The organism is Deltaproteobacteria bacterium (assembly GCA_026388415.1).
Taxonomy (GTDB): Bacteria; Desulfobacterota; Syntrophia; order Syntrophales; family JACQWR01; genus JAPLJV01.
On sequence record JAPLJV010000013.1, the window covers coordinates 1 to 57,671 of the forward strand.

A 57,671-nucleotide genomic window follows, 5' to 3' on the forward strand; every position below is an offset into this window, starting at 1 on the left:
GGCCTTGGCAACATCGTCCGGATAGTTGCGGTAGCCGACAAGATTCTGACCACGCAGCAACATGGAGAATGGTGTTTTCTTGATGTAGCGTTTCAGAGTTTTGGGTCTTTCCCAGGGATCCTCGTTGAGAAAGCGGTGCATCGTATCGAACGTGGCGCCTCCCCAAACCTCCATGGCCCAGAAACCGACCTCGTCCATTTGTTCGGCGATCGGGAGCATGTCCTCCGTGCGCATGCGGGTCGCAAAGATAGACTGATGGCCGTCCCGGAAAGTGTTGTCCTGGATCTGGACGGGATGGACGGGGCCGTTTCTCATAATGTCTGTCATTTCTCATTTCCTCCATTATCCTTGATTTTCTTTACCTCTAAAGATTCTCCTGATTTCTCTTCCGGCTCATTCACGGCCTTTTTAAACCCCAGGATCGCTTTGCCGATGGCGTTGCCGACCTCCGGTAGTTTGCCAGGCCCGAAGATAATCAGGGCAATCACCAAAATTACAATCATTTCCGGCATGCCAATTCCAAACATATCTTTTTACCTCCTCATTGACGTGAACGTGTTTTATTGGAGCACCCTACGGCAAACCCATGGATACATGTCGTTTCAGGTCAAGGAGCAATGTTTCTTTATGTCTTGACATGTGAGCTATATCAACATATGTGCCAACCAAACCCACGAGAGGCAAAAATATATAACGTTATGATTATATTTGTATTTAACTGAATGATGAAATGGAGTTTAGCGGAGCGATGGTGGATCTTCCCACCATATTTGGTTGTTTCTGAATTATTTGTCGGGCAGGTCATTGTGGGTTCTGGAGGATGTGTGGCTTGAGGAATGGTTCTAAGGGCGTCCTGGTCTCTTGATGCCGAGCTTCTTCATGCGAGCCCTCAGGGTGTTCGGATGCAAATCAAGAATCAGCGCAGTCCCCTGAGATCCTTCGATTCTCCAGCCGGTTTGTTGAAGTGCCTTGAGGATGTGTTCCCGCTCAGCCTCTGCCAAGGCCTTCGTTACTCTTGATCCGGCAGAGGGAGACTCATCCTCCCGGACAGAATTTATAGGCATGGCATCAATCTTTTCTGCAAGTTTGAGTTCGGAGCCTTCGCTTACTATGATGGCCCGTTCGATAACACTAATCAGTTCTCGCACATTTCCTGGCCAGGCGTAGCTTTTAAAAGATTCCATGACCTTAGTGGAAACCCTTTTAATATCTTTGTTGTGGCTCTTGTTGAATTTTTTCACGTAGGCTTTCACGAAGAGTGGTATATCCCCTTTCCTCTCCCTCAAGGGGGGAATGGTGATGGGGAAAATATTGAGTCGGAAATAAAGGTCCCGTCGAAACCGGCCTTTTTTTATCTCTTCCTGGAGGTCTCGGTTGGTAGACGCAATGATCCGGACATCCACCTTTATAGGATGCGGGTTACCGAGGCGCTCGAATTCCCCCTCTTCAATGACCTTTAGGAGCTTTGCCTGCAATTCTATAGGGATCTCGCCGATCTCGTCCAGGAAGATGGTGCCCCTGTCGGCAAGCTCGAAACGGCCGATCTGCCGTGCTGTGGAGCTAGTGAAAGCGCCCTTTTCACTGCCAAAGAGCTCGTTCTCGATGAGATTGGCAGGCAGGCTGGCACAGTTTACATTCACAAAGGGCCTATCTTTGCGGTCACTTTCCCGATGGAGTAAGCGCGCGAAGATACCCTTTCCGGTTCCTGTCTCACCGGTGAGGAGCACCGTAGTCTTCATACGGGAAACTTGCCGAGCCTTGCGTATTGTGGATTCTATAGCATCGCTTGTGCCAATGATTTCGCGATACCCCTCTTTTAATTCCATTTCGTCGCGGAGATAGATATTCTCGGCCTCCAACTGGTCCTTCAGTCTCTTAATCTCATCAAAGGCTCTCGCCAGAGTTTCTGCTGTCTGTTTGATTTCGGTCAGGGCCGACTCCAATTTGACGTTCGTTGCCTTTAAGTCGGCCTCTAAACGACGTTCCTCCGTGATATCCCTTGCCAGGGATTGGATAGAAATGAGTTTCCCCTCCAGGTTTAACAACACCGAGTTGTACCACTCACAAGTGATAACCGAGCCGTCCTTGCGATAGTTGCGGTTTATATGGACGTTACTGGTTCGGCGTGCGGCAAGCATCTCAGCACTCAACTCGGCGACATGGTGCAGATCGTCATCGTAAACCCATCGTAATTGGTCGATCCGTTTGCCCATCACCTCTTCGGCAGTCCATCCGAAAATCTTCTCTGCTTGATTTGACCAATAGGTAACCTGAAAGTAATTGTTAAATTCTACAACTGCCAGAGGGGCGTTCTTGATGTGGAAATTAAGCCGCTGTAATGTTTCACTCAGCTTACTTTGAGTCCGCGGGTATTTTATTGATTGTTTTTCGAGAACTCCGATTCTTTGTTCGAGTTCTTCATAGGTAGGTTTTTCTAGCAACAGGTAAACAGACCTCCAGTTGTCAAGACCCAAAATCAATTTCAATCAGAATTGATTGAAATTTATTTGATAAGATACTGCCTTTCGATGGCGGAGATATAGATGTGCTGTTTTTGCTTGTCAAGGGATATTCTCCATCTATTTTGCATCAAAAAGCAGGGGATGACGATGCGATTTGGTAAGGAAGATGGATCGGCGGCCACTCATCTGAGAAATCAGCTCTCCTTTTGGTCGAGTCACTCGGCAACAGGTCATATTTGAGCACAATTAAGGTACACCTCTCGCCTCAAATTAGCTTCGCTGAGAAAGCAGCAGCATTTATTACCGATTGAACTCAAGCATTTTCTTCAAGGTTGATGTTTTATTGCTTTCAGGAAGATAGCCTTGCCCCCGATCATCCCCCCCAAATGCCACATTTCATCTGGCACTCAGCAATATACCCTGATCAAAAAAATAGCTATCTGTATTTGAACTGATGGACAGATGTGTTTGACCGAGAAAACAACATTTACCGTAAGAGTAAGATTCGCAGCCTTGCATTCACGCCGGTACGACACACAACAACCTTCCAGTCCACAGCAGTTTGACATCGGCAGGATCATTGCTAAATTACCCAGTACGAACGAACATCGAATTCAGGTTAATGATATGAAGAAAATCCTTATCTATATCGCGGCGATCTTCATGGTGATAGTATCTGCAACAGGGCAGGCCGCGCGGAAGGAGGTAAAGAAAATGGATCAGGCGAATGCAAAAATCCTGATCGCGACCTTGGCCGGTGGCTGTTTCTGGTGCGTGGAAGCCGATTTTGAAAAGGGGTCCGGGGTTATCAAGGTCATTTCCGGCTATACGGGCGGATCAGGTGAGAACCCGACGTACGAGGATTACGGCAAGAAAGGGCACGTGGAGGCAGTGCAGGTCTTCTACGATCCTTCGAAAATCTCATACGAAAAGATTCTCGAGATCTTCTGGAGGCACATCGACCCGACCGACACCGGCGGACAATTTGCAGATCGTGGGCCCTATTACCGCAGTGTGATCTTCTATCACGATGAGGAACAGAGAAGGATCGCCGAGAAATCAAAGGAGGCCCTCGGGAAATCGGGGCGTTTCGGCAAGCCGATCGTCACGGAGATTGTAAGATTCACCAGATTCCACGACGCTGAGGAGCATCATCAGGATTATTACAAGAAGAACCAGCTACGGTACAAGTATTACCGGCAGGGGTCAGGGCGGGACCAGTTCCTGGAAAAGATCTGGAAAAATGAACCGCGTTCTGCAGTGCCGCCATCCAGCAAGGCCTACACAAAACCTGATGAACAGACCCTGCGGAAAAGACTGACTCCGCTTCAATACCAGGTGACGCAGAGGGAAGGCACCGAACCGCCATTCCAAAACGAGTACTGGAACAACAAAAAAGAGGGAATCTACGTGGACATCGCCACAGGTGAGCCCCTCTTTAGTTCGCTGAATAAATACGATTCCGGCACGGGCTGGCCAAGCTTCACACGGCCGCTCGATCCGGAGGCGGTCATGGAGAAGAGCGACGGCAGCCTCTTCATGCAGCGGACTGAGGTGAAAAGCCGTCAAGGCGGCTCCCATCTCGGACATGTGTTTGCGGACGGTCCTGCGCCGACAGGGCTCCGCTACTGCATGAACTCCGCAGCGCTTCGCTTCATACCGAAAGATGATCTTGAGAAGGAAGGCTACGGGCAATATCGAAATCTCTTTGAAAAAAAGTAGCCGGACTTCTGCTGATCTGGTCGGGTTCATCCGGTTGATGCGTATATTTGACTTGAATAAGTGTGCAAACAACCCTCAAAAGGAAATTATGCAGCCCTTGTAATTGTAATCATAAAGATGTACCACCTCAGTATCAGCTCCCTTGGAAGCTGCACCATCAAGGGCATGCTTCAACAACGTAGCGGTCATTTTTTTCTTGGACTTCCGTTTAAGGCTATTACTTTCATAAGTTAACCCCGGTCTCATTTTATCTCGTTATAAATCGTCTGAACAAGGGATGACTGGTTCTGTTCGAACTGTTTTTGCGCCTCCTCAATGCTCTGACCTTTCACCTTGAGACCACGCACTTTCTCCTGCAGTTCTTTCATCTGGGCAATATGGTTCTGGACCGCAGTGCGATCGATCATATCATTGTGACCGCAGACAAATTTCTGGGCATCTATGGTAGAGAGCATTCTTTCCAGGGCGCTTACCTCGCCAAGCGAGCTCCCGCCCTTGTAGGCATGAATCAGCTGTACCCGAGTGGTGAATATTTGGTCGCCAATGAACGCCACTTTCTCATCCGGAAAATACACTACCGTGTCCCCAGTGGTATGGCCAACTCCGAAATAATAGAGCTCGATACGTTTCGCTCCGACCTGAATATCCAATCTGTCCTTGTAGGTGACCGAGGGCAGAAATGCCTTGAGCGCCGGATTGTTCCAATCAGATGGGGTGCCATTCATGGAGGGCATGAAAAACTCTTTCAGGCAGTTCTCTTGCGCGATGAAGGTTACTCCAGTGGGCTGGAAGCGGTTGCCGAATATATGATCGCCATCCGCATGCGTATTCACCAGACGGGTGACCGGGTTGTTCGTAAGTTCCTTTATTGCCGCTAGCACCTGCGCAACCGATCCCGAATCCTGTTTGGAGTCGATGAGCAGCACTTCCTTATCGCCGATGTATGCACCAGTATTCGCACCCCTACCGCCGGTGAACAAATAGATGTTAGGCGCCACCTGCTTCGAAATGACCGGTGCTGAAGCGGCGGGGACCTGGGATTGTTGACCAGATACCGATATTGAAGATAAAATAACAAGAATGAGAATAGAAAATAATTTTAAGAAAGCTCTTTTCATACCTTCTCCTACGTGTTAAAATCTTGACCAGCAAGACTGATATTTGCTTACAGTGCTACTAATTCCAGTTTAATATCAAGCATTATATTCAAGGGCATGTCTTATGGAGCACCGTTCTTGAACGCATTATCAGCCTTCTATGTCTCATAGGTAAGGCGCTGAAGGAGTTGGTTGATAGGAAAAAGTAGTAATGACCGCCGGAATTATTTTTATGGTAATTTGAAACCGGCGAGATCTCTTTAGACCGGCAATTACGGGAGCTGAAATGAGCATCGAAATCAAAATCTTCTCAGATTATATTTGACCCTTCTGTTATATCGGCAAGGGCATTGTCAACAAATTAAAAGAGACCTACGACATCAATGATACCTGGGTCAGCTACGAGCTCCATCCTGAAACGCCACCTGAAGGCATTCTGTTATCTGAAAGATTCAAGGGATATGACGTATCCAAGATGTATGACCAATTACGTCAACGGGGTAAAGAAATTGGCATCGTTTTCGGCAATCGCACCTTGCTGTCCAACTCACGCCTTGCCCTGGAAGCTTCAGAATATGCCCGCGACATGGGTAAATACGAAAGTTTTCATGAACATATGCTTCACGCCTATTTTACTGAAGCTCATGATATCGGAAATATTAACGTCATCAAAGCTGTCGCAACGGCAAATGGGCTCGATGCCGATGATTTGGCAAATGCCCTGAAGGATGGCCGCTACAGATCACGATTGACGGCCGCAAGAAAAGAAGGGGGAAAGATCAACCTGACCGGTGTGCCGACCTTCATTATCAATGAGAAGTACAAGATAGTTGGCGCTCAACCGCTTGATGTCTTTAGAGATACTTTGAACAAGGTATGATAATAGCGGAAAGTCAGCCCCTTACAAAGTAACAAGTGCTCTATCTGGAGACAAATGCCTTTGTACCAGGAAACTGACCTTCCGATTTATTCGAAAATCCCCCCATCCCCCCTTTACCAAAGGGGGGGATGGGGGGATTTTCATGTTTCGTTGTGCCCGCGCCGAGCACGGGTGTTATTCTGAATGCCTGTTTATGTTTTCATAATGATGCCTTTCTTTATGTAAATTGGGTGGATCATGGCCCTGAAGGCGTGCAGTCTCACTGCCAGCATAACTGCACCAAATATGCATAAGAGCCCGCTTATCCTAATTGTTTGAGGGGTACCGACGATTTGTGCCATACTGCCAGCCAAAAGACTGCCGAAGGGTATCGTACCGATAGAGGTCATGATGAACAAGCTCATAACCCGGCCACGTTTGTCCTCTTCAACAATAGTCTGCAAAATTGTATTGCAGCCAGCGAATTGCGAAATCATCCCAAAACCAATCAACATCATAAATATCAGAGCGATCCAGTCAACATGAGACAGAGATAATAATATGAGGCCGATCCCAAAAAGAAGCGATGTGATGACAAGAATTCTCTCCAAGTTCAGGACGCTCTTTCTCGTAGCAAGATAAATGGACCCAATTAATGCTCCGCAACCCGTGCCTGCCATCAAAAAGCCAAACGTATGGGCTCCGCCATGAAGAATATCCCGGGCAAAAACAGGCATTAGCACATTATAGGACATCCCTACCAAGCTAGTCCAGGCGATAAGCATTAATATATACCGAATAGGAGGAAAACCGAATGCATAAGCAAATCCTTCTCTTATATCCTGCCAGAAAGGCGTCCGGTGCATCTTTCTTTCCTTAGATGTAACTTTCATTGACAATAACGATATAATAACCGCTATAAAGCTTAAAGCATTTATAAGAAAACAGACCCCCTCGCCAACGAGAGATATTAGAACACCGGCGATAGAGGGACCAACCAGGCGGGCCACATTGAACATGGAAGCGCTTAATGCAATGGCATTACTCAAATCCTCTTTGCTTTCAACCAAGTCTATGATCAATGCATGTCTAACAGGATTATCAACGGAATTGATAATTCCCAGTAATGTGCTCAATATGATAATATGCCAGATCGTGATCATGCCAGTAAGAACCAATAGCGCCAGAACCACAGCCTGAATCATCGCAAGAATTTGGGTTACTATCATTACGCGGTACCGCTCCCATCTATCGATCAATACACCCGCAAACGGGGCTAAAAGAAAAGAAGGGATAAGGCTGGAGAATCCAACAACGCCTAAGAGGACCGTTGAATGTGTTAACCGATAGGTTAGCCAGCTCATGGCAAGCTGCTGCATCCAGGTGCCGATGAGAGAGATACTCTGACCGCCAAAAAAAAGACGGTAATTTCTATGGTGTAAGGCTCGAAACGTTCTTTGCATACCATTTAAAGCAGCAAAGGGATTACCAGAAGCCATTTTCTTTTACCTTTTACATGTATGTCAATACGTGAATATAGGGAATCTGAATATATGGAAGAGAAGGCTATGTCAATGCAGGATTCATGGCATCAAGGAAGGATACGATAAAAAGCCGCATAAATAACTTCAAGCGTGTTACTCACCGGGATCACTATTCATTCCGATGATAGCCATTGGTACATCTTCTTTCTTCAACTGCTCGATTCTTTCCCTGAGGGCAATCAGCAACGTCGTCAGGTCTTTCTCGTCCAGCGCCAGCAGGAAATCCACGTCCCTGTCCGCCTGCAACATCTTCAGCAGCCTTTCCATAATTTCAGTTTTTGTCAGTTTGCGCCGGATATTGCCGACGAGAACCACCATGATCAAGACTGTTTCATGACGGCATTTTTCTATAGGGGTAAATTAATGGTAAGATTCGGACAGAGCAACTTGGATGCCGTTGATATAAAGCTGGACATTATTGCGGCGCCGGTGTTGACATTAACAATGGGCAGACGTATATTAAGATCAAAGAGGTGCTTCAATGCGCGGCTTGAATTATGTCTCTGGGCTATGAAAGAAAGTTGAATCATTTCACGGGAGGTAACAAGAAGAGCATCGCGAAGCATTGGTAGCAATCATGAACTGCCTGAAGGGCGGTTATTTAAGTGGGCTAATTACAGCCTATGAAAAAGCAAGCATTGCAGCCCTCTTTAATATTGCACTCATGTTCTTTGAAGAATATGCCGATAATGGTATCAAACAGGCGAGACTCTGCGATGCACGTATTGAGTCTATTCTACTGGATGTTAACGAAAAGAGAAGAACCCGGTCTTCGTGGTGATTATCACCCTTAAAAGACCAAGAATTCAAATGACTGACTCCAGCAAAAGATAAGACGGCATAGGCGGATTTCGTTAGCCCCTCTTAAGAACTTCGATTCTTAGAGGGGCTTTTGTTTATGGGGCAACTCTTGCCGGTGGTAATTACCATGACCAGGAAAATGCTCAATTTTCCAATTTCCCTATGGGTGAAATAAAAGAGGAAAAACTATCTCTGAAATGGCGCGATCTGGTTAATGGGTCTGAAAGCAGGATTTTTCTTGAGATGGGACAACAGGCTGAGGACTCCTTTTAATGCTTTGGTTAGTGTTGCTTCTCTCATGATTGTTACTCCTTTCAATGAACCTGGATTTTAAGGATACTTATGCATGGTGCCGGGAATGTTTTTACGTGTCCAATAGATTATCAAATAGGAAAGAGAGCAATTTTGTTGACACCTTAATCCATATTTACTACACTCCTAGAGGGATCAAGAACCTCATAAGGCAAATAAATGCTTTTAATTGATGTGGAGGAATCAAATGAGAATTAAAGTACGTGATGAAAAAATCACCAAGGCTATTAAAAAATTGGAGGGGATAGATATTATTCTCAAAAATGTCGAAGATGCCAAAAAAGCCATGCGTCTCATCCTCCGTAAAACGGAACTATCCGGGACTAAGGACTTTGAAGGACTTAAGGATATTGCCATTACTCAGGTAGTCGAGCACGCCACCAGTGCGGTGGAATATCAAACATATTACGAGATAGAATTTATTTTAATTGACGATAGCTTCATCGAAATGGAGGTTACTTTGATTAGGGAACTTCAGGCTATGTTTGAAATATTATAGTTGCTAAATAACTTGAAATGCTAAATACTTGGACTGTTTTGACGACCTATTCTTTCAAAATTTCCAATTCACCAGGAAGGCCAGGCATCTGTCTCGCTCGACCTTTTTCCCATTTCGTGTGTAAAAGCGCAGTTCCCTCTGGTCTTGGGGATATTGTGGCATTGGAGGTTCGAGCCAACTATCTTTCACCATAGGATAAAATCGCATGCAATATGACCGAAAAAAATACATAGAAGCGATTCATGCTCAGCTCGAACAAAATATTTTCTATCATTCCTTGGCCCTTGAGGCTTGCATGGCTGGAATATACGAATATTTAATGGCCAATGACCAATTGGGTGGCAACGAACCTGGAAGAGAAGACTGGCTGGCGGCGGGGTTGCTACATGATATTGATTATGGCGGGGAATTTAAAAGCGAGCATCCGGCCAAGACAAAAGAGGCGCTGGAAAAATATGGGATAGAAATTTCTGAGACCGTTCTTAAAATTATCAAAGCTCACGCATCTAAATTAACTGGTGTCCATCCGGAAAATAAAGCCCATTGGGCAATTTTATGCGCCGATAGCCTGACAGGCCTTATAACGGCCGTGGCCTTGATTCTTCCTTCCAAAAAATTAGCCGACGTTAAATTGTCTTCCGTCGTAAAACGCTTCTTAAAGGAACCGAAGTTTGCTGCTGGAACAAGAAGGGAAGAAGTGTCTATGTGCGCGAATCCAGACGGTCTGAATATCCCAATTGAAAAATTTATAGAAATTTGCCTGGGTTCAATGCAAAAAATCGCACAGGAAATTAGTCTATAAGAAAAAGTCAGTTTAGTTGCCGTAAGACGAAGTTTTATTGACAGTATGTGTAATAACGACCGCAAGTTACTACTTCCTTGGAGTCGAGTAAGGTTGATCGTTTAGGAGCTGCTTGAATAATCATCCTACAGGATATAGCGATGTATGAACCTTTCACGCCTGCCTTATTGACCAGAAGCCCTCACATACAGACCATATTCGGCAGCCTGCAACTGCGGGTTGCAGGAAAAAATGAAATGTCCGATGTCGTCGAGGAGACGATTGTTTCTACCGGAAATGGCGGTCGCCTCCTTGGTTACAATTCACGACAAACCGTGCGGTCCCCCAAGGCGTTGATCATTCTGATCCACGGATGGGAAGGAAGCGCAGACTCCACCTATATGCTATCCACGGGACGCTATTTTTACCGCAAGGGCTATGACATCTTCCGCCTCAACCTATGGGATCACGGCAAAAGCCATCATTTGAATCGGGAACTTTTTCACGGCGCGATGACTGAAGAAACAGCAGAGGCAGTCGCCAATGCAGCCAGGCTTTTGCCGGATCGCCCGTGTTATTTAATAGGATTTTCACTTGGTGGAAACTTCGCACTTCGGATAGCTCTTCGCCAATCCATTTCACCGATTCCTAATTTAAGAAATACTTTCTGCATCAGCCCCGCCCTTGACCCCTATAAAGCGACTCTTGCCATTGATGCAGGCCCCTCTATTTACCGCCGTTATTTTCTGGCAAAGTGGAAGCGGTCCCTGAAACAAAAACAACGCTGCTTTCCAGAGCTCTACAATTTTGACGCAGTTCTGCACCATAGAACCTGTATGGCACTTACGGAAGCCATTATGCCCTGGTATACCAAATTTGGTGATTACCGGGACTATTTTCGCCGCTATACGATGACCGGCAACGCCATCCTCCCACTATCCACACCGGTTACGATCTTCACGGCGGCCGACGACCCTGTGGTTTGTGCGGAGGACTTCAATCTTCTGCCCCGGAACCGATATCTGAACCTCTCTATACAACGATATGGCGGCCACTGCGGCTTTCTTGACCCCTTTCCGTTCGGATGTTGGTATGAGAGATGTATAGGCGAAACCCTTGCCAGCGAGGAGGCGGAATGACCCGAAGTGCTTCTTTTGACGAATTGAACACGAGAGAATCGTTTCTGAAGTAGGTCACCTGACAGCAACAACATTGTACAAGCCGGGCTGTGTGATTGCCGATATTTTTATCCCCAGAAAATTCCTACAGCTAATAGTGCCGGCGTAAGCAGATTAACCACGACATTCTGGCCCATAGATGGTATTAATTTTGGAATATCATCACTGTGCTTAAATGCACCGATGCTTGACGGAATGCTGAGAAAAGCAGTCGCTAACCCTAGAAGAGCAAGTGGTGGAAATACCTTCAAAAAAACTCCTGCGACAATTGCAGCGTATGCCAGAAGATTAAAAATTGCATACACCAGCGCACTCAAATTCAACCCGGCACTGATGGGCAGGTTTTTTCGCATTACGCTTCGATCGGCCTCAACATCCGGGAACTGATTGAGAAGCAGAAGGTTATTCACAAGAAAGAATGGGATCAGTGAAGCAATCGCAGAGGACCACGAGTAGTGACCGGAAAGAACAAAGTTGGTGCCCATGACCATGCATGTACCGAATCCTAAACCAGGGGTGATTAGACAGAAGAATGAGTTACGTACAGCCCAGAAACTATAAGAGATCACAATCACCAGTCCGCCAATGCCCATAGGAAGAATACCGGGACCGCAAATAATGACAAAATAGATTCCAATGGCTGCAGTAAGAATTGCTGTTCCGATCGCGAGCCCAAGTGCCCATGCTGCGAGTTCCGGTCGTTCTTGCAGAGTTCCACTTCCTCCGCTGAAAGGAGTGCGTTTTGTTTTTGAATCAAGCTCAGAGCGAAAATCGGCATATTCATTAAAAGCATTGACGCTGATATGTGATGCTACTGCTCCAATAAAAACCAGAATAATGGAAAGCGTACTGATTGGAACGTGTTCCTGCGAAGCTGTTGCCCAACCGAGCAGTGCGCACATTGGCGGAAGCAGTAAAAAAGGTACTCGTGCCGGACCAAGTCGGGCGGCTAAATCTTTTTTCATAGGAATACCTCTCTCTAAATGATGCTATCGTTTATCGCCACATCTCAATCCGTTGTTTATTCCAATAGTGAATAGCAATAGATCCCTGGTATTGGTGGACAATAGCTTCTTGATATTTTCTATATCACTGGTATCACGGATTGGTTGGACGGTGATCCGGGAATTCTTCTTGGGGTGGTTTGGATTGCAATCTCTTTGTCGTTGTCCCTTGAGGAATTACCTGCGTCATAAGTTTGAGGAATGATGGTTTGGTAAGTAAATTACGTTTAATTCCGAAAAGTTGACATCAAAGAAATACCGATCATCCACGCATCTGCTTTCAGTTGAGTCCAAATAACCTTTCCAGTCAAGGCAATTTTCTTTTCTTCAGATGTAGCAAGAGCAATATTGATATCCGTATCCACAGGAAAAGCTTTATCAGCACTTAGAGACAATCCACCAGATGAGAAGTCCACTATATTTATGAGCTCCGGTTCATATCCTGTGTTGACTTCGATTAATTTTACTCCACTATCCGCAATTAATGATCGCTTATACCGCCGTCTTTCTTCCATGTTTCCCACTCAATTTATAAGTTCTGAAAATAACATCGTGGACACTATCGTAAATCGCCCCCTATGTCAAGCACATCAATTATACCCTCTCCTTTCCAGTCATGTAGTCAATGTCTATTCTCATAACCCTGGTCTCTTTTCCGTGTGCATCAATAGCTTTTTTCCCCTCTTCAATATAACCAGGGGAATATTTTTCTAAGAGACTGACCAATGCATCCTGTTTCTCATCCCCAAATGCCTCGGAAACCGCTCCAAAAGCAATCGCGCTTTCATAGAGCATTGCAAATTTGTCAGGAACAACCCTTGTTTTACCGACGACACAAAAAGAAACTTTATTGTTAGCTTCTATGTTCTCCAGTTTGTACCCCTCTAAAGCACAGTGAAAATAAACACAATTGTCTTGAAAAACATAGTTCAATGGAATTCCATACGGCTGTCCATCAATATCAACGGTGGACAAAAAACCATATTCACATTCTGAAAACAACTTAGATGCAAGATCGCTGGTCAATTCCCTATCTTTTCTTCTCAAACTTTTGCGCATCTTGTTTACCCTCTCCGTTCCCACCTGATTCCCCATCAAAATTGCTGTTGATACCCAATTTACTCAGGAATGACGCTGTTATTTCAAGGATCTACGAGCCTTGAGCCGCTCCTTTTTTGAAATGCGCTTTCTTTGCTGGGTACTCTCCGGTCTGGTCATGAATTCACTTCCTGCCATCGGTTTCTTTCCCCTATTTTTTATCCATTGACCGATCAAGAATCCGATAAAACAAGTGACCACTAAAACGATTAAGGATTCAATAGATTGAGGAAGCACTTGATTCTCCTTGTCTGGTATTGACCTGTAAAAATTAGACGTATTTAAAATGGATCCATTGCTTATCGGGCTATATAGGAAACAGATAGTTGGTCACTTGATGGCAGGATTGAATAGGTGATTGATACTTCATCTATAGGGGATAACCACGTGCAGTGTAGTTCTTCAATTTCTCCTACTGATATGGTCTCGGATGTTGATTTGCATTTGGCCGTAGCTCCATATTCTTCGCTCAGTGCTTTGAATGCTTTAATATAATTAGATATTGATGGTCTGAGATTTTTTGAATAACCAACAAGCTTATTGTTTTTGAAAGTGACCGCGGAATATCTATTGTTTTCTTTAACATTCAGGTCATAAAATTGAACCTGGTCACCCTTATCCATGACGTTTTCAAAATTCAAACGTGAAAATATCGCCATAACTGCTTCTTTTTTCATTCCATTTTTCAGACCATCCACGTCAAATCCCTGTGCTGCGCCCGTTCCTAACAGTACGATCAGGGTTATGAATATTAGGATTGAATTTTTCATATCAAGCAGTGTACCCGTTATTGATCGCATTCACCGGCTATTTTACTACCACTCATCCAGATTTACAAAATCAGGACAATAAAAAAGGGACCGAGATTTTTCCCTATGTCCCTGTATTTATTATTGGCGTCCCCACGGGGAGTCGAACCCCGGTTACAGGCGTGAAAGGCCCGTGTCCTAGGCCACTAGACGATGGGGACACATGTAAAAGCAAAATAAACAGTCAGCAGGGAAGGTGCGGTTTATACAGGTTTTCCCGTGAGGACGCGCTTATATCCTTTTTTTCGGGAATATGTCAAGCGGCAAATGACCGATCTGGAAGTTAGCAATCATTTTATGATCCAAAAACCACCGGTTCCCGCAGGATGACTTCCCTGGCCTTGGCCGCCAGAGAGGCTATTTCCGGGTGCGTTTCCCGGAGCGAGGCAATCTGGCGGAGATTATCGGCTGTTCTCAGCACCAGCATGGCCAGATCTCCATCGGCAATGCCCATGTGGCGAACGATATCATCCCAGTCCTCGCCCTGCGCCCAATCGTAAATGACCGAACTTGTCCAGAGGTAGAGGACGTTGGTGGAAAATCCCGCCGCCGCCATCCGTGCGGATAAATCCGCAATCGCCCGGCTGACCTTGTGATGGGCCTGCGCAAGCTTCCGGGCAATTGGTTTATGCGTGATTTTGATGTCCTGGTCGCCGTCATAGACAAAGGGCGCCACCATGGCCGCCAGGAGTTTTTCATCCCGCTTCGGGAATGCCTCTTTCTTCAGGCACTCGGCAATCAGCAGGGGATGATCCAGCCGGAGTTTAGATGCCCAGACGCCCGATTCCGTCAGGCGATTAGCCTCGTTTATAAAACCCTCCACCTTCAAGAAGTTGAGGTGGCGGAGACAATCGTTCCAGAGGTTGCTTCCCCCTTTGGCCGCCCGACTCCTCTCCCCCTTGCTCAGTTGAAAGGAGGCCAGTGACTTTTCAAATATCGCCCGGATGTCCTCCGGCGTTTGGGAAAGCAGTAAATTCAAGATCATGGAGAAGTCATTGCGAATCCGGCTTAAGATATCGTCGGGCTTTTTAAAGAAGAGTTTCTGAAGATGCTGGATATCCATGAAGCGCCCGGGAACGGCCAGCATAAAGCCGATATTGTCACGGCCTCTCCTTCCAGCCCTCCCGGTCATCTGATGAAACTCCGTGCTGCTTAAGGGGCTGAAATTATTGCCGTTGAATAGGTCGGAGTTGAATAAAACAATCGTCCGGGCCGGATAATTCACCCCCGCCGCCACGGTGGAGGTGGCAAAAATGGCGCGCAGTTTCCCCATCTTCATAAGAGTTTCCACAAAGAATTTCCAGGCCGGCAACTGTCCGCCGTGGTGGGTGGCAACCTGGGCTCGTTCCAGATAGTTTAACTGCTTGTGGTTTCTCAAATAGGGGAAACGGCTCAGTAATTCTTCCAGAGCGCCGTCAAAGTTTTCATCTTTGCGGTGGGCGGCGCCTTTAAAACAGCTTTTAAGGGCGGCGTCGCATTCCGAGCGTGATTTCAGGAAGAAGATAGCCGGCAGCAGATCAAATTCCTCCATAACATTGATGATTTGTCCAAAGTCGGGCGGCCTCCCGGCGCCATGGCCTCTCTTGTTTTCTATGAACTGAACCAGGCCGGGAAAAAGCTTTCTCTTTTCCAGGTAGGGCATGATCCTGCCGGAAGGATGGAGGAACAGGGGGTAAAGCGGCACCGGCCGTTTCTCTGCTTTTACAACCACGCATTCCCGGCCCCGCAGGGAAGAAAGCCAGGCGGCAATTTCATCGTTATTGCCGATTGTGGCCGAGAGCAGCAGCACGTTGACCCGCACGGGCAGATAGATCAGGATCTCTTCCCAGACGACGCCGCGATCGCGGTCCCCCAGGTAGTGGGCTTCGTCCAGGATGACGAGGTCGCAGTTCAGGTTGTCGCCGTGATGCATGACGTCATAGAGCTGATTTCTCAAAATCTCCGTGGTGCCCACGATGATGGGGGCATCAACGTTCTCCTTCGTATCTCCGGTCAGGATGCCGACATTGGCGACTCCGAATTTGTGGCCGAATTCAACCCATTTCGCGTTGGTCAGGGCCTTTAAGGGTGAGGCATACCAAGAGCGGCCCCCCTTTTCAAATACCGCACGGATAGCCTGCTCGGCGATCCATGTTTTACCGACGCCCGTAGGTGCCGTGACGAGGCAGTCCGTCCGTTTGACGGCTTCCAGAGCCTCTAATTGGAAGGGATCGGGGATAAAGGATGACGGCGCGGGTTTGCCAATTTTTGCCAGGACATTTTTCAGCGCCGGTTCGATTTCCGGACGCATCTGAAAGTGCTGCCGGCTTACTTTGGACCGGTCAGGCCGGGCAATTGTTTTTTTGCGGGAGAAATATCTTTTTTTGTCCAATAGTTGGGTAACTCTTTCTGTTGGTTGACCGACATTAGTTTCGTCCGTTTCTATCACAGATAATCCGCCTCGTAAAGTAACTTCCGGTCCTTCTTTCTTGACTTTGGGTGACGGAAAACATAGTCTGCAATTCAAATTCTAACTTACGAAGCGAGGTTTGGCGATGCAGAAGATTCCGGTGGAAAAGGCAGTGGGGACGGTGCTGGCGCATGACATCACGCGGATTATTCCCGGCAAGTTCAAGGGGGTAGGATTCAAAAAAGGTCATGTTGTCAGAGAGGAAGATGTTGCGGAACTATTGAAATTAGGGAAGCGCTTTCTGTATGCCTTTGAGCTCTCGGCTAATCAGCTCCACGAAGATGACGCGGCCCTGCGCATCGCCCGGGCTATTGCCGGCAGCAACCTGAACTGGACAGAGCCTCGGGAGGGAAAATCAAGTATTGTCAGCACTTGTGCCGGACTGCTGAAAGTCAACGTTACCGGACTCCTGAAAATAAACAAGCTGGGCAGCATTATCGTGGCCACCTTGAAGACCAATTTCCCCTGCCGGGAAGGGCAGGTCGTAGCGGGGACCAGGATTATTCCGCTCACGATAGCAACAAAAAAGATCACCCGGCTGGAAGAGCTGGCCGCCGCCGACCCCCGACCTGTTCTGCAGATCCTGCCCTATCGGAAAATGCGCGTCGGCGGCGTGGTGACGGGTTCGGAGATATTCAATGGTCTTATCAAGGACGAATTCGACCGCTATGTGGGGCAAAAAGTCATCAACTACGGCTGCGAATTGGTGAAAAAGATTATTGTTCCCGACGACGCCGGGGCCATCTCCCGGGCCATCCTGGAACTGAAGGACCTGGGCTGCGAACTGATCCTGACGACGGGAGGCCTTTCCGTTGACCCCGACGACGTGACCCGCAAGGGAGTCCGTAAGGCCGGTGCAAAAATTATTTCTTATGGCAGTCCCATCCTGCCCGGTGCCATGCTCCTCTACGCCCTGCTGGACGGCAAGCCGATTCTGGGTTTGCCGGCCTGCGTCTATTATTCTCCCGCGACGGCCTACGATCTGATTCTGCCGCGGGTCCTGGCGGGAGAAGAGATCACGAAAAACGTTATTGCCGAGGCCGGTCACGGCGGCCTGTGCATGCACTGCGAAAGTTGCCGCTATCCAGTCTGCCCCTTCGGCAAATGATGACCTTTTACCGGATATCCTTGTGGTAGCTTTGCAGAGACTTGGCTCGGCCATGTCCCTGCCGGAAAGCCGTAATGCCCTTCACTGCGGCTACGGCGGCGGCGATGGTGGTAATATACGGGATTTTGTATTTTATGGCCGCCTTCCGGATGTATGAATCGTCGTGCTGGCCCAGCCTGCCGCTCGGGGTATTGATGACGAGCTGGATGTCGCCGTTCTTGATGCCGTCAACTATATTGGGGCGCGCCTCGTGCAGCTTGAGAATCACCTCCGCCGGAACGCTGTTGTCGGCCAGGAACTTCTGCGTCCCCGTAGTGGCCTTGATGACGAATCCCAGCTTGGAGAAGGCCCTGGCCACCTCCAAAGCGCCGCCCTTGTCGTTGTCATTCACCGTGATCAGCACCGTTCCCGTCGCCGGTAAAACCTGCTGGGCGGCTTCTTCTGCCTTGTAGAAGGCGAGCCCGAAGGAGTCGGCCAGTCCCAGCACTTCACCCGTGGAGCGCATCTCCGGACCCAGCACGGGATCCACCTCCTGGAACATGTTAAAGGGAAAGACGGATTCCTTGACGCCGAAATGCGGGAAAGAGCGGTGCCGGACCTGCAAATCGGCCAGTTTCTTTCCCAGGATAATCTGGGTGGCGATGCGGGCCATGGAGATATTGCAGACCTTGGAAACCAGAGGCACCGTCCGGGAGGCCCGGGGGTTGGCTTCGAGGATGTAAACCACGTCGCCCGCAATTGCATACTGGATATTCATAAGTCCGACCACGCCGAATTCCACGGCGATCCGCCGGGTGTAATCGTTGATCGTGTCCATGTGCCGGGCGGGGATGCTGATCGGCGGAATGACGCAGGCCGAATCGCCGGAATGGATACCGGCCAGTTCGATATGCTCCATGATGGCGGGAACGAAGGCATCCGTGCCGTCGGAGATGGCGTCGGCCTCGCACTCGATGGCATTTTGCAGAAACTTGTCAATCAGAATCGGCCGCTCCGGCGTTACGCCGACGGCCGCCTTTACGTAACGTTTGAGCATTTCTCCGTCATATACCACTTCCATCCCGCGGCCGCCCAGGACGTAGGAGGGGCGAACCATCAAAGGATAGCCGATTCGTCCGGCAATGGCGATGGCCTCGTCCAGGTTGCTCGCCATGCCTGAGGCCGGCATGGGAATACCCAGTTTTTCCATCATCTTCTTGAAGCGGTCACGGTCCTCGGCCATGTCAATCGTCTCCGGCGAGGTGCCGATGATGCGGACGCCGGCCTGAGCGAGCTGCAGGGCGATGTTCAGGGGCGTCTGACCGCCGAACTGGACGATGACGCCCAGGGGCTTTTCCTTTTCGTAGATGGCCAGGACATCTTCCACCGTCAGGGGTTCGAAATAGAGCTTGTCCGACGTATCGTAATCTGTGGAGACCGTTTCCGGATTGCAGTTGACCATGATGGATTCATAGCCCTCGTCCCTGAGGGTGAAGGCCGCATGGACGCAGCAGTAGTCAAATTCAATGCCCTGCCCGATCCGGTTGGGACCGCCCCCCAGAACCATGACCTTCTTCTTGTTCTTGCTGGCGCTCACCTTATCGGGGGCGTTATAGGTTGAATAGTAGTAGGCCGCATTGGCGACGCCGCTGACGGGAACGGCATCCCAGCACTCCACCACCCCCAGGGTCGTGCGCTGCCGGCGGATCTCAGCTTCCGGAAGGCCAAGAATCTGGGCGAGGTAGCGGTCGGAAAAACCATCCTGCTTGGCCTGCCGCAAGAGGTCATCCGGCAGGGACTTGCCCTTATATTTCAGGATTTCTTCCTCCCGTTCCACCAGTTCCTTCATCTGGCCGATGAACCAGGCCTTGATGTGGGTCCGGCGCTGCAGTTCTGCAACGTCCGCCCCCTTGCGGATAGCCTCGTACATGATGAACTGGCGTTCGCTGGACGGTTCCGCCAGGAGCTCCATCAGGTCTTCCAAAGATTTAGTGTGGAAGTCCTTTACGAAACCGAGACCGGCCCGGCCCTTTTCGAGGGAGCGGATGGCCTTCTGGAAGGCCTCCTTGTAGGTCTTGCCGATGCTCATGACTTCACCGACGGCGCGCATCTGGGTTCCCAGCTTGTCAATTGATCCGGGAAATTTCTCGAAATCCCAGCGTGAGAACTTCACCACCACATAGTCGCCCCAGGGGATATATTTGTCCAGGGTGCCTTCCCGCCAGTAGGGGATCTCATCGAGGGTCATCCCCCCGGCCAGCAAAGATGAGACGAGGGCAATGGGAAAGCCCGTGGCCTTCGAGGCTAGCGCTGAGGAACGGGAAGTGCGGGGATTGATCTCGATAATGACCACCCGGCCCGTGGCGGGATCGTGGGCAAACTGGATATTCGTGCCGCCGATGACGCCGATGGCCTCGACGATGTCGTAGGAGTACTTCTGAAGCCGGGCCTGAAGCTCCGGGCTAATGGTGAGCATGGGGGCGGTGCAGTAGGAATCGCCCGTATGGACGCCCATGGCGTCCACATTTTCGATGAAGCAGACAGTGATCAGTTTGTTCTTGGCGTCCCGGACGACTTCCAGCTCCAGTTCCTCCCAGCCCAGCACGGATTCCTCGATAAGAATCTGCCCTACCAGACTCGCGGAAATGCCCCGGCTGGCCACGGTCCGCAACTCTTCGATGTTGTATACGAGGCCGCCGCCCGTGCCGCCCATGGTGTAGGCCGGGCGGATCACCACGGGATATCCGAGGGTGGCGGCGATCTTCTCCGCTTCCTCAACGCTGTAGGCCGGCTCGCTGTTGGGCATGTCGATGCCGAGGCGATTCATCGTCGCTTTCAAGGCGATCCGGTCTTCGCCCCGTTCGATGGCATCCACCTGGACGCCGATCACCCGGACGCCGTATTTTTCCAGGACGCCGGTCTTGTGCAGCTCGGAGGTCAGGTTGAGACCCGTCTGGCCGCCCAGGTTCGGCAGAATGGCATCGGGGCGTTCGTTTTCGATGATTTCCGTCAGCGATTGCAGGTTAAGCGGTTCGATGTAAGTGACATCGGCCATGCCGGGATCGGTCATGATGGTAGCCGGGTTGGAGTTGACGAGGATAATTTGATAACCGAGCTGGCGCAGGGCCTTGCAGGCCTGGGTCCCGGAGTAATCAAACTCGCAGGCCTGGCCGATGACGATAGGACCGGAACCGATGATCAGAACTTTGCTGATGTCACTTCTTTTTGGCATGGGACTCTCCTTGGCTGGCGGTATATTTTATCGGGGTTCGGTAGGAACTCGGTTTCTTTTTGCGCCCGGAGTATAAGAAAAGCGGCTGGGTGTGTCAATCAATTTCTACGGACTTCGTAGATATCGCCACCGGATGGACAGAACAACGTGCCGTCCGGGGGAAGGGCGAAACAGAAGTCCTGGAACAAATCAAAAACATCGAAAAAACCCTCCCTTTCCCCATCCTCGGTTTCGATTCTGATAACGGCGGTGAGTTCCTCAACTACCACCTCCTAAGGCATTTTACCTTTGCTGTGGGCAAGGTTGATCTTGCGAGTCTTGGTAAGGCCAATTCAGGACAGTTCGGACAGATTATAAAAACTTTTCTTCCATGTCTTTTATTATGTAGCCTTGTATACCCTTGGCCACTTTGTCCACATCCTCTTGAGTCACGTATAAATCTTCCGGTTTGGGGTCAAGTGGCGTAAGTATTTTAGCCTCCACTTTTAGGCTAATTTTATAGGGTTTTTCTTCTGAAATGTTTGCAATAATACGAAATGCACCTGGTGTTCCACTTGAGAATTTACCAAAGGCAACTATAAACGGGGTAGGTATAAAATAACCGCCTCGCTTATCTCTCGTTCCCTTCCACTTCGTTATAATGCCCATGTTATTATCAAATTCTATTGGTGCCCATTCAGAAGTCAATATCTCTTTTAATTTTGTTGTCACCTCTTCCTTTGACAATTTCTCATTTTTAACAATAATGTATTCTTGGTACTTATCCTGATAATTTGTATATTGCGTATAGGCACAACCCGAAAGTAAAAAAACCATTAAGAAAAACAGTTTCAGTTTCATTTAAGTTCCCCCCCAAGTTGGCTGGGTGTAGATCGGATAACGCACCAACGGCTCTCCCCTGTTCGGGGTATGCGAGCACATGGCGTCCAGTCAATTCCAGCACGGAAAATTCCTTGATTCTCTCGAAAAAAAAGCCCCCTTCATTTTATGAGCGGAAAGAAGGGAGCTTTTACAATACAAGCATGTTTGCCACTTTTTCTGCTCTTTTGGTTTGACTCTATCTTCCAAAACGTTTAGTCCTCGATCCTGAATCGAAATCATGCATTTTCGTCGAGCTTAGAAATTTGTTGCTTTCAGAAGAAGTGTATCTCCCGCTCTCCAGAAAAATCACCCTCCTAAAACTGCTCATTATAACCAGTTAAACTTGAAAACTCAGCAAAGTCCAATGGATTGTTTATTATCACCGGTTCACAGACCAGAGCACACATTCCCTCACTGGCCAGAAATTCCTGCCAGCTCTTGCCGATCCCCCAAGACCGCATAGGGGAATATAACCTTTTCACCTGCCTTCTTTTACCTGGAAGATAACCTTTACAACTTCAATATCCCAAGGCACCGTCCTTGTGAAGAACCATTGACGTATCACATAGGCAAAATTGATGAGAGATTCGGACTGAGTGTCAAAGAGGTTTCGGATAGAATTTGAGGTTTTGAAGTCCATAGCTCTCCCCTGATAACGTCTTTACAAGATATATCAGCTAGTTGTACGCATCACGATTTAATCATCACCAGCATCATCTTGAATCTCTTCAAAGCCTTCAATGCATGCGGTTTTCCACCAGGCATAATGATTATTTCCCCTTCCTTTAAATGATGGGGTTCTCCGGAAATAATAATCTCCGCCTCACCATCCACTATTTGAACCAGAGCATCAAAGGGAGCCGTATGTTCACTTAACCCCTGATCCTTATCAAAAGCAAAGATGGTCACTGTCCCGGTTGATTTCTTGATAATCTCTTTGCTGACAACAGAGCCATCCTGATAAGCTACCATATCCTTCATATTCAATACTTGCTGAGTCATGCCGTCCTCCTTTATGCCCAAAGCATTTTTCAATAATGCCGTGGTTGTTTAATAAATCTCAATATTTTAAACGCCCGCTTTTTCTCCCATAGAAAACTATTGAACCTGCTTTTTGCTTTGTTCCTCAACTAATTGACCCAAGAGTTTTAGCTGCTCCTGTTGGATTGCAATCAGTTCATCCCATTGATGTTCCCTGAGCAAATCAACTTTCTCGTGGAGCCCTATTATTTCAAGCTCCGCCTTTAAATTGACTTCGTAATCGTGTTCAGCACGTAACCGATCCTTATAGGCCTGCCGATTTTGAGACATCATAATAATTGGAGCTTGAAGGGCAGCCAGCATAGATAGGACAAGATTTAGCAGAATATATGGGTATGGATCAAATGAGCTGTTAAGCTTGATTAGGATAAATGAATTTAGGATAATCCATATAACCATTATGCCCAAAAATATTGAGATAAAGATCCAAGACCCCCCAAAAGAAGCGACCTTGTCTGCCATTTTTTGACCGAGAGTCAGTTGTTCTGAAAGGTCTTGAACGACATTTGTCGAAATTGGTGTTCTTTCGGTTATATGGTGAGCAACATGTTTTTCTAATTCTGTAAGTTGTTCATATTTCGAGCGAAAGAGTTCTTCTGCTTTGTCACGTGTTTTCTGATTCATCTATGGTTATCCCCATTCTCAATGTAAATCTTCGTCAGTTTCCTGCTCCCATTATTTTTGCTTCTTGGGGTATCCGACCGATTGCGATAGAATGATTTTCTGATCCGTTCGCAATCCCATGACCTTTGCCAGGGCTGGCCTGTCTATCATGGCGCGTACAACCGTTGCCAATCCTTCGGAGGCACAATAAAGATAAACATTTTGGCTTATGAATCCGGTGGCAGCTCCCGCATACATGGTCTTGACCTCATCTGACGATGAAGTCATCCGGGAATAATCAGCCACATAAATAAGATTCACAGCGGCTTCCTTTACAAATGCCTGAGTACCGGTCAATCCTCTGATATCTTGTGCCAGTATTGGTTTCAAAAGGCTGGATTTTGCATCATAGAAGTAAAGACCGGCAGCAGTAGCAACATAGATGTCCATTTCTTGCCGGTTGCTTGCAGTAGGCGCAGTCCGTTTACCAGACTCCGGGCGATTGATTCCAGACGCGGCCCAGAGCATGTTGGAAAGAATTTTCAACGGTAATGGCTCTGAACTGAATTCTCGTGAAGAGCTTCGCTTTGCTAAAAGCTGCATCAAAGGATTGCCGGCAATCTGGGGCATTAAAAGTTGGATTGGTTTTTGTTCTTCTGCCGAAGCTGTATTCTTGGTCATCGGCAAGATGGCAATTAGAGAAACCACAATAAAACCGATGGCTGTCATTAGTAAAAGGTTTTTCCTGATCGCTTTCGTATTCATATGAATAACCTCCTGTTGTTATTCCGATTATTACACCTTGAATCTTATGCCGTATATTTTCCGTGGAAACTCACCCATAGCAAAATCTGGTTTTTCTTTATTTTGCATTGCCGCTTCATCTGCATAGGCCTCTATTACTTCCCCGATAAACAGATTCTTATCACCTGCTTCTGTCACTTGAATTAGTCGGCATTCCATATGAGCCACACATTCGTCAACAATAACGGTTTTTACCATACGTGCGGGTTTCGCAGTTAATCCGGTTTCCTTGAATTTGTCTACCTGATAGCCGGAATGAAAGCCACAGTAATAAACCTTTGCTTCCATGTCCTTTGTGGGAACATTAATGACAAATTCTTTTTCGCTTTCGATCAGCTTACAGGAATATGCGCTTCTTCCAATGGCACAGGCGATAAGAGGCGGTTCTTTTGATACGGGCATGCAAAAACTGACCGCGATTATATTGGCTTTCACTTGCATCTGTCCGCATGTGATTAAGTAATGCCTCATTGGCCACATGAATTCCAGATATTCAGCGTTAATTTTCATTTTCATTCTTACCTCATGATAGGATTATCAGAGAAAAATGAACCATTGATCTCCCAGTTTTTAGAAAAACGCAGACTCCTGCGCTTTTTACAGTTTTAGATTAAAACTTCATTTCTCAGCGTTAATAGCACCCTTCAAGACAGGAGAGGGTTTAAACGTAACGACCCTTCTGGCATTAATCGTCATCTCCTTTCCTGTCTGTGGGTTTCTGCCTCTTCGCTTCTTTTTGGCTTTAGCTTTCCATTTCCCGAACCGAGAGATCACGACGTCGTTACCCTGACACAGTTCATCCTTGATAATAGCAAAGAAACTTTCGATGATATTGCCAGAATCTTTTTTGGGAATGCTGAGCTGCTCATTGAGCATGTTTAAAAGATCAATTTTGTTTACTGCCATGATTTTCCCCTTTGATTATAGATAATTATCGGTCCAGTTGATGAACCACAGTTATTTACATTGAGCCCTGGCCAATCTTCTTCCCATTCTATCCGGATATGGGGATCAGTATTTTTCTCCAGCCGGTATAAATATCCATAGAAGAATATACAATATAAGGCCAAAGCCAAAAAATAAAAACATGACGCTGAATAAGAATCTCCAGCACCAAGCAGGTATTGAGGTATGTACCCCCAATCCTCCGCAAACGCCGCCAATCCATTTATCCTGTTGAGATTTTGTCAGTTTGTGTAAAAAATTATTGCCCTGCATATTACAGTCCCCCTTCAAAATGTTCACATGCATTCATTATTGTAAAAGTCAAGCACTCCCCGGACAGTCAGCTTATCGGATTACAATCAACGCGATACGTAACCCTTTACTTTGAGATCAGACAGAATATCTTTAGCAATGTTAATCGGTATGGCCGTGCTTTTACTCATTTCCTGATTTCCAATGGTGTTATTAATCCCTATGACTTTACCTTCAATATTAACAAGAGGCCCTCCCGTATCTTTGGAATTAATAGATGCGTCTGTTTGAATCACTTCACGAGAACTCTTGTTTGTAATCATGCCAGGGGATAATGTGCTTGAGCTGCGGAGGGAAGTACCAAGTGCCAATACCCAGTCTCCAATCCGCAATTTGTCAGTGTCTCCAAAAGGTGCGACGTAAAGGCTTTCATCCACTTTAATCTTTAAAAGGGCCAAATTTGTATTTTTATCTTTCCCGATAAGTTTAGCATTAAATTCCTTGCCGTTTGCCATTTTAATTGTGATTGTCCAGGCTTTATCCACAATATGATTATTGGTGAAGATATAGCCATCCGTTGATATGATAAAACCCGATCCTTCTAAAATATTTTCACTTTTTGAATTTACTGTCACTCTGACATTGACGATAGCAGGCATCATTGCCTCTTTAACGTGACGAAAATCAGGACTTGCTCCTGAGGATTTGGTTGGTTCGTCCTTTGTCACGTTTTGCTCTATACGCATGAGTGCCGATGGTTCCTGAGATGGTCTCTCTGTTAGGTTGAAATAGAATCTACCCTCCAAAGAGGAGAGTTCCCAGGGAACCTGTCCGGTCTCCTTGCGGACGCTCTGACGAATCTTCATGAAGACATCACCGATGGTCAGACCCGGCTCCTCAATGTACTTCAGCAATGCCTTCGTGTAGGGACTGTTCCGGCCTTCACCGTCTCTGGCTATTTGATTCGCCCCGGTGGAATAAGAAATGAATGATCCGGACGGGGCGTTGCTGACAATAGCAAGCCCTCGGCCAACTGATCGGAAAGATCGTGAGAAGGGATTATCCCGGCAGGCGTCAAGCAAAACAATGTTGAGGCCGTTGTCTGCGTTGGCCATCTCGGCCAAAACTTTTTCCGCATTGACTGCTTCAAATTGGACATCCGATTCCTTATCAATCCGGGTGCCCACAGGAATCAAATAATTAGCCCCACTACCAATTTGCATCCCATGGCCAGCGTAGTAGAAGAGCCCCACACCCTTAAGTCGCTTCAGGCTACGGCCGAATTCCAGTATGGCCTCTTCCATAGTTCTGCGGCTTGCATTCTTGAGGAGGGTTACCTGAAAGCCTAGTCTCTGGAGTGATGTTGCCACGTCTGCTGCATCATTGACGGGATTGCGAAGGGGACCCGTTTCATAGCCGCCATTGCCGATGACCAAGGCTGTCCGGTTTTCAGAAGCAGCATGGACAACAGGTATCGAAGATAGAATAATGAAAACGAGGGAGATGGTTAGAGCGCGGCGATGTCTCATGATGCCCCCAATTTTTGAATGGTATCAGATTTTTCTTTGGGATATTTTACTATTTGTCAATTCTAAACAATCCTTTGAATTAGGGATATCAAAATATGTCTTTATGTTGATTACGGAAGGAGGTCCAGTATAAAGGGGATATCTGTCGGGTCATTGAGTACAGGAAGCTATACGCCCCGGATCATCCCCCAATAATGCCGCCTTTCACCTGGTGATCGTTGATATCCCTTTATGACCCAAATTGCAACTTTATATTTGTATGATTATCTGCGTAGTTAAAGGGGATATTGCTGATTAGTTGACTAACTTACCCCCTGCCCCCATTTTTTCCGACTGGATTATCTGGTTGACCGTACCGAAGAATTGCCGGACCTATCCGGTGAGGATGGAATAGCTTGACTTTACAACTAATCAGCGTAAATATGCCCTCGATAACCCCCATGCTCGGGCGGGCACAACGAAGGATGAAAATCCCCCCTTAACTTCCCTTTGGTAAAGGGGGATGGGGGTGATTTTCATATAAGTATTACGGGAGGAATAGCAACATGGCTGATAATTACACCAAGGGCAGAATCTATGAACTCGACCTCGGCACCCTGCGGCCGGACCCGGCCCAGGCGCGGAAATACATAGATCCGGCCAGTCTGGCCGAATTGACTGCCTCTATCGGTAAGTATGGCGTCCTCCAGCCCATCCTGTTCCGTCAGGATGAAGCGGGGGCGCCAATATTCATCGTTGCCGGTGAGCGACGGGTGGAAGCTGGCAGAGCGGCCGGTCTTACGACTATCCCGGGCATCTTGGTCACGGGGAATCACCGGGAAATCGCCCTCGTGGAAAACCTCCTGCGCGAGAATCTCACCCCCGTCGAAGAGGCGGAGGCTCTGGACGCGATCATGACGGAACAGGGCTACAACCAGTCGCAACTCAGCGAGATGATCGGCAAATCACAGCCTATTATTTCCCAGACCCTCTCGATCAACAAACTCCCTGCCGATCTGCGCGATCAGGTGCGCAGCAATCCGAACGTCCCCAAGACCTTCCTCATGGATTGCGCCAAATTGAAGACAGAGCAAGCCATGCGCACGAAGCTCACAAAATTTCTGGATAAGTTGAACAACCCGGCCATCCGACCAATCCGGGTGTCCCAAGCCGTGGCGCTCATGAATCGCGTGGACAGCCTCCAGGGCGAGCTGGCAAATCTGGCCTGGCAAGACTGGACGGATGGTGAGAAACAGGACCTGAGCGATCGTCTCCGCAACCTGCAACAGGGAGCTGACGCTCTCCTGCAGGCGCTGGGACCGGCCTCGCAATTAGCGTGAACGGAGGAAAAGACCTTTCCCGGCAGGTGTAAAATCTAACCTGGCAGTTTTTGAGGAACAGAACAATAACTGCTTAATATACATGGAATATAAACGATGAATGCGCTGTCTTTCAATAATATTCTACACTGAGATTATTAGCTTATATATTCTGATAGATAAGTGCTATTGATCATCAATAATTTTAAATAGTGCGAAAAAAGAAGATGAATTTCACCAACATTTAACATCGTGGAACGAGAGCAATGACTAACGCACACCTGCCGATCATCGCCAGCTATCCCGGCCCCGATGGCTCCGTTAATCTGGAGGATCTGCAAACCGGCAGCAGTACGACACGCCGTTACTGGAATCGCCGGATCGGGGAATTTCTCAAGGAATTAAACCGGGAAGAAAGGACTGCACTGGCAGAGTCTGGTACAACACCGCAGTACCAGTCCAAGTCCAAGTCAGAGCACGAACCGCTGAACCCGAGGATTTGCGCGTATTTTATAACAATTACGAATCGCAACGATAGGCTATGAAGTGAAAATCAAAAAAAGAACTAAAAGCTCCCTGTCGCAGGGGGGATCCTATCGGGAAATCGGTGAGTTCTGGGATAGTCACGATTTAGACGCCTTTTGGGATCAGACCACCGAGGCGGATTTTTTATTTGTGCTGTCTATGTCATAAATACACGAAATATTGCTTGCGCTATTCGCGAATTGCGAATAGAATCCGGCCATGATTCTTAAACCACAGGACATAGTTATTCTCTTGAAAATTGTCGCGCTGGGCCAAAGCCAGTGGTCTTATGCATCCCTGGCCGCTGATCTCGCCATGAGCACCTCAGAGGTCCATGCCGGCATAAAGCGCGCCGTTACCGCCCGTCTGATGGATGCTCAGAGGAGCCGCCCCCTTCTAAAATCATTCGAAGAATTCCTCATTCACGGCGTCAAATACGCCTTCCCTCCGGATCATGGCGGCCTGACCAGAGGCATCCCCACCGGATATGCCGCCCCTCCTCTGAGGAATGTGATTTCTCAACCGAATGAGCCACCTCCCGTATGGCCGGACCCGGAAGGCAATACCCGCGGCCATGAATTCTCGCCGCTCTACAAGTCCGTCCCGAAAGCCGTCAAAAAGGACAATGCCCTTTATGAATTGCTGGCCATAGTGGACGCGATCCGCGACGGGCGAGCCCGTGAAAGAGAGATCGCCATCAAGGAACTAAGATTGCGATTAGGATCGGCATGATCAATAACAGAGACATTAATATCCGATTGATTATCCATGTCGCCAAGTGTCTTGGCGATCTGAGAAAGAAGGTTGTTTTTGTCGGCGGGTGCGCCACGGGTCTGTTCATCACAGATCCGGCCGTGCCGGAAGTCAGGGCAACACAGGACGTAGACGTCATTGCCGAGGTTGCTTCAAGGGTGCAGTACTATAATCTTGAAGAAGAGCTCCGGGCCAAAGGGTTCAAACAGGATATCAGAGAAGGGGCGCCACTTTGCCGGTGGCTGGTTGACGGCATAAAAGTTGATGTCATGCCCACCCAGGAAGATATTCTTGGCTTCTCCAACTACTGGTATCTGCCCGCCATCAAGCATGCTGAAAGTATTAAGTTGGAGAAGGGGCTGACGATTCAGCTTGTTTCACCCCCCTATTTTCTGGCAACCAAGATTGAAGCATTCAAGGGGCGCGGTGGCGGCGATTATATGGCTAGTCACGATATGGAAGATATAATTACCGTCCTGGATGGCCGCCCCGAAATCATTGCTGAGATCAGGAGTTCCTCCGAAGAATTGCAAACCTTCTTAGCCGACACCTTTTGCGGATTTCTGGCCCAGGAAGGATTCCGCGACGCTCTTCCGGGTCATCTGCCCCCTGACTGGGCAAGCCAGGAACGGCTGCCCCGGCTCATCGAACGTTTGGAGGAAATAAGTGAAATCCAGGGGTAATATGTTTATCGTTACATCCTCAAGCGGATATTCTGCTTCCATGACCATACTGCATAGCAATTGGGCTACTGCCGAGAGCACGGGATACGCCGAAAGGAGACTTTCATCATGATCACGCGGGATACGTTTCCTCAATTACTCGAATATCTCGGCTTTATAAGGAGTAAAACGATCTTCAGGAAAGAGATCGGCACCGCCATGCTCATCGTCGATATGGACAGCCGGGAGATCCAGTATCCTGAAACTACCGGCTTTATGGTTAACGAACGACAATCGTGCAATTTTTCCAAAGTGGAAAATTTTGTCGTTCTCGAGTGCGTGCACCGGCTATTGGAAAAGGGCTACAAACCCGAACATATGGAACTGGAAGCGAAATGGAAGCTGGGGCATGGCGCCAGCGGCGGGCGCGCCGATATCCTGATCAAGGACAACGCTGGGAAACCGCTCCTGCTTATCGAATGCAAGACGCCGGGGCGGGAGTTCGACAAGGCGTGGCGCAACACATTGCAGGATGGCGGCCAGCTTTTCAGCTACGCCCAGCAGATACCGGAGACGCAATTCCTCTGCCTCTACTGCTCCGATTGCGCCGCAGGGGAGATCACCTACCAGAGCAACATCATCGCCTACAGGGACAACGACAGATATCTTGAGGATAACCCGTCATTCAAGGCGTTCAGGGAACCGGGGGATGCCAAGGCTAAGTATGCCGTCTGGCGCGATACCTACAAGCTGGATTACACCACCAAGGGGATTTTCGAGGACAACATCCAGCCGTATCACATCGGCAAGGACAAGTATTCCCTGGCCGACCTGCACAGCATTTCCGCCAGCGACCAGCAGAAGAAATACCACGAGTTCGCCACCATCCTGCGCCAGCATAATGTCTCCGGTCGGGAGAACGCCTTTGACAAGTTGGTGAATCTGTTTCTCTGCAAGCTGGTGGACGAACTGGAGCACCCGGACGACCTCAAGTTTGTCTGGAAAGGGGTGGCCTACGACAGCCATTTCGATTTGATGGATCGCCTGCAACAGCTCTATCAGGCGGGTATGGGGAAGTTTCTTGGCGAAAAAATCACCTATATCAATCGTGAGCGTGTTTTTGGTGCAATGCGCTTTATTCGGCAGGATCTTGATGTAACGCAACGTGAGGTATGGAAACTTTTTGTTGAACAGAAGTTTTTCACCAACAACGATTTTTCCTTCATCGACGTCCACAACGAAAAGCTCTTTTACCAGAACGCCGAGGTGTTGCTGAAGATCCTGCAGATGTGGCAGGACATCCGCCTCACCAGCGACACGGGACACAATCAGTTTCTAGGCGATATGTTCGAGTTTTTCCTCGATCAGGGAGTCAAACAGTCGGAAGGGCAGTATTTCACCCCCATGCCGATCTGCCGCTTTATTCTGATGAGTCTGCCGCTGGAGAGCATCGTCAAGAGCAGTGCCCACCCACCCAAGGCGATCGACTACGCCTGCGGCGCCGGGCACTTCCTGACCGAGTTGGCGCTGCAACTGAAACCGCTGGTGGCGCAACATACGCAAGCCGACATGGCCGACTATCACCGCACCATCTACGGCATGGAAAAGGAGTACCGCCTCTCCAAGGTGGCCAAGGTCTCGGCCTTCATGTACGGCCAGCAGGAGATCAACATTTGCTATGGCGACGCCCTCATCAATCGGCACAGCGCCTTTTCCGCGATCCAGGACAACAGCTTTGACCTGCTGGTGGCAAACCCTCCCTTCAGCGTGCGCGGTTTTCTGGAAACCCTGCTGGAAGAGGAGCGGAACAACTACACCCTCACCGACGCCATCGACAAGCTGGATACCAACAACAGCATCGAAACCTTTTTCATTGAGCGGGCCAAACAGTTGCTCAAAGCGGGCGGGGTTGCCGGCATCATCCTGCCCGCCAGCGTCCTTTCCAACGGCGGCAGGATCTACACCAGAACCCGCGAAATTCTGCTGCAGTATTTCGATATTATCGCCATAGCCGATTTCGGCAGCGGCACCTTCGGCAAGACCGGCACCAACACCGTCACCCTCTTTCTGCGGCGCAAGGCCACTGCGCCCAACACCGCCGACCATTACCGCGAACGGGTGAATGAATGGTTTGCCACCGACGATAACCAGCCGGTTTACCGGGATGCCCACCTGATCGACCAGTACGCCGCCCACATCGGCGTGGCTGCCGACGATTACAAAACCGTACTGACCGGTGCACCCAACGCCGCCCTGTTGGCCCATGAGACCTTTATCCAGTACCGCACGGCCTTCGATGCCAGCACCGAGATCGTCAACCTGAAGAAGCAGAAGGGATTCAAGGGCAGGCCCCATGCGGAGCAGCAGGCCGAGCTGGACAAGCGTTTCCTGGCCTTTGTGCAGGGGATCGAGCGGGACAAACTCTTGCACTTTGTCCTCGCCAGCCAGCAGCCCAACCGGGTGCTGATCATCAAAAGTCCCGGCGAGACCAAGGCACAACGGCAGTTTCTCGGTTATTTCTGGAGCGATTCCAAGGGGGACGAAGGGATCAAGATTATCCGGGATGCGAACGGCCACCATCTGACGCCGCTTTACGATGAGACAAACCGAGACAATCCGGCCAAGATCAGCCAGTGTATTACTGATAACTTTAATGCCGTTCGTCCTGAGCTTGTCGAAGGACGTGATTCGACAGGCTCACCACGAACGGATATTGTTATACCGCCAGAATTGAGCGACTATGCCAGCACCGCCCGCTTGGTTGATATGCTCGACTTCTCGCGGCTGACGTTTGAGAAACAGTTTCTACTGTCAATTAAGAAGGCTGTGGAAGTGCAGAGTAAATGGCCGTTAAGCAAACTCTCTGATCTCGTGGAAATAATTAGCGGCGGCACTCCGGGTACAAATAATGCCACCTATTGGGATGGCGATATTCCTTGGCTCAGTGTGGCGGATTTCAGTTCAGTCGCTAGGTTTGTTCATGTTGCAGAGAAAAGCATTACAATTGAAGGACTGAATAACAGTAGCACCAAGCTGCTACAAGCAGGCGACATTATCATTTCCGCTCGCGGCACAGTTGGCGCTCTTGCACAATTAGCCGTACCGATGGCGTTTAATCAATCGTGCTACGGGCTTCGTTCAAAGACTGAAGTTACGAATGACTATATCTTCTACCTCTTGAAGCGTGAAATTCAGCAACTCAAGTCTCAAGCGTTTGGCAGTAAATTTGATGCAATCACAATCAAGACATTCGAAGAGGTAAAAATCCCCCTCCCGTCTCTCGAAATCCAGCACCAAATCGTCGCCGAATGCGAAGCGGTGGATGCGGAAGCCATCGCCGCGCAAGCTAACATCGCCACATCCCGGTTATCAATAGAAATAGCTGTCAACGAAGTTATTCTTGGCAGTTTCCCAAAAAAGAAGTTGGGCGATTCAGATATTTCACTTATCAACCCGTCAAAAACCGAGATCAAACAGGTGGATGATGAAATACAGGTTTCCTTTATAGAAATGGCTGCCGTCAGCGAATCGGGTTTCATTATGAATGCCGTTAACCGTCCGTTAAAAGAGTTGCGGAAAGGAAGCTACACCTACTTTGCGGAAAACGATATCATCCTGGCAAAGATTACCCCCTGCATGGAAAATGGAAAATGTGCCGTTGCCGTTGGCCTGACGAATGGCCTTGGAATGGGAAGCTCGGAATTTCATGTGATAAGAGCCAATCCGGCAAACGTAATGCCCAAATATTTATTTCTCCTCCTGAATCGTCAATCTATTAGGACAGAAGCTGCGAAGATTATGACTGGTGCCAGTGGCCATCGCAGAGTGCCAGCCTCGTTTTACGAAACGCTACAAATTCCCGTCCCGCCGCTCGCCGAACAAAAACGCCTCGTTACCGAGGTGGAAAAACTGGAACAGACCATCTCCGCCGCCCAAAATCTCCTGGCAGCCGCGCCTGCCAGAAAACAGGCGGTGATGCAACGCTACTTATGATTGAACATTACTTATTAGATACAGCCACGAATGTGGTGCTGACGGTGGACGAACATTTCCTGGATATTTCGGACTGCTAATACCAACTGCGCGGTAAACCGTGAAGCGTGCAATGAGAGCCCAGAAGGGTCGAAGAGGGGCTATGAAATGATTTCAGAAAAACCGGATTCCTCCGCCGGTGGGAGAAAACGCGATCCGGATTTGATCAATGCGGAAATCGCATTAAAGCGCGCGGCTTTGAAAGCCCGAGAGTTGGCCCGGCAGGCGGGCATAGGTGTTGTCGTGCTAAAGGATGGCAATATCATTGAGGAACGGACGGATCAAGGGAATTGAAAACGTGAGGTATCCATGAAAAAAGATCCCGGAACCGGAAAAAGTGTTGTGCCGGCGGCCACGGTAAATTTGGACGGCTTGCTGGATCAATTGCGAACCTTGATTGTGCAGGCCCGGCAGCAGGCGCTCCGGGCGGTGGACGTGGTTCAGGTGCGCACTTGCTGGGAAATGGGGCGGCATATTGTCGAGTTTGAACAGGGTGGCGCGGAACGGGCAAAATACGGCGCCAAGCTGTTGTCACGTCTTGCCGAACGGCTGACTTCGGAGTTTGGAAAGGGATTTGATGAACGCAATCTCCGGCACATGCGCGCATTTTTTCAGACTTTTCCAATTTGGAACGCACTGCGTTCCGAATTGAGTTGGACCCACTACCGACTTTTAATGCAGTTGGAAGACCGCCGGGCGCGGGATTGGTACATGGCCGAAGCGGCGTCTCAAAACTGGGGCACCCGGGCGCTGGAACGCCAGATAGGCACGTTGTATTATGAGCGACTGCTGGCCAGTCAGGATCGGCCGCCGGTGCGTGAGGAAGCAAACCGCAACCTCGCCACCCTGGAACAAAGCCCACGGGAATTCGTCCGCGATCCGGTCATGTTGGAGTTTCTGGGATTGCCGAACACCGGCAAGCTCCTCGAATCGAAGCTGGAACAGGCCATCATCGAAAACCTGCAAGCCTTCCTGTTGGAACTGGGCAAGGGGTTCGCCTTCGTTGCCCGTCAACAGAGAATCAGCACGGAGTCGAAGGATTTTTACCTTGACCTGGTCTTTTACAACTACATGCTGAAGTGCTTCGTGCTCTTCGATCTGAAAACCACCGATCTGGCCCACCAGGATATCGGCCAGATGGACATGTATGTGCGTATGTATGACGAGCTGAAGCGGGGACCGGAGGACAATCCCACGGTCGGCATTATCCTGTGCGCCAGGAAAGATGCTTCCGTGGTGCGCTTCTCCGTGCTGCATGAAAATGAACAATTAGGGGAGAATAGTATGCTCAAACAAACCAATCCCACCCGGACTAAGGCCTGGAAAAAACTGCGGGCGCATTACAAGGTCATGAAAAACCGGCAGATGAAAGACCTGTTCCGGGAGGACGGGGCGCGATTTGACAAGTTTACCCTGCGCCTGGAGGATATCCGCGTTGATTATTCCAAGAATATCATGACTGCGGAAACGCTGGACCTGCTCGTCTCTCTGGCTGATGAAGTCCAATTATCCGACGCCATTGAGAAGATGTTTTCCGGAGATGCGATCAACGCCACGGAAAAGCGGGCTGTCCTCCATGTGGCCCTGCGGAACGGCGCCGACCGGCCGATTTATCTGAACGGTCGCGACGTCATGCCCGATATTGAGAAAGTGCTGCGCCAGATGGAGGCATTTTCGGCGCAGATAATCTCGGGCGTCTGGCGCGGCTATACGGGTAAACCCATCACGGACATCGTGAACATCGGCATCGGCGGCTCCGACCTGGGGCCCGTGATGGTGACGGAAGCGCTGCGGCCCTATTGGCAGCCGGGCATCCGGCCCCATTTCGTCTCCAATGTGGACGGGACACATATCGCCGAGACATTAAAGCGCCTTGATCCGGAGACGACTTTGTTTATGATCGCCTCCAAAACCTTTACCACCCAGGAGACGATGACGAACGCCCACCGGGCGCGGGACTGGTTTATCAGCCACGCCGGGCAGGCGGAATTCGTCAAAAAGCATTTCGTCGCGATATCTACCAATGAAGCGGCGGTGCGGCAATTCGGCATTGCGCCGGAGAATATGTTCATCTTCTGGGATTGGGTTGGCGGCCGGTATTCGCTGTGGTCGGCAATCGGCCTTTCCATCGCCTGTTCCATCGGATTCGCCAATTTTCGGGAGCTGCTTGCCGGCGCGCAGGTCATGGACCGGCATTTCCGGGAAGCACCTTTCAACCAAAACATCCCGGTGATCCTGGCGCTGCTGGGCATTTGGTACAACAACTTCTTCGGCGCCGCTACCCAGGCCATCCTGCCCTATGACCAGTATCTGCACCGCTTCCCCGCCTACCTCCAGCAGGCAGACATGGAGAGTAACGGCAAGGGCGTGAGCCGCAGCGGCAAGCCCGTCTCCTGGCAGACCGGTCCCGTCATCTGGGGAGAACCGGGCACCAATGGCCAGCACGCCTTCTATCAGCTTATCCACCAAGGAACGAAGCTCATCCCCTGCGATTTTATTGCCCCGGCAATCAGTCATAATCCGGCGGGCGATCAGCACCAGATTTTGCTGGCCAATTTCCTGGCCCAAAGTGAGGCGCTGATGCAAGGAAAAACCTCTGCCGAGGTTGCGGCGGAATTAAAGGCCCAGGGCAAGAGCGCCAAGGAGATCCGGGAGCTGGCGCCCTTCAAGGTATTTAAGGGCAACCGGCCCACCAACTCCATCCTCGTGAAGCAGATTACCCCGCGCACCCTGGGCAGTTTGATCGCAATGTATGAGCACAAGATTTTTGTGCAGGGCGTTATCTGGAATATCTTCAGCTTCGACCAGTGGGGGGTGGAGCTGGGCAAGCAGTTGGCCCGGAATATTCTTTCCGAACTCACGGGTGAAGCCGGTGCAACCTCCCATGACGCCTCAACGAACGGGCTGATCAATGCCTATAAGTTACTGAGAAACAAGGCTGAGCAATGAGACCATAATCACCAATTTACTAACCATTCCGGCAAAAATCGCGGAAGTTGTTTACGGCAATAAAAAACTCCCGCATCATGATGACCCATAAGTAGTGGCCGCGACGCGTCAGGTGCAGGTAAGGAGCCTCATAGCGCAGGCCTCCGAGGAGAAAGAACGCCAGAATGTCCGGCCAGAGGTAACGGTATATGCGGCCGGCGTATTTCTGCTGCAGGTCCGTAAGGTTCAATTTCGTGGCGAAAAGCTTCATGAGGAAATCATAGCGCATCTTGTCCTTCACGGTGAAATGGCGGGAGGCCCAGATGGGCGCTTCGCCCCGGTCGAGCATAGCGATGTAACGGTTGATATCGAAGGTATTGGCGTAACAGACGCCCTGTAGATAGCCTATGGAACCGCTTCCCAGGCCTGCATATTCATCGTAATCAACAATATATTCGTCAATGATTGCCGCTGTGTTTCGCCGCGAAAAGCACCAGGCCGAAGAAAAACTGTAGTCAGGCGTCAATCTTTTTTCAATCTGGCGGTAAAGCGTCTCTTCGTTGCCGTAATCAACCCGCCCCAGGGTATTGATTACCTGCTGCCGCGTCGAGTCGGAGACCATAAGGGGGTAGTAGGTAATCTGGGCGATTTCCAGATCCAGCAGGGTATCCAGGTCTCTGTTCAGCACCTGTAAATCCTGCCGGGGAAAGTTAAAGATCATATCGGCATTCAAGGTGTCAAAATGTCCCCCGGCATTTCTCAACCGGGCCGCAATCTCCTTGCCGCTGCCGTACTTGTCGTAACGGTCCATAGCCTTGAGCAGACCGTCATCAAAGCTCTGGATACCCACCGAAAGGCGGTTGACTCCGGCCCTTTTCAGCACGGCAATATTTTGCTCCGTTAAATGATTCGGGTTGGTTTCCACGGAAATTTCCTGCAGTGGGAAGCATTGCCGGGCACAGGCGATGGTCTCCTCCAGCTCTGCGATCATGATCGTAGGCGTCCCTCCTCCCACATAGAGACCGCGAAAGGCGTAACCCCGGGCCTGGTACATCCTGATTTCTTTCCTCAGGGCGGCAAAATAGCTCCGGCCCAAAGCCTCCTGGAAAACGAGGCGATGAAAGGAACAGTAAGGACAAAGTTTTTCGCAAAAGGGAATGTGCAGATAGAGAAGGCGCGGCATGGCATCGCCCGGCAGGATCTCGCTCTGGCCTCCTGCCTCGAATTGCATGACCCGGGCAAATTCGCGCCGGACCATTTTGGTAATGATACTATTAAACAATATCTTACACCTCAACCAACCCTGACGAACCCGTAAAAAGTCGTCACACCGGTGAAAACCGGTGTCCAGCTTGCTTGTAATATGCTTAAATCCCTGGATTCCGGTGTTCACCGGAATGACGTTTTTGGGGCATTTTCGACTTTTTACCAGGTCATTAACTAACAAAGACCGGGTATTTTAGCAAGTTTATTCCGGCCGGGGTATTTTTTTTGCGTCGTTGCTAAAATGATATTGACAAAATATTGTTTATGTATAGCTTAGGGGCAAATAAACCGCGGCGTGATCGCAACGCCAAAAGGAGGAACGATGTTTGAGGTATCAGAAAAAGCAAGTGAAATGATTAAGGGTTATCTGAAGGACAAGGAAGCTACCCTTGCCATTCGGGTAATGATGCAGGAGGGTGGGTGATCGGGCCCCACATTGGGCATGGCTCTGGATGAGTCACAAGACGACGACGCAGTCTTCACCGACCGGGATGTCAAATACTTAGTGAATAAAACCCTTTTTGAAAAAGTGAAACCCGTGGCGATTGATTACATAACCACTCCCCGCGGGGAAGGATTCAAGCTGTCCTCCAGTATGGACGCTGCGGGAGGTTGCGGTTCTTCGTGCAGTAGCTGCTGATGAGCACCGATGTTGAGGTCTACCGCAAGTTAGTTGCCGAGTCTCCCGAAGAAGATTCCCTGCTGCTGGCACTGGCCTGGGCCTATCACGATGCGGGCAGACCGGAGGAGGCGATCCAATGTTTCGAGCAGCTCTTTGCTAAAGAACTGTCCAGAAAAGTTTTCACGGGCTTTGCCTACGATGAACTGGTGCGGATATATAAGACAAGCGGGCAGTACGACCGGCTGGTTGCGGTCTGTGAAAGAGCGGCGGCGGCCCAGCCGGATGACACACTGCTCCTGGGCGAACTGGGCGCCGCCTGCCTGAAAGCCCGCCTGATCGAAAAGTCCCGGGAGATCTGTCATCGCATCATTGCCCGGGAGCCCGATTCAGCGGCTATCTACTGTCTGCTGGGGGATGTCCACCTGGCCGCCGGAGAATTTGCTCCGGCGGAAAAAGCTTACCGCCGCGCCGCCGGAATTGATCCGGAGGCGGCCGGCGCCTTCTATGGCCGCCTGGCGGCAAGCTATAGCCGGACAGGTGAACACCGAAGAGAAGAAAAAATCTTACGCCGGTGCCTGAAAATTATACCACTTGACCCAATGTACCACTGCCGTCTGGGCGATTGCCTGATCAAGCAAGGTGAACTCGCAGCAGCCGCGGCTGCCTACGAAAAAGCTATAGCCTTAACCCCCGCTTCCGCGGATGTTTTTTACCACCGGTGGGGGAACACCCTGGCCGCCGCCCATTATCATCAAGAAGCCAAGGTGGTCTTCAACTTCAGATCCGCCCCATTTTCTGAAGCGTTTCCTTCATGACACGGTAAAAGGCGGCATTGTCCGTTACCGCCCCCTTGAGGATGGTTCCCACATCGTCAATGTTTTTCTGGTTGATGACGACATTCACGCTCTTGTTGAAGGCCGCCATGTTGTCACCGGTACGATATTTATCACTGATCAAGGCCACGAAAATCTGTCGGCGTGTGGACATGGCCAGCGTTTCCAGGTAGGCCAGGACGTCATTGCGACCCGGCGTGGGGGCATCAAAGTTTTCGTTTACAACTACCATATCGAACAGATGAAATCGCATGCTCTTCAGGGCCTCCCGGGCCGAGGCCGCGGGCGTTGCCTGGTACCCCATTGCCTTCAGGGCGTTCACGAGCTTTTGGCGCACATTTTCGTCCGGTTCGCAGATCAGCACAGTTTCGGCATCGGTATCCACAAAATCAAACGGTTTGTCCGAGGCATCGTATCCACCTGCGGCTACTTCATTAATAAGGCTTTTTTCTTCTTCCATGATGGCTTCTCCTTATCTCGGCTTTTTTCCGTATCCACTATCGATCTCGAGCTTGCCGATATCGGTGGTGGCCTGTCCCTTGGTGCTCTTGACGGAGTCAATCCCCCTGCCCACAACACCTTTGTTGGAAGCATAGGCCTTGGCCGTCTCTTCTGAAATCAATCCCTTTTCATAAAGTCCGATAATGTAATCGTCGAAAGTTATCATGCCGAAGGCCTTGCCGGCCTGGATGATCTCATAAAATGTTTTGCCCTCCTGCTCGCCGTGCAGGATGGTGTCTTTGACGCGCATATTCGTGCCCATAATTTCAAAGGCAGCCACGCGACCGCCGCCTTCCTTGGGCAGCAGCCGCTGGCAAACGATCCAGCGTACCGTATCGGCCAGACGAATTCTCATCTGTTGTTCTTCTTCGATGTTAAACATGCCGAGGATGCGGTTGATGGTCTGGCCGGCGTCAACGGTATGGAGGGTGCTCACCACCAGGTGTCCGGTTTCGGCAGCGCTGATGCCGATTTCCACTGTTTCCCGGTCCCGCATTTCCCCCACGAGGATAACCTTGGGCGCCTGCCGGAGCGCAGCACGCAGGCCGCTGGCAAAGGTATCGAAGTCGCCTCCCATTTCCCGCTGGTTAAATGTGCCCTTCTTATGAGGATGGGTGTATTCCACCGGGTCCTCCAGGGTTACGATATGCACGGACTTCTTCTCATTGATTTCATTCAGTACGCCCGCCAACGAGGTGGATTTGCCGCTGCCCGTGGCGCCTGTAACGAGGATAATGCCGTTTTTTTCCTCCGCCATCTTATAAAAGGCATCGGGCAGATTCAGTTCCTGACAGGTAGGGATTTTCGTTTCCAGTTTCCTGAGGATGATGGAATAGTTGCCGCGCTGCGAGAAGATATTGACGCGAAAGCGGGCCTTGCCGGGCAACTCGTAGGAAGAATCGCAGGAGCCCTGGGCCAGCAGAATTTCGGTCAGGCGGCGGTCTTGATTGATGAGATTAAGCGCGAACATCTCCGTTTGAAAAGAGGTCAGCTTGGGGAAGGGCGGATCAAGTTCCACCCCCGTCAACTGACCGGATGTCTCCACCTGGAAGGGCTTGCCGACCGTAATATTCAGATCGGAAACATTTTTAAAAGCGTCGAGCATCTTTCCCAAGATGTAATCTATTTCCTGTTTTCTCATAAGCTTTCCTCCTTGCGGGAAGCGGCCATCGAAGCTGCCCCTGACTATACCTCCGTAAAATCGGTAGGCGGGGTCTTTAAAAATGGCCGGAATTTGGTCTTATCATTGCTCTTGTTGTAGGCTTCGTCAGGGCTTATCCAGCCTTTGGTCAGGAGCTCCATGATGGAATCATCGAGGAGCTGCATCCCGTATTTCTTGCCGGTCTGAATCATGGAAGGAATCTGGAAGGTCTTTGATTCTCGGATCAGATTGCGCACGGCCGAGTTGGCAATCAGAATTTCCAGGGCGGCGCACCGCCCCTTCTTGTCAATCCTCTTGAAGAGCACCTGGGCTACGACCGCTCTGATGCCATCGGCCAGTGTGGAGCGGATCTGCATCTGTTCGCTTGCCGGGAACACTTCGATGATGCGATCAACGGTCTTGGCAGCACTGGTGGTGTGGAGGGTGCCAAAGACCAGATGGCCCGTTGAGGCGGCCTCAACGGCTAAGGAAATAGTCTCGAGATCTCTGAGTTCGCCGACCAGAATGATATCCGGATCCTCTCGTAAGGCGCCGCGCAGGGCGGAGGAAAAGCTTTTGGTATGCACGCCCACTTCCCGGTGATTCACGATGCAACTTTGGCTTTGATGCACGAATTCTATGGGGTCTTCCACGGTAATGATATGATCTTTGCGGGTCCGGTTGGCTTCATTGATGATGGCCGCCAGCGTTGTTGACTTGCCGCTGCCCGTGGGCCCCGTAACCAGCACCAGACCGCGGGGCAGGGAGGCCAGCTTGCCGACCACCTGGGGAAGACCGAGATTCTCACAGGTGAGAATAGTGCTGGGGATTTCGCGGAAAACTGCCGCTACGCCGTATTTCTGCTGGAAAAAATTGGCCCGGTAACGGGCCAGACCCGGTATCTCATAGGCAAAATCAACATCGCCCGTTTCCTCAAATTGCTTGATCTTATGTTCCGCAGTAATCTCGTACAGGATGGCTTTGAGCATATCATTTTCCAGGACATCGTATTTTATCCTTTCCATTTCCCCGCGAACCCTGATAACCGGTTGCTGTCCGGATACCAGATGCAAGTCCGATGCACCCTGATCATGCATCAATTGAAAGAACGCGTCAATCTTGGCCATACATTACCTCCCCGAGTTATTAGTTAATTATCTGTATCTTCCTGGCAGTAGTTTGGGCTTATATCACATCGTGGCGCCTGAAGCAAACAATCTCTTGACAGCGGTCCATTGCGTCGGGTATGCTGCCGCCACTTCAAAGCAGCCTTTCGTTGTCGTCTTGTGGTTGGGGATGTAGCTCAGCTGGGAGAGCGCGGCGTTCGCAATGCCGAGGCCAGGGGTTCGATCCCCCTCATCTCCACCAATCATTGATCCAACACCAGACAACGAAGTGCAAATGGTTTAACTGAGGTCGGTCACGTTGATGGAAAGGGTGAAATCCATGGGGGGCGGAAGGTTTAACGTCGGTTGACGATAATCCACTCATTCAGGTTGGCCTGGAGAGTCTTTTCAAGCTGAAGGAGGATTTCGAACTGCCGGGGCGTTGTGCTCAAGGAGATAGATCAATATGAAGAAAAATATGCCTAATCTTTACGAATTGATTGATATGAATAACCCGGCTACCATCATGGCAGAGGTCAGCAACATTGCCCTGACGATCAATCCCCAGGTTGACTTCAAACCTCTCGACGGCGTCTATCAGGATGTTCTGCGGTTGTTTGCCGGCAGCTTTCCCGGCTATCAGGGCTGCAAGACCGCCTACCATGATATTTTTCATACCATGGACGTTTTACTGGCCTCCGTAAGATTGGTCCATGGCGCCGCGACGACCGGCGCCGCTTTCAGCGTTGATGATATCAACCATCTTATCCTGGCCGCCCTGATGCATGATACGGGCTATATTCAGCGGCAGAGCGAGTCCGGCGGCACGGGCGCCCAGTTTACGGCCGTCCATGTTGAGCGCAGCATTGAATTTGTATCATCCTATTTCCGGAACCATGCACAGATCAAGGTTGATTTGGAGGCGATGGCCCAGATTCTCCACTGTACGGGCCTGAACACGAATATCGAAGCTATTGCCTTCCGATCGGAGCAAACGCGCCTGCTCGGTTTTATTCTGGGCACGGGCGATCTGCTGGGGCAGATGTCGGACCGCTACTACGTCGAAAAGCTGCCGATTTTGTACCAAGAATTTCAGGAAGGCGGCATTCCGGGCTTTGCTTCGGACGTTGACCTCATGCGGGGAACACCGGGTTTCTATGCTATGTCCAAACAGCGGTTCACCGATGTGCTGGGCGGCGTTAATCGCTTCATGAAAAATCACTTTCGCGCCCGCTGGGATATCAACGATGACCTTTATACATTATCAATAGAAAGAAATCTTGCATTTCTGCAATCCTTTGTCGGCGTCCCGGATTGCAAAACGAAGCCTAAAAGAACATGTCGTCTTCCGGACGGTAACACCCACTCATCCTGAGCTTGTCGAAGGATAAAAGCATATCGGATGGTATGAAAAATATATCTTTTGATGTATGGTAAACGGCAACAAGCAGGGGTTAAGGGGTGATTTTCATCCTTCGTTTTGCACGCCTCGGGCATGGGGATCAATAGGATGTTTTAATAATTCGCTCCCCCTCATCTTTAATAATATTCATCCGCTGCTCAATGGCCAGGGCCTTTGACACTTCCTGCTTACCCTCGTAGTATGCTTTCAGCCGGGACAGATAAGCGAGCAGCGCCTTTTTCCAGCCCTCGGCGGATGCGGTGGCAATCGCGCTTTGCAGCACCGCTTCATTATCCTGCCCCAGACGCACCAGGATGCCAACAGCAACCAATTGGGCAAGCGGTTCGTTGATCTGCGCAATGGCCCGGAGGCTCTCATCGGTCCCTGTCCGCCGTAAGGCTGCGGCAAAATCAAGGTATTGCGCCGGCAACAGCTTTTCATCCACCTGGGCGCTGTTTCCCTGCAAAAAGGTGTAATAATTCCGGTTTGCCGGAGAGGGCTGAACGGCCTCAATCTTCAGGTACTCGGCGCCGGCCAGGTCCTGAAGCGTCGCCGTCTGCAAGGCCATCCGTATCAGGTATGACCTGGCCAGGATTTCCAAATCGCCGCTTTTCTTGATTTCCTTCAGGGCGTCATTAAACTCGAGGGCCGCGATCTTGTCCTGGCCGCTCAGATAATGTTTTTTGTAATTATCCAGTTGATTATTACCGGTGCTTAACCAGGATGCTGCGGGCTTGGTGGTTCCACACCCGACAAGCAACAGGAAGACGGCAATCCATAGGAATTTCTTCATGGCAACTTGATCTCCGGGGCTTTCTTGAAGGGGATTTTTTGCTCTATTTCCTTGACCAGTTCATTCAGGGAGAAGACGGTGGCGTCAATCTGCTCCCGCAATCCTTTCAGGTCCGAGGTGGAAGCGGCGGCATCAGTACTGAGTTTATTGATGTTATCCACGGTCGTGTCCAGCTTCTGCAATTTAGCCAGGACGTCCTGGAGCGACTTGTTGACCACAGGCAGCGTTCCCTCGTCACCGTAAAGCATCGCATCAGTTTTTGCCGCCATCTTGTCTGCTTTTTGCAGAATGCCCTCCACCTGCGCGGTGATATCCTTGGTTTTCTTGATGGACGCGTAGAGGGCATCCAGGCTCTCCTGGTTGCCGATGGCCATCTCCACGAGCGACTTCTTTTGCGCCAGATTGCCCGTCAGTTGTTCCACATGAGCCAGCATCTTCTGGACACTGCCCTGCGGAGCAGCGACGGTGGCCGTGATGATTTCAACATTGCCCGCGATTCTGTTGACCTTGTCGAGCAGGGGGCGGGCTTGTTTAATCGTTTCATTGATATCGCTGACGTTGGTAACTTCCGGAACCTGAGTGGACGACAGGATGGAGCTTTGCAGATTATCCGTTACGACCACTATGCGCGCTGACCCGATCAGCGGTTTGTTGACGATGAAGGTGCTATCCGTTCTAATCCACTTTACGTGACGTTCCGGTATCTTGATTTTTATCAGCACACTGCCGTCATTGCTCAGTTCCAGCGCATGCACCGTGCCGATTTTAAAACCGGAAAACACCACCGGCATCCCTTCCGTCAAGTCTTCCCCGGATTTGGCCGCCAGCGTGAAGGTATGTATCTTGGCAAAAAAGTCTTTTTTATAAGCTACATAGCCAATCGAGGCCGCAATCATGACGCTGGTAATAATCAGGAAGAGCCCTACTTTCAGTTCAATCTTCTGTATCATTTATCAGTCCATATCGGTTTTTTTCCTGGGCGTAGTCCAGGATATCGCACCTGGTAAACAGATCTTCTATCTTGCCCAGGATCTCATAAATAAAGGTTGTATCCTTAAGATAGGGCAGCATCGTATAAGGGCGATCAATGACAATGACGGCCTGGGAAACCATAGCAGCCCGTAACACCTTCACGCAAAACCGTTCTTCTTCAGAGAGCATCGGATTGCGCTTATCGGCAATCCGTTCCAGGCCGAACCTCTGCAGGCTTTGCATAACAAAGGCCCGGGCATTTTTTTGTGATGCCTGCTGATGATTCTGATATACGAGAGCGATATTTATCCACACGTCCAGATTGGATATGAGCGGCACTGTCAATGAAACCATCCCCAGGCGTTGCCCAAGAGTGCCTTGCAAATCAGCCAGTTCCTGAGCGATCGCTTCCTGGTCGGCAAAAAGCCTCACATGGATCTTGCGGTTAATGTCAGCACCTCAATTACAATTATGGCAATAAAAACCTTGACCATGCCGTTGAGTACGGCTACCGGAATGCTCGTCAGGTCATCGGAGGCGTTCAGCCCGGAGCGAATCGGAATCAACGTGATAAAAAATCCGAAGGTAGAACATTTTATCAGCAGAATGAGTATATCAGAAACCTCTGCAGAATTTAACAAAAGATTTGCGTAGGCGTCCAGACTCATATCGAAGATCAGATTGGAAGAGATAAATCCCGTTGCCAAAACAACGATGGAAAATATGCCGCTCAATAAGACCACCGAGACAACGCCACTGATAACCCGGGGGACAAATAGATAACTGATGATGTCAATATGAAATACCTCCAGGGTATGCAGCTCTTTATTGACCTTCATGGTGGCGATTTCAGCATTCATAGCTGAACTGGAACGCAGGGCCAGCAAAAGAACCGTAAGAAAAGGCGCTAATTCCGTAACCACAAAGCCCATAATTATGCGGCCCAGATATTCGGCCAAGCCCAGCGCCTGAAGAATTTGCACAAAAATGCCGATGAGCAAAAAGCCGATGATGATCGAAACGGTTAGAAATAACGGTAAAATCTGGATGGCTGTAAAATATATCTGGTTGATCAACACCATCACCGCGGTGCTGCTATAGGATTTTCTCTGAAATAGTTTCTGCACTATTTTCCAGGCCAGGGAAAAATAATCCTGCCAGGCTTTAGATGTATTGATAGCGGCTTTGCCTACGTACGTAACAGCCGAGAGCATGTGTTGACCCCTTGTTTGTCTCAAGTCTGCCGGATGCTATCATATCAAACACGGAAGCGCAATGGGCATACCGGCGAAAGCCGGTATGCGGAACTGCTAAAGCCACAAGTATTGGTATCAGTATTTTACCGCCAGCCAGATGGTCTCTGCATCCTCCACCGTCCATGCCACCCGGTGCCGGACATGGGCCGGTATGTTTATGTAATCGCCGGCGGTCAGTTCCACGGCAGCGGTTTCTCCTTCAAAAGACAGGGCTGCCTTGCCTTGCAGGAGCAGCACCCACTCGTTGTAATCCTGATCATACCAGAATCCCTCGACCGAGCAGTGTCCTCGTGAAATGATCCGTTCGATCTTGACCGCCGACGATGCGGCCAGGATCTCCGTGATTTCATCGGGGATTTGCTCTGGTATGGTTGACCGGATATTGCCTTTTGCCAGCATGGTATCCTCGCTCCATCAGCATTAACAGTTTCATAATAATTCCCGGCAGTTGTATGCCAGGTGAGAGGCCTTCAAGTTGTAGAATTCCGGCGGCAAACTGGAAGGCCGCGAATTGCTCTCTAGGATCCCGTCCGGGTTCGGCCAGCTCGGCAAGAATATCGTTGAGTGTCGGAATGCCTATCAATTTTCGAAGGACAAAATTAATGATTACGCATTGAACTCAAGCATTTTCTTCAAGGTCGGCATTTTACTGACTTCAGGAAGCTATACGTAGCAAAATCTGTTTTTCTTATTGATGTTGATACGTTACCCTGTGTTTGCAATATCCATAAATTCTGTATCCGTCAAGTTATTTTTTAGAGAATATTTTCATTCCAATCATTGATGTTCTTTTTGAAATGTGCAATATTGGCACCCAATTCTGTTATGGAGGTGAGGAAATGAAAGTTATTGGAATTGTTGGCAGTCCTCGTAAGAATGGCAACACCGAGCTATTGACTGCCCATACGCTCAAAGCAATCGCGGAGGAAGGTTTGGATACTGAACTCATCTCCTTGTCCGGTCTGGACATAAAAGGCTGCACCGCCTGCATGGCCTGCAGTAAGCAAGAACTCTGTTCTATTGATGATGATTTCTTTCCCGTTTACCTCAAGATGAAGGAGGCTGATGGTATAATTCTGGCCTCTCCGGTGTACTATGGCTCAGCTACGGCTCTTATAAAAGCGCTCATTGAACGAGCAGGCTACATCTCACGCTATAATGGCGAGCCATTCAAGGGCAAGGTAGGAGGCCCTTTAGTGGTGGCGCGCAGGGCGGGCCATAACTTCACCATAGCCCAACTGACATTTTGGTTCCAGATTCTGGGCCTCGTGGTGCCAGGTTCAACATATTGGAATGTGGCCTTTGGTCGTGAGAAGGGCGAGGTATTAAATGACGAAGAGGGCATGAAAACAGCCTGGACCTTCGGCAAGAATATGGCTTTAGTGGTGAAAAAGCTTCATGGTTAATACGAACACTGTGGGCGGAGGTATATCGTGCTGAACAAAACCGTCATTGATCACCTCCGGCAGAAGGTCGGCGCCGGAAACGTTTACCACGAAAGAGAGGATCTCCTCGTTTACGGCTATGACGCCACACCGGAAATCGCGGGGTTTCCCGACGTGGCGGTCTTTCCGGAAAACCGGGAGGGATTGCAGGCCGCCCTGGAGGTGAGCCGCTGTGAGGGTCTTGCCGTTACCCCCCGCGGCGCCGCAACCGGCCTCTCCGGAGGCAGCACTCCTTGCCGGGGAGGCATGGTCCTCGGCCTCACGCGGATGAACCGGATCCTGGAGCTCGATGAGGAGAATCTGACCTTGACCGCCGAAGCGGGCGTCATCACGGTTGATCTCTTCAATGCCGCTGCGGCCAAGGGTCTCTTCTACCCGCCCGACCCCGGTTCGCAGAACGTATCAACGCTCGGCGGCAACGTTGCGGAGAACGCAGGCGGCCTCCGGGGCCTCAAATACGGCGTTACCCGAAACTACGTGATGGCCCTTTCCGGCTTCCTCTACGACGGCACTGAATTTCACGCCGGCAACAAATGCGTCAAGGATGTGGCCGGCTACTCACTGCGCGACCTGCTGGTCGGCAGCGAGGGGACACTTGGCATTATCACGGAGGTGACTGTCCGTCTGATCAACCCGCCGCAGGACAAGCGGACGCTGCTCGCCTACTTCCGGGATATCCGGACCGCCGGCGAGGCAGTTTCCAAAATCATCGCCGCGCGAATCACCCCCGCAACCCTTGAAATCATGGACAAGACGACGATCAATTGCGTGGAGGACTACGCCGGAATCGGCCTCCCGCGCGAGATGGGGGCGCTCCTGCTGATCGAGGTGGACGGCCACCCCGCGGTCGTCGCCGAAGAGGCGGAAGGGGTGCGGAAAATTCTCGAGGAGGTCCGGGCGGACGTGATCCGCCAGGCCGCAAACGCCGAGGAGGCCGCCCAGCTCGCCGCCGCGCGGCGGACTGCCCTTTCTGCCGTGGCCCGCGTTTCCCCGACCACCATCCTCGAAGATGCCACCGTGCCGCGGAGCCGCCTCGCCGAGACCTTCGCCGAGATCGAACGGCTCAAGGAGAAATACGGCATCCGCGTCGCCACCTTCGGTCATGCCGGCGACGGCAACCTTCACCCCACAGCGGTGACCGACGAGCGGAACCGGGAGGAGGTTGCCCGGGTCCACGCCTTCTTCTCCGATCTTTACGAAAAGGTGCTTTCCATGGGGGGCACCGTATCAGGTGAGCACGGGATCGGCATCGCCAAGAAGGGCTACCTGCTGCGCCAGTTCGGTGAGGGGGGCATCGGCGTTATGCGCCGGATCAAGCACGCCTTCGATCCGGACGGCCGCCTCAATCCGGGGAAGATATTCCTTGATGCAGAAGTCCCGGGAGGAACAAATGGCTGAGCGCTCTCCCTCGGGCAACTTTCATCCGCAGGACGCCCCGGGTTACGAATCCATCCTCCAGTGCATGCGCTGCGGCTTCTGCCTCGCGGTTTGCCCCACCTATGCGCTGACAAACCGGGAAAGATCGAGCCCCCGGGGCCGGGCGGCCCTTGCCCGCGCCGTCGCCGAGGGGAGGCTGGAATTCACCCCCGCCGTCCGGGACGAATCGTTTTTCTGCTTAGACTGCAAGGCCTGCTCCACCGCCTGCCCGTCCGGGGTCCGCGTCGGAACGATCATGGAGTTCTGCCGCAGCCAGGCACAGGTTTTCCACCCCCCTTCTCTCCCCGCCGGAATGCTGCGGGATTTCATCCTGAAACGGATGCTCCCCTCGCCCGCGCTGATGGAGGGCTCCCTGCTACCCGTCCGCCTCTACCAGCGGCTCGGCCTCCAGTGGGCGGTCCACCGTCTCGGCATCAGCCGGTTCCTGCCTGCCACGCTCGTCAAAATGGAAGGGATTCTCCCCAAACTGACCCCTCCGCTGCGCCTGGAGATTCCCGAGATGATCCCCGCCCAGGGGAAAAAGCGGGGCCGCGTCGGCTTCTTCCTCGGCTGCGCGATGAGTCTGGTCTTCCCGGAGGTGTCCCGCCAGACGGCCCGTATCCTCTCCCAGCAGGGTTTCGATGTCGTTACGCCGAGGGAGGTAAAGTGCTGCGGGGCGCCCCATTTGGCCGAAGGGGACCGTGAAACAGCCAGGAGCCTTGCCCGGATCAACATTGACCTTTTCCTCTCCCTGGACGTCGCTTTTATCGTGACCGACTGCGCCGGCTGTGGCTGTGCGCTCAAGGAATACGAGGAGCTGCTGGAAGGGCGGGACGATCAGGAACGAGTCGGCCGTTTCCGGGCGAAAATCCGCGATATCTCAGAATTTCTTGTGGAGGTCGGCATCCGGACCGAGGAACTCCGGCCGGTACCGCTTAGCGTCACCTATCACGAGCCCTGTCACCTCGTGCACGGCCAGGGTCTTTCCGGCCCGCCGCGTCAGGTCATTCGGACGATTCCCGGGATCGAACTGCGAGAGATGAAGGAATCCAACTGGTGCTGCGGCATGGCAGGCTCCTTCGCCCTGAAGGAACTGGAGACCAGCCGCCAATTACTGGAACGGAAACTCGCCCATGTCCAGGCCACCGGCGCCGACACCCTCGTGACGGCCAACCCGGGCTGCCATCTCCAGCTTGCCTGGGGTGTCCGCGAACTCGGCATGAAACAACCAGTCCTGCATCTTGTGGAGCTCCTGGGACGCTCCCTCCCCGCATGACCTTAACGAGGGAATAACAACCATGTAGGAGGTAACAACCGTGTTCGATCCTAAGGAAAGAATCATGTTATTGCCCTCTACACTCACACCTATGATGCGAAGCGTAACTTCTGTGGATTTGAATTATGGAAAAAGGCAAGTGGTACTGGCGCCGATTTGCTAGACGATGACACGGATTCCACGGCATCGGGCCCGGTGCTCCCCAGGAGAAATTCATGGATCAAAAAAACCATCCGCCCGCTGCACTCGCCTGGCTTGTCTGGGGCCTTGGTGCAGCCTTCTACTTCACTGGTTTTTACCATCGCGTCGCCCCCGCCGTCATGACCGATTCGCTGATGGCCGATTTCCATATCGGCGCTGCCGGACTTGGCAACTTCACGGCCTTTTATTTCTACAGCTATTTCCTCATGCAGGTCCCCACGGGCATTCTTGCCGACTACTGGGGGCCCCGGAAACTACTTGCCGCCGGGTCGCTGGTGGCCGCTGCCGGAAGCATTCTATTTGCCTCGGCCACGTCTATTATCCCGGCGAATATGGGGCGGCTTCTCATCGGTGGAGCGGTCGGGGTTGCCTATGTCGCCATCCTTCGCCTGGCAACACGCTGGTTCGAACCTCGTTTTTACGCCACGTTGGGAGGGCTGACCCTTTTCTGCGGCGTCAGCGGCGCCGTATCCGCCGGTGTACCACTGCATTTTCTGGTTACCCGCTTCGGCTGGCGGCCGGTGATGTTCTTTGCGGCGGCCGTCCTCCTTCTCATCGGGGCTGCGATTTGGCTGATCATCCGGGATGATCCGGCGGAACGGGGATACAGAAGCTTCGCTGTCCCTGAGTCGGAGGTATTATTTTCACTGACCGGGCTCAAAAGCGATCTGGTGATGGTGTTTGGCTACCGTAACACCTGGCTGCTTTCGCTGGTCGGTTGCGGCCTGACGGGATCGGTCCTCACCTTTGCCGGGCTTTGGGGAGTTCCGTTTTTAACGACCCATTACGGGATACCCGTTGCGGCAAGCTCCGCCATTACCTCGACATTGCTCATCTGCTTCGCCGTTGGAGCTATCATGCTGGCCAGCCTGTCCGACCGGATTGGCCTGCGCAAACCCATCCTGTTTATCGGTTCAGTCCTGGCATTGTTCTGCTGGATTCCGATTCTCTTCTTTCCCGGCCTTTCCCTCTGGCTACTGGTTGTCATGGTCATTCTCGTCGGTCTGGCGTGCGGTTCCGTGACCACCGGCTTCGCCTTTGCGAAGGAGTCTGTTCCGTCCCGGTTTGCCGGCACGGTCAGCGGCGTGTATAACATGGGTTCGATGCTGGGGGTCATGATCCTCCAACCGGCCATCGGCTGGATTCTGGATCTCTCCTGGCAGGGAACGATAGCCGGCGGCGTTCGGATCTACTCCTTGGCCGCCTACCGATCGGGTTTTGTGCTGATCGTCATCATCTCGATCTTGTCAGTCCTGGCGATCAGCTTCACCGTCGAGACCCACTGCCGTCAGGAGGGGATCGGGGCAGCAAAGGCACACCGCTAACTTGATTATGTAAGGGCTTTTTGCCCAATGAAAGCAATTTTACACATGACCCGTAAAATCAATCTTGCCAAAACGGCGCTGCATCTCGGCAAGCCCTGCTGCCGCTTTTTTCTTCCATCCCTGCCCACGGGAAACGCTCTTTTACGAGTAGGTGATGCCGTCGTCCGATCGGGCCAGTTGTTCAAATGATGTGTATTGCTCCAGGAAGGCCAGTTTGACGGTTCCCACAGGGCCGTTTCTCTGCTTGCCGATAATGATCTCGGCGATGCCCTTTTCGGGATTATCTTCTGATTTATTATAAACCTCGTCCCGGTAGATGAAGGCAATAACGTCCGCGTCCTGCTCTATCGCGCCCGATTCCCGCAGGTCTGCCATTTGCGGCCGGCGGTTGGTGCGGTCTTCTACCTTCCGGTTGAGCTGGGAAAGGGCGATGACCGGAACGTTTAACTCCTTGGCCAAGGCTTTTAAGGAACGGCTGATTTCTGATATTTCCTGCTCCCGGGAATCCCTGCGGCCGCTGGCTCGCATGAGCTGGAGATAATCGAGGACTACCATTTCCAGCCCGTTTTCCGCTTTCAGCCTTCGGGCCTTGGCCTTCATTTCGAGCACCGTGATGGCCGGCGTGTCGTCAATAAAGATGGGCGCTTCCGAGAGCCTTCCTGCCGCCGTCGTCAGCTTGGGCCAATCGGTTTCTCCCACTAATCCCCGCCGCAGGCGCTGGGAGTCCACTTTGGCGTCTGCGGCCAGCATGCGCAGGGCCAACTGCTCTTTAGACATTTCCAGGGAAAATACGGCGACGGGCAATCCCATCTCTACAGCGGCATGACGGGCCAGATTAAGGGCGAAGGCCGTCTTTCCCATGCTGGGACGGCCCGCAACGATGATCAGCTCGGATTTTTGCAGGCCCGAGGTCAGGTCGTCGAGTCTTGCAAACCCCGTGGGAACTCCCGTGATCAGGTTCTTTTTTTCGTAAAGATTTTCAATAGTTTTGAAGGTATCTTTAATAATATTCTTCAAGAGATAAAAAGACGGTCTGATTTTATTTTCGGAAATCTCGAAAATGGAGTGCTCCGCCTCGTCCAAAACATCATCAACGTCCATGCCGCTGTCATAGCTGTTTTTCAGGATGCCGGTCGCCGTGCCGATCAGTTGCCGGAGAATGGCCTTCTCTTTCACAATCTTGGCGTAGTAGGCAACGTTGGCCGCGGAAGGGACGTTGTCCACCAGGGATGCCAGATAGGCGGCGCCCCCCACGCCATCGAGCTGCTTTTTATTCTTCAGGATATTAGTCAGGGTAATGAGATCGGTCGGCTCGTTCTTGTCGGACAGTTCGATGATGGCCGTAAAAATACGGCGGTGGGATTCACTATAAAAGTCATTGGCTACGAGAACTTCCAGGACGTTGTTTAACGCCTGGTTGTCAAGCAGGATGCCGCCCAAAATGGACTGCTCGGCTTCGGCATTCTGGGGCGGCACTTTATGCGGGGAGGCGTCCATGTCTCTCATGGGAAATTCACTTTGTATTGCGGCAATAAGTTATTGTTCGGCTACGATGTTCACCTTCAATTCTGCAGACGCACCGGCGGGCAGCTTGATTCGGACGGGAAATTCCCCCAGGGACTTCAGCGGTTCATCCAGCATAATGTTTTTCTTTTCAATTTCAATACCGGCTTCCTGAAGGGCCTTCTCGATGTCCTTGGTTCCCACGGAGCCGAACAACTTGTCCTGCTCGCCCACCCGTCTGGCAATGGTGCAGGTAATACCGGCCAATTTCTGCGCGATGTCCTCGGCCTTTTTGCGTTCTTTGGCCGCCACTTGAAGAATATGCTGCTTATTGTGTTCCATGGTCTTCAGGTTTCTGGTGTTGGCCTCGATCGCGAGCCCCTGCGGGACCAGATAATTCCGGGCATAACCATCCGATACCTTCACCGTATCTCCCGCTTTTCCCAACGATACAATATTTTCCTTTAAAATCACGTTCATAGCTTCACTCCTAAGTTATGGTAAATGAATGAAATATCAAGTTTATTACTAACTAAACGACTGAATCTTGCATCGGTTTGTTCAGTTTGCGAAAGTCAGCCCAGAGATCAATAAGGCCTGCCGCCACGACCAGCAGGGTGGCAATTTGCTGGGCGAAGATGAGAAAATAAAACAGGTATCTAAAGCTGGTGGGGAGCGGGCTTTTTCTAAGAAAAAAGCTGACGATCGCCAGGCCTGCCAGCAGATAGACTGACAAAATAACCAGCAACATGTTCCAGCCGATAAAGGCCGTCCGTTCGTCGGACAGCAGAACCATAGCACCGGCGGCGATCAAATACCAGACCATTTTATCCGGCGCCTTCCAGGAGCTTAAGTCGCCGAAATCCATGCCGGACAATTCCAATTTCCTAAACAGGACCCTTCCTGCCAACAGATTAACCCAGACTATAAAGGTTACCGTCACGAGAAAAAGTGAGGGTAATATCAAGGTTATGGAACTCACTACCTCCGTGATGTTCTCCTTGATCATGTTGATCTGCTCGGTGGCGATATTTAGACCGGCGTAAACTTTGATGCTGTATAATATTTGCTTTTGAATGTATGTTTCCACCAACTGCCAAGGCGCTGTGCGAAAGTAATAAGACTGATGAAGGACAAACATTGCCCCCAGGCAGAAGATCGCCGCCACTGAGTATGAGATCGTCTTTTCGAGGGAAAGATTTCGTTTCCGGCACTCGGAGATCATTATTCCCGCTGCCGCCAGCATGATGATTAAAAGCACGTTGGCATAGGCATTGATGGTCGTAAGAACAACAAGGGAGCCGCTAAGAGACGTCGCCAATATAGCGACGCCTTTTACGCGGCTGCCCTTTAAGTAATAGTAAAGAATCGGCAGGGGAATGAAGATAATGAAGATGGCCCCCAAAACGGGTGTCAGTGAAACAAAGAAAAAAATCAGGGAGGCAATGGCTAAATCCCTGAAAAAACCAGCATCAAAAAAACCACTCCTCTTTATTTCCAAATTCTGAACCCGTCCCAGTTCCCTCTACTGACTTCCCTCTATCTGCTGCCCTCGGCAGTGACATAGGGCAGCAGGGCAATCATCCGCGCCTTTTTAATAGCCACGGTCAATGCCCGCTGATGTTTTGCACAACTGCCCGTAATCCGCCGGGGCATGATTTTGCCACGTTCCGTGAGAAAATCCTTCAGGAATCCCGGCTGCTTGTATTCTATTTTCAAGGTTGAGTCATTGCAAAATTTGCAAAATTTCCTTTTATGGAAAAACTTTTTCTGTGGTCGCTGCTCTCTGGAGCTTCTTTCCGGTACCGCCATCGGTTATTCTCCCTCCTTGCCGGCCGGCTCAGGTGACAAAACTTCGTCCTCCCTGGCCACGACCGCTGCCGTTTCTGCCGCCCCGGTCTCTGCCGGGGTTGCCGCTACTTCCTGATCGGGGGCGGGCGCTGGTTCCACTTTTGCTTCAACCTCGGGAGGATTCATCTCTTTTTCGAGTTCCTCAAGATTTACCGCCTCCTGGGTTTTCACCGTCATGAACTTCAAAATCTTGTCGCCAATCCGCAAGTTTCTTTCAAACTCCGTAACGATGGCGGCCGTGCCGACAAAATCAATGAGCACATAAAAACCTCGGGCCTGCTTTTCGATTTCGTAGGCGAGCTTCCTTTTACCCCACTTTTCTACCTTGACGATGATTCCTTGCCGGTCCTTGACGATGGCGCTGTAGCGTTCCACCAGACCAGTGATGTCCTCTTCCGGTAAATCCGGGTACGTAATGAATATTGTCTCGTATCTCCTCAAATTACTACCTCCTCTCGGCTTTAAATCCCGAACACCGGGTTCGGGTAAGGATCCTGTCTTGAAACGGGCTTGCCTTCTATCCTACCGCTCTGGATATTGCAAGCACTTTGTGTAGGCGTAAGTTACGGGACTGACGCTGCCATGACTTTAATGGTATCACCAACCGTTACCTCGCCCTCCTGAAGCACTTCGGCAAAGACACCTTCCCGAGGCATGACGCAATCCCCCACCTGGTAAAAAATATTGCACCGGGTGTGGCATTCCTTGCCGATCTGCGTGAGCCTGATAACTGCGTCTGCCCCTATTGTCAGAGTTGTCCCCACGGGTAAAAGATAAAGATCAATGCCCTCTATGGAAAGATTTTCGGCAAAGTCGCCATAATCCACGGGGAGCCCTTTGGCCCTTATCTTCTCGATGCTCTTTTTGGACAGGAGGCTGAGCTGGCGGTGCCATTTGCCTGCATGTCCGTCGTCGGCGATACCCCAATCTTTTACGAGCCGACAGGCGCCAACATTCTTTTTCTTGGTCCCTTTTTCTGCGCTGATATTGACGGAAAGCACCGTGCCTTCCTCATTTGCTGCTACCTCTGGTACCATCTGATAACCGCCTTTCGGAGAATAAATATATTCCGGCGATACTACTCGCAGTCCAGGAAAAATGTCAATATTTTATAAAAAAGGCTGGATGCAGGCTTTCGCCAATATGACGGTTCGGGGACTTTTGACGAGATCATCAGCCTTTAATGGGCTTCATCCCAGTTCCTGCCTACGGCAATATCTACCTGCAGGGGAACGAGCAGCTTGATGACCCCTTCCATTTCCTTTTTAACGAGGGACATGACCTCGTCCTTTTCCGCGACCGGTGTCTCCAGAACCAGTTCATCATGGACCTGCATGATCATCGCAGCCTTGAGGCCCCGGGCTTGGATAGCTCCGGCAATATTCAGCATGGCCACCTTGATGAGTTCCGCCGCCGTACCCTGGATGGGGGTGTTGATCGCCATCCGTTCGGCAAACTGCCGCACAATCTGATTGCTGCTCGCAAGCTCCGGCAGATAACGCCGGCGTTTCAAAAGGGTGGTAACAAAGCCGTCCCGCCGCGCCTGTTCCAGAATCCCGTCTAAATAGCGGCGCACCCCTTTGTACTTACGGAAA

58 protein-coding genes, 2 tRNA genes and 2 pseudogenes (1 of these 62 running past the window's edge) are annotated in these 57,671 nt (G+C 50.6%); 23 read left to right on the forward strand and 39 right to left on the reverse strand.

What is annotated here, in order from left to right; genetic code table 11:
- The 3 genes from NT140_03280 to NT140_03290 form a co-directional block, all read right to left on the reverse strand.
- The coding region (locus tag NT140_03280; GenBank protein ID MCX5830905.1) for a pyruvate carboxylase at positions 1-327 on the reverse strand (327 nt) is incomplete at its 3' end.
- Positions 324-527: a twin-arginine translocase TatA/TatE family subunit gene (gene tatA, locus NT140_03285; protein ID MCX5830906.1), complete on the reverse strand. Its 204-nt coding sequence runs from the start codon at positions 525-527 to the stop codon at positions 324-326. The genes NT140_03280 and tatA, both read right to left, overlap by 4 nt.
- A gap of 315 nt (positions 528-842) precedes the next feature.
- Positions 843-2,441: a sigma 54-interacting transcriptional regulator gene (locus NT140_03290; GenBank protein ID MCX5830907.1), complete on the reverse strand. Its 1,599-nt coding sequence runs from the start codon at positions 2,439-2,441 to the stop codon at positions 843-845.
- 648 nt (positions 2,442-3,089) lie between these two features.
- On the opposite strand from NT140_03290, the gene msrB reads away from it, so the two are divergent.
- On the forward strand, positions 3,090-4,184 hold the full coding sequence (msrB, locus tag NT140_03295) for a peptide-methionine (R)-S-oxide reductase MsrB (protein MCX5830908.1): 1,095 nt from the start codon (positions 3,090-3,092) through the stop codon (positions 4,182-4,184).
- 87 nt (positions 4,185-4,271) lie between these two features.
- Here msrB and NT140_03300 read toward each other — a convergent pair.
- A pseudogene (locus NT140_03300) lies at positions 4,272-4,411 on the reverse strand (NAD(P)H-dependent oxidoreductase).
- 15 nt (positions 4,412-4,426) lie between these two features.
- Complete coding sequence (locus NT140_03305; GenBank protein ID MCX5830909.1) at positions 4,427-5,302, reverse strand: MBL fold metallo-hydrolase; 876 nt, start codon at positions 5,300-5,302, stop codon at positions 4,427-4,429.
- A 316-nt stretch (positions 5,303-5,618) separates the two neighbouring features.
- Here NT140_03305 and NT140_03310 point away from each other — a divergent pair, with 316 nt between their 5' ends.
- Positions 5,619-6,161, forward strand: coding sequence for a DsbA family protein (locus NT140_03310; GenBank protein MCX5830910.1), 543 nt, complete (start codon positions 5,619-5,621; stop codon positions 6,159-6,161).
- A gap of 191 nt (positions 6,162-6,352) precedes the next feature.
- Here NT140_03310 and NT140_03315 read toward each other — a convergent pair whose 3' ends face one another.
- Positions 6,353-7,639 carry an MFS transporter gene (locus tag NT140_03315; protein ID MCX5830911.1) on the reverse strand — a complete coding sequence of 429 codons (1,287 nt, stop codon included), beginning with the start codon at positions 7,637-7,639 and terminating at the stop codon, positions 6,353-6,355.
- 138 nt (positions 7,640-7,777) lie between these two features.
- Positions 7,778-8,008 carry a hypothetical protein gene (locus NT140_03320; GenBank protein ID MCX5830912.1) on the reverse strand — a complete coding sequence of 77 codons (231 nt, stop codon included), beginning with the start codon at positions 8,006-8,008 and terminating at the stop codon, positions 7,778-7,780.
- A 253-nt stretch (positions 8,009-8,261) separates the two neighbouring features.
- Here NT140_03320 and NT140_03325 point away from each other — a divergent pair, with 253 nt between their 5' ends.
- The 4 genes from NT140_03325 (at position 8,262) to NT140_03340 (ending at position 11,216) form a co-directional block, all read left to right on the forward strand.
- Positions 8,262-8,465 carry a hypothetical protein gene (locus tag NT140_03325; protein ID MCX5830913.1) on the forward strand — a complete coding sequence of 68 codons (204 nt, stop codon included), beginning with the start codon at positions 8,262-8,264 and terminating at the stop codon, positions 8,463-8,465.
- Positions 8,466-8,984: 519 nt separating this feature from the next.
- Positions 8,985-9,296, forward strand: a complete 312-nt coding sequence (locus NT140_03330; GenBank protein MCX5830914.1) for a hypothetical protein — start codon at positions 8,985-8,987, stop codon at positions 9,294-9,296.
- A gap of 205 nt (positions 9,297-9,501) precedes the next feature.
- Complete coding sequence (locus NT140_03335) at positions 9,502-10,098, forward strand: HD domain-containing protein (GenBank protein ID MCX5830915.1); 597 nt, start codon at positions 9,502-9,504, stop codon at positions 10,096-10,098.
- Positions 10,099-10,238: 140 nt separating this feature from the next.
- Entirely contained in the window at positions 10,239-11,216 is a 978-nt protein-coding gene (locus NT140_03340; protein ID MCX5830916.1) for an alpha/beta fold hydrolase, read from the forward strand.
- A gap of 107 nt (positions 11,217-11,323) precedes the next feature.
- Here the strand turns inward: NT140_03340 and NT140_03345 are convergent, their stop codons facing one another.
- The 6 genes from NT140_03345 to NT140_03370 all read right to left on the reverse strand — a co-directional run bounded on the left by NT140_03345 (position 11,324) and on the right by NT140_03370 (position 16,594).
- Positions 11,324-12,220 carry a prenyltransferase gene (locus tag NT140_03345; GenBank protein MCX5830917.1) on the reverse strand — a complete coding sequence of 299 codons (897 nt, stop codon included), beginning with the start codon at positions 12,218-12,220 and terminating at the stop codon, positions 11,324-11,326.
- Positions 12,221-12,486: 266 nt separating this feature from the next.
- Entirely contained in the window at positions 12,487-12,774 is a 288-nt protein-coding gene (locus tag NT140_03350; GenBank protein ID MCX5830918.1) for a PilZ domain-containing protein, read from the reverse strand.
- A gap of 79 nt (positions 12,775-12,853) precedes the next feature.
- Positions 12,854-13,318 carry a pyridoxamine 5'-phosphate oxidase family protein gene (locus NT140_03355; GenBank protein ID MCX5830919.1) on the reverse strand — a complete coding sequence of 155 codons (465 nt, stop codon included), beginning with the start codon at positions 13,316-13,318 and terminating at the stop codon, positions 12,854-12,856.
- 338 nt (positions 13,319-13,656) lie between these two features.
- Complete coding sequence (locus NT140_03360; protein ID MCX5830920.1) at positions 13,657-14,127, reverse strand: hypothetical protein; 471 nt, start codon at positions 14,125-14,127, stop codon at positions 13,657-13,659.
- A gap of 124 nt (positions 14,128-14,251) precedes the next feature.
- A tRNA-Glu gene (locus tag NT140_03365) sits at positions 14,252-14,327 on the reverse strand.
- A 134-nt stretch (positions 14,328-14,461) separates the two neighbouring features.
- Positions 14,462-16,594, reverse strand: a complete 2,133-nt coding sequence (locus NT140_03370) for a DEAD/DEAH box helicase (protein ID MCX5830921.1) — start codon at positions 16,592-16,594, stop codon at positions 14,462-14,464.
- 106 nt (positions 16,595-16,700) lie between these two features.
- On the opposite strand from NT140_03370, the gene NT140_03375 reads away from it, so the two are divergent.
- Positions 16,701-17,723, forward strand: a complete 1,023-nt coding sequence (locus NT140_03375) for a molybdopterin-binding protein (GenBank protein ID MCX5830922.1) — start codon at positions 16,701-16,703, stop codon at positions 17,721-17,723.
- 7 nt (positions 17,724-17,730) lie between these two features.
- Here the strand turns inward: NT140_03375 and carB are convergent, their stop codons facing one another.
- The 9 genes from carB to NT140_03420 all read right to left on the reverse strand — a co-directional run bounded on the left by carB (position 17,731) and on the right by NT140_03420 (position 26,969).
- Positions 17,731-20,934, reverse strand: a complete 3,204-nt coding sequence (gene carB / locus NT140_03380; protein ID MCX5830923.1) for a carbamoyl-phosphate synthase large subunit — start codon at positions 20,932-20,934, stop codon at positions 17,731-17,733.
- Positions 20,935-21,285: 351 nt separating this feature from the next.
- Positions 21,286-21,774: a hypothetical protein gene (locus tag NT140_03385; protein ID MCX5830924.1), complete on the reverse strand. Its 489-nt coding sequence runs from the start codon at positions 21,772-21,774 to the stop codon at positions 21,286-21,288.
- Between the two features lie 711 nt (positions 21,775-22,485).
- A complete protein-coding gene (locus NT140_03390; protein MCX5830925.1) occupies positions 22,486-22,797 on the reverse strand; it encodes a cupin domain-containing protein in 312 nt (103 codons plus the stop codon).
- A gap of 96 nt (positions 22,798-22,893) precedes the next feature.
- On the reverse strand, positions 22,894-23,460 hold the full coding sequence (locus NT140_03395) for a DUF1003 domain-containing protein (protein MCX5830926.1): 567 nt from the start codon (positions 23,458-23,460) through the stop codon (positions 22,894-22,896).
- 51 nt (positions 23,461-23,511) lie between these two features.
- Entirely contained in the window at positions 23,512-24,204 is a 693-nt protein-coding gene (locus tag NT140_03400) for a SagB/ThcOx family dehydrogenase (protein ID MCX5830927.1), read from the reverse strand.
- Between the two features lie 30 nt (positions 24,205-24,234).
- Positions 24,235-24,759, reverse strand: a complete 525-nt coding sequence (locus NT140_03405; protein MCX5830928.1) for a flavin reductase family protein — start codon at positions 24,757-24,759, stop codon at positions 24,235-24,237.
- Between the two features lie 102 nt (positions 24,760-24,861).
- Positions 24,862-25,149, reverse strand: coding sequence for an HU family DNA-binding protein (locus NT140_03410; GenBank protein ID MCX5830929.1), 288 nt, complete (start codon positions 25,147-25,149; stop codon positions 24,862-24,864).
- Between the two features lie 105 nt (positions 25,150-25,254).
- The gene (locus NT140_03415) at positions 25,255-25,461 is read right to left on the reverse strand and encodes a PspC domain-containing protein (GenBank protein MCX5830930.1); all 207 of its coding nucleotides are present in this window, start codon (positions 25,459-25,461) and stop codon (positions 25,255-25,257) included.
- An 86-nt stretch (positions 25,462-25,547) separates the two neighbouring features.
- Positions 25,548-26,969, reverse strand: a complete 1,422-nt coding sequence (locus NT140_03420; protein ID MCX5830931.1) for a caspase family protein — start codon at positions 26,967-26,969, stop codon at positions 25,548-25,550.
- A 545-nt stretch (positions 26,970-27,514) separates the two neighbouring features.
- Between NT140_03420 and NT140_03425 the strand changes: the two genes are divergently transcribed.
- From NT140_03425 to pgi, 8 genes and pseudogenes are all read left to right on the forward strand, one after another.
- Positions 27,515-28,288, forward strand: coding sequence for a ParB/RepB/Spo0J family partition protein (locus NT140_03425; protein MCX5830932.1), 774 nt, complete (start codon positions 27,515-27,517; stop codon positions 28,286-28,288).
- 245 nt (positions 28,289-28,533) lie between these two features.
- Positions 28,534-28,812: a hypothetical protein gene (locus NT140_03430; protein MCX5830933.1), complete on the forward strand. Its 279-nt coding sequence runs from the start codon at positions 28,534-28,536 to the stop codon at positions 28,810-28,812.
- A 199-nt stretch (positions 28,813-29,011) separates the two neighbouring features.
- On the forward strand, positions 29,012-29,524 hold the full coding sequence (locus NT140_03435; GenBank protein ID MCX5830934.1) for a hypothetical protein: 513 nt from the start codon (positions 29,012-29,014) through the stop codon (positions 29,522-29,524).
- Positions 29,521-30,228, forward strand: a complete 708-nt coding sequence (locus tag NT140_03440; GenBank protein ID MCX5830935.1) for a hypothetical protein — start codon at positions 29,521-29,523, stop codon at positions 30,226-30,228. Before NT140_03435 ends, NT140_03440 begins: the two co-directional genes overlap by 4 nt.
- A gap of 108 nt (positions 30,229-30,336) precedes the next feature.
- Positions 30,337-34,200, forward strand: coding sequence for a restriction endonuclease subunit S (locus tag NT140_03445; GenBank protein MCX5830936.1), 3,864 nt, complete (start codon positions 30,337-30,339; stop codon positions 34,198-34,200).
- 147 nt (positions 34,201-34,347) lie between these two features.
- Complete coding sequence (locus NT140_03450; protein ID MCX5830937.1) at positions 34,348-34,533, forward strand: hypothetical protein; 186 nt, start codon at positions 34,348-34,350, stop codon at positions 34,531-34,533.
- A gap of 15 nt (positions 34,534-34,548) precedes the next feature.
- Positions 34,549-35,013 (forward strand): annotated as a pseudogene (locus NT140_03455) (DUF1016 N-terminal domain-containing protein).
- A 39-nt stretch (positions 35,014-35,052) separates the two neighbouring features.
- Positions 35,053-37,188 (forward strand): glucose-6-phosphate isomerase, encoded by a 2,136-nt coding sequence (gene pgi / locus NT140_03460; GenBank protein MCX5830938.1) that lies wholly within the window; start codon positions 35,053-35,055, stop codon positions 37,186-37,188.
- A gap of 19 nt (positions 37,189-37,207) precedes the next feature.
- Here pgi and NT140_03465 read toward each other — a convergent pair whose 3' ends face one another.
- Positions 37,208-38,449: a coproporphyrinogen III oxidase family protein gene (locus NT140_03465; protein MCX5830939.1), complete on the reverse strand. Its 1,242-nt coding sequence runs from the start codon at positions 38,447-38,449 to the stop codon at positions 37,208-37,210.
- Positions 38,450-38,869: 420 nt separating this feature from the next.
- On the opposite strand from NT140_03465, the gene NT140_03470 reads away from it, so the two are divergent.
- Both NT140_03470 and NT140_03475 read left to right on the forward strand, forming a co-directional pair.
- The gene (locus NT140_03470) at positions 38,870-39,073 is read left to right on the forward strand and encodes a hypothetical protein (protein MCX5830940.1); all 204 of its coding nucleotides are present in this window, start codon (positions 38,870-38,872) and stop codon (positions 39,071-39,073) included.
- Complete coding sequence (locus NT140_03475) at positions 39,073-39,870, forward strand: tetratricopeptide repeat protein (GenBank protein ID MCX5830941.1); 798 nt, start codon at positions 39,073-39,075, stop codon at positions 39,868-39,870. The genes NT140_03470 and NT140_03475 overlap by 1 nt, the downstream gene beginning before the upstream one ends.
- Here the strand turns inward: NT140_03475 and NT140_03480 are convergent.
- Genes NT140_03480 through NT140_03490 form a run of 3 tightly spaced genes read right to left on the reverse strand, consistent with a single transcriptional unit; the run spans position 39,833 to position 42,657 of the window.
- A complete protein-coding gene (locus tag NT140_03480) occupies positions 39,833-40,348 on the reverse strand; it encodes a hypothetical protein (GenBank protein MCX5830942.1) in 516 nt (171 codons plus the stop codon). The genes NT140_03475 and NT140_03480 overlap by 38 nt on opposite strands.
- Positions 40,349-40,360: 12 nt before the next feature.
- Positions 40,361-41,530: a PilT/PilU family type 4a pilus ATPase gene (locus NT140_03485; GenBank protein ID MCX5830943.1), complete on the reverse strand. Its 1,170-nt coding sequence runs from the start codon at positions 41,528-41,530 to the stop codon at positions 40,361-40,363.
- A 44-nt stretch (positions 41,531-41,574) separates the two neighbouring features.
- Positions 41,575-42,657, reverse strand: a complete 1,083-nt coding sequence (locus NT140_03490) for a type IV pilus twitching motility protein PilT (GenBank protein ID MCX5830944.1) — start codon at positions 42,655-42,657, stop codon at positions 41,575-41,577.
- Between the two features lie 165 nt (positions 42,658-42,822).
- On the opposite strand from NT140_03490, the gene NT140_03495 reads away from it, so the two are divergent.
- Both NT140_03495 and NT140_03500 read left to right on the forward strand, forming a co-directional pair.
- Positions 42,823-42,898: transfer RNA gene (locus NT140_03495), tRNA-Ala, on the forward strand.
- 204 nt (positions 42,899-43,102) lie between these two features.
- Positions 43,103-44,011 carry an HD domain-containing protein gene (locus NT140_03500; GenBank protein MCX5830945.1) on the forward strand — a complete coding sequence of 303 codons (909 nt, stop codon included), beginning with the start codon at positions 43,103-43,105 and terminating at the stop codon, positions 44,009-44,011.
- Positions 44,012-44,138: 127 nt separating this feature from the next.
- Here NT140_03500 and NT140_03505 read toward each other — a convergent pair whose 3' ends face one another.
- The 6 genes from NT140_03505 to NT140_03530 all read right to left on the reverse strand — a co-directional run bounded on the left by NT140_03505 (position 44,139) and on the right by NT140_03530 (position 47,642).
- Positions 44,139-44,831 carry a hypothetical protein gene (locus NT140_03505; protein MCX5830946.1) on the reverse strand — a complete coding sequence of 231 codons (693 nt, stop codon included), beginning with the start codon at positions 44,829-44,831 and terminating at the stop codon, positions 44,139-44,141.
- Positions 44,828-45,781 (reverse strand): MlaD family protein, encoded by a 954-nt coding sequence (locus tag NT140_03510; GenBank protein ID MCX5830947.1) that lies wholly within the window; start codon positions 45,779-45,781, stop codon positions 44,828-44,830. Before NT140_03510 ends, NT140_03505 begins: the two co-directional genes overlap by 4 nt.
- Positions 45,765-46,235: a hypothetical protein gene (locus tag NT140_03515; protein MCX5830948.1), complete on the reverse strand. Its 471-nt coding sequence runs from the start codon at positions 46,233-46,235 to the stop codon at positions 45,765-45,767. The genes NT140_03510 and NT140_03515 overlap by 17 nt, the downstream gene beginning before the upstream one ends.
- Positions 46,232-47,017: an ABC transporter permease gene (locus tag NT140_03520; GenBank protein ID MCX5830949.1), complete on the reverse strand. Its 786-nt coding sequence runs from the start codon at positions 47,015-47,017 to the stop codon at positions 46,232-46,234. The genes NT140_03515 and NT140_03520 overlap by 4 nt, the downstream gene beginning before the upstream one ends.
- A 117-nt stretch (positions 47,018-47,134) precedes the next feature.
- Positions 47,135-47,458 (reverse strand): cupin domain-containing protein, encoded by a 324-nt coding sequence (locus NT140_03525; GenBank protein ID MCX5830950.1) that lies wholly within the window; start codon positions 47,456-47,458, stop codon positions 47,135-47,137.
- Positions 47,406-47,642, reverse strand: a complete 237-nt coding sequence (locus NT140_03530; protein MCX5830951.1) for a hypothetical protein — start codon at positions 47,640-47,642, stop codon at positions 47,406-47,408. The genes NT140_03525 and NT140_03530 overlap by 53 nt, the downstream gene beginning before the upstream one ends.
- A 256-nt stretch (positions 47,643-47,898) precedes the next feature.
- Between NT140_03530 and NT140_03535 the strand changes: the two genes are divergently transcribed.
- The 4 genes from NT140_03535 (at position 47,899) to NT140_03550 (ending at position 52,722) form a co-directional block, all read left to right on the forward strand.
- Positions 47,899-48,465: a flavodoxin family protein gene (locus NT140_03535; GenBank protein ID MCX5830952.1), complete on the forward strand. Its 567-nt coding sequence runs from the start codon at positions 47,899-47,901 to the stop codon at positions 48,463-48,465.
- 30 nt (positions 48,466-48,495) lie between these two features.
- A complete protein-coding gene (locus NT140_03540) occupies positions 48,496-49,902 on the forward strand; it encodes an FAD-binding protein (protein MCX5830953.1) in 1,407 nt (468 codons plus the stop codon).
- On the forward strand, positions 49,895-51,196 hold the full coding sequence (locus tag NT140_03545; GenBank protein MCX5830954.1) for a (Fe-S)-binding protein: 1,302 nt from the start codon (positions 49,895-49,897) through the stop codon (positions 51,194-51,196). Before NT140_03540 ends, NT140_03545 begins: the two co-directional genes overlap by 8 nt.
- 215 nt (positions 51,197-51,411) lie before the next feature.
- Positions 51,412-52,722, forward strand: a complete 1,311-nt coding sequence (locus tag NT140_03550; protein MCX5830955.1) for an MFS transporter — start codon at positions 51,412-51,414, stop codon at positions 52,720-52,722.
- Between the two features lie 141 nt (positions 52,723-52,863).
- Here NT140_03550 and dnaB read toward each other — a convergent pair whose 3' ends face one another.
- The 7 genes from dnaB to polA all read right to left on the reverse strand — a co-directional run.
- Positions 52,864-54,228 (reverse strand): replicative DNA helicase, encoded by a 1,365-nt coding sequence (dnaB, locus tag NT140_03555; GenBank protein ID MCX5830956.1) that lies wholly within the window; start codon positions 54,226-54,228, stop codon positions 52,864-52,866.
- Between the two features lie 30 nt (positions 54,229-54,258).
- Positions 54,259-54,705: a 50S ribosomal protein L9 gene (gene rplI / locus NT140_03560; GenBank protein ID MCX5830957.1), complete on the reverse strand. Its 447-nt coding sequence runs from the start codon at positions 54,703-54,705 to the stop codon at positions 54,259-54,261.
- Positions 54,706-54,757: 52 nt separating this feature from the next.
- A complete protein-coding gene (locus tag NT140_03565; GenBank protein ID MCX5830958.1) occupies positions 54,758-55,726 on the reverse strand; it encodes a DUF2232 domain-containing protein in 969 nt (322 codons plus the stop codon).
- A gap of 38 nt (positions 55,727-55,764) precedes the next feature.
- The gene (rpsR, locus tag NT140_03570; GenBank protein MCX5830959.1) at positions 55,765-56,037 is read right to left on the reverse strand and encodes a 30S ribosomal protein S18; all 273 of its coding nucleotides are present in this window, start codon (positions 56,035-56,037) and stop codon (positions 55,765-55,767) included.
- Between the two features lie 3 nt (positions 56,038-56,040).
- Positions 56,041-56,517: a 30S ribosomal protein S6 gene (rpsF, locus tag NT140_03575; protein MCX5830960.1), complete on the reverse strand. Its 477-nt coding sequence runs from the start codon at positions 56,515-56,517 to the stop codon at positions 56,041-56,043.
- 122 nt (positions 56,518-56,639) lie between these two features.
- The gene (locus NT140_03580) at positions 56,640-57,113 is read right to left on the reverse strand and encodes an MOSC domain-containing protein (protein MCX5830961.1); all 474 of its coding nucleotides are present in this window, start codon (positions 57,111-57,113) and stop codon (positions 56,640-56,642) included.
- Between the two features lie 143 nt (positions 57,114-57,256).
- Positions 57,257-57,671 carry the final stretch of a DNA polymerase I gene (polA, locus tag NT140_03585; protein MCX5830962.1) on the reverse strand. Its footprint extends 2,267 nt past the window's final position, so 415 of the gene's 2,682 nt are visible here — the last part of the coding sequence; its start codon lies off the right edge, out of view — the gene reads right to left on this strand; it ends in the stop codon at positions 57,257-57,259.

Excerpts from the sequence above, each read along its gene's own strand:
- NT140_03525 (MCX5830950.1), bottom strand. The coding sequence starts at position 47,458 with ATGCTGGCAAAAGGCAATATCCGGTCAACCATACCAGAGCAAATCCCC.
- NT140_03410 (MCX5830929.1), bottom strand. The coding sequence starts at position 25,149 with ATGGCAGTAAACAAAATTGATCTTTTAAACATGCTCAATGAGCAGCTC.
- NT140_03335 (MCX5830915.1), top strand. The coding sequence starts at position 9,502 with ATGCAATATGACCGAAAAAAATACATAGAAGCGATTCATGCTCAGCTC.
- NT140_03430 (MCX5830933.1), top strand. The coding sequence starts at position 28,534 with ATGACTAACGCACACCTGCCGATCATCGCCAGCTATCCCGGCCCCGAT.
- NT140_03305 (MCX5830909.1), bottom strand. The coding sequence starts at position 5,302 with ATGAAAAGAGCTTTCTTAAAATTATTTTCTATTCTCATTCTTGTTATT.
- rpsR (MCX5830959.1), bottom strand. The coding sequence starts at position 56,037 with ATGGCGGTACCGGAAAGAAGCTCCAGAGAGCAGCGACCACAGAAAAAG.
- NT140_03400 (MCX5830927.1), bottom strand. The coding sequence starts at position 24,204 with ATGAATACGAAAGCGATCAGGAAAAACCTTTTACTAATGACAGCCATC.
- NT140_03345 (MCX5830917.1), bottom strand. The coding sequence starts at position 12,220 with ATGAAAAAAGATTTAGCCGCCCGACTTGGTCCGGCACGAGTACCTTTT.
- NT140_03340 (MCX5830916.1), top strand. The coding sequence starts at position 10,239 with ATGTATGAACCTTTCACGCCTGCCTTATTGACCAGAAGCCCTCACATA.
- NT140_03440 (MCX5830935.1), top strand. The coding sequence starts at position 29,521 with ATGATCAATAACAGAGACATTAATATCCGATTGATTATCCATGTCGCC.
- NT140_03445 (MCX5830936.1), top strand. The coding sequence starts at position 30,337 with ATGATCACGCGGGATACGTTTCCTCAATTACTCGAATATCTCGGCTTT.
- NT140_03450 (MCX5830937.1), top strand. The coding sequence starts at position 34,348 with ATGATTTCAGAAAAACCGGATTCCTCCGCCGGTGGGAGAAAACGCGAT.
- NT140_03395 (MCX5830926.1), bottom strand. The coding sequence starts at position 23,460 with ATGAATCAGAAAACACGTGACAAAGCAGAAGAACTCTTTCGCTCGAAA.
- NT140_03475 (MCX5830941.1), top strand. The coding sequence starts at position 39,073 with ATGAGCACCGATGTTGAGGTCTACCGCAAGTTAGTTGCCGAGTCTCCC.
- NT140_03355 (MCX5830919.1), bottom strand. The coding sequence starts at position 13,318 with ATGCGCAAAAGTTTGAGAAGAAAAGATAGGGAATTGACCAGCGATCTT.
- NT140_03580 (MCX5830961.1), bottom strand. The coding sequence starts at position 57,113 with ATGGTACCAGAGGTAGCAGCAAATGAGGAAGGCACGGTGCTTTCCGTC.
- rplI (MCX5830957.1), bottom strand. The coding sequence starts at position 54,705 with ATGAACGTGATTTTAAAGGAAAATATTGTATCGTTGGGAAAAGCGGGA.
- tatA (MCX5830906.1), bottom strand. The coding sequence starts at position 527 with ATGTTTGGAATTGGCATGCCGGAAATGATTGTAATTTTGGTGATTGCC.
- NT140_03510 (MCX5830947.1), bottom strand. The coding sequence starts at position 45,781 with ATGATACAGAAGATTGAACTGAAAGTAGGGCTCTTCCTGATTATTACC.
- NT140_03520 (MCX5830949.1), bottom strand. The coding sequence starts at position 47,017 with ATGCTCTCGGCTGTTACGTACGTAGGCAAAGCCGCTATCAATACATCT.
- NT140_03415 (MCX5830930.1), bottom strand. The coding sequence starts at position 25,461 with ATGCAGGGCAATAATTTTTTACACAAACTGACAAAATCTCAACAGGAT.
- NT140_03545 (MCX5830954.1), top strand. The coding sequence starts at position 49,895 with ATGGCTGAGCGCTCTCCCTCGGGCAACTTTCATCCGCAGGACGCCCCG.
- NT140_03435 (MCX5830934.1), top strand. The coding sequence starts at position 29,012 with ATGATTCTTAAACCACAGGACATAGTTATTCTCTTGAAAATTGTCGCG.
- carB (MCX5830923.1), bottom strand. The coding sequence starts at position 20,934 with ATGCCAAAAAGAAGTGACATCAGCAAAGTTCTGATCATCGGTTCCGGT.
- NT140_03330 (MCX5830914.1), top strand. The coding sequence starts at position 8,985 with ATGAGAATTAAAGTACGTGATGAAAAAATCACCAAGGCTATTAAAAAA.
- msrB (MCX5830908.1), top strand. The coding sequence starts at position 3,090 with ATGAAGAAAATCCTTATCTATATCGCGGCGATCTTCATGGTGATAGTA.
- NT140_03390 (MCX5830925.1), bottom strand. The coding sequence starts at position 22,797 with ATGACTCAGCAAGTATTGAATATGAAGGATATGGTAGCTTATCAGGAT.
- NT140_03405 (MCX5830928.1), bottom strand. The coding sequence starts at position 24,759 with ATGAAAATGAAAATTAACGCTGAATATCTGGAATTCATGTGGCCAATG.
- NT140_03550 (MCX5830955.1), top strand. The coding sequence starts at position 51,412 with ATGGATCAAAAAAACCATCCGCCCGCTGCACTCGCCTGGCTTGTCTGG.
- NT140_03485 (MCX5830943.1), bottom strand. The coding sequence starts at position 41,530 with ATGAGAAAACAGGAAATAGATTACATCTTGGGAAAGATGCTCGACGCT.
- NT140_03360 (MCX5830920.1), bottom strand. The coding sequence starts at position 14,127 with ATGAAAAATTCAATCCTAATATTCATAACCCTGATCGTACTGTTAGGA.
- NT140_03490 (MCX5830944.1), bottom strand. The coding sequence starts at position 42,657 with ATGGCCAAGATTGACGCGTTCTTTCAATTGATGCATGATCAGGGTGCA.
- NT140_03315 (MCX5830911.1), bottom strand. The coding sequence starts at position 7,639 with ATGGCTTCTGGTAATCCCTTTGCTGCTTTAAATGGTATGCAAAGAACG.
- NT140_03535 (MCX5830952.1), top strand. The coding sequence starts at position 47,899 with ATGAAAGTTATTGGAATTGTTGGCAGTCCTCGTAAGAATGGCAACACC.
- NT140_03350 (MCX5830918.1), bottom strand. The coding sequence starts at position 12,774 with ATGGAAGAAAGACGGCGGTATAAGCGATCATTAATTGCGGATAGTGGA.
- NT140_03375 (MCX5830922.1), top strand. The coding sequence starts at position 16,701 with ATGCAGAAGATTCCGGTGGAAAAGGCAGTGGGGACGGTGCTGGCGCAT.
- NT140_03385 (MCX5830924.1), bottom strand. The coding sequence starts at position 21,774 with ATGAAACTGAAACTGTTTTTCTTAATGGTTTTTTTACTTTCGGGTTGT.
- NT140_03505 (MCX5830946.1), bottom strand. The coding sequence starts at position 44,831 with ATGAAGAAATTCCTATGGATTGCCGTCTTCCTGTTGCTTGTCGGGTGT.
- NT140_03325 (MCX5830913.1), top strand. The coding sequence starts at position 8,262 with ATGAACTGCCTGAAGGGCGGTTATTTAAGTGGGCTAATTACAGCCTAT.
- dnaB (MCX5830956.1), bottom strand. The coding sequence starts at position 54,228 with ATGAGAGACATGGACGCCTCCCCGCATAAAGTGCCGCCCCAGAATGCC.
- NT140_03420 (MCX5830931.1), bottom strand. The coding sequence starts at position 26,969 with ATGAGACATCGCCGCGCTCTAACCATCTCCCTCGTTTTCATTATTCTA.
- NT140_03425 (MCX5830932.1), top strand. The coding sequence starts at position 27,515 with ATGGCTGATAATTACACCAAGGGCAGAATCTATGAACTCGACCTCGGC.
- NT140_03500 (MCX5830945.1), top strand. The coding sequence starts at position 43,103 with ATGAAGAAAAATATGCCTAATCTTTACGAATTGATTGATATGAATAAC.
- NT140_03480 (MCX5830942.1), bottom strand. The coding sequence starts at position 40,348 with ATGGAAGAAGAAAAAAGCCTTATTAATGAAGTAGCCGCAGGTGGATAC.